This window comes from Klebsiella sp. CN_Kp113 (genome assembly GCF_040064585.1).
Classification (GTDB): domain Bacteria; phylum Pseudomonadota; class Gammaproteobacteria; order Enterobacterales; family Enterobacteriaceae; genus Klebsiella; species Klebsiella michiganensis.
The window spans coordinates 1-55,298 of the sequence record NZ_JBEAID010000011.1 but is presented as its reverse complement, the minus strand read 5'-3'; the positions used below and the strand labels follow the sequence as shown (position 1 = coordinate 55,298).

The 55,298-nt window shown below is 57.1% G+C and carries 58 protein-coding genes and 1 tRNA gene (1 of these 59 running past the window's edge); 29 read left to right on the top strand and 30 right to left on the bottom strand.

What is annotated here, in order from left to right:
- From argO to epd, 5 genes are all read right to left on the bottom strand, one after another.
- Positions 1-395 carry the 5' portion of an arginine exporter ArgO gene (gene argO, locus ABLV30_RS05335; RefSeq protein ID WP_014226816.1) on the bottom strand. Its footprint begins 241 nt before the window's first position, so 395 of the gene's 636 nt are visible here — the first part of the coding sequence; it begins with the start codon at positions 393-395; the stop codon falls past the left edge of the window.
- Positions 396-544: 149 nt separating this feature from the next.
- The gene (locus tag ABLV30_RS05330; RefSeq protein ID WP_014839522.1) at positions 545-1,402 is read right to left on the bottom strand and encodes a small-conductance mechanosensitive channel MscS; all 858 of its coding nucleotides are present in this window, start codon (positions 1,400-1,402) and stop codon (positions 545-547) included.
- A 188-nt stretch (positions 1,403-1,590) separates the two neighbouring features.
- Complete coding sequence (gene fbaA / locus ABLV30_RS05325; protein WP_009654956.1) at positions 1,591-2,670, bottom strand: class II fructose-bisphosphate aldolase; 1,080 nt, start codon at positions 2,668-2,670, stop codon at positions 1,591-1,593.
- Between the two features lie 97 nt (positions 2,671-2,767).
- On the bottom strand, positions 2,768-3,931 hold the full coding sequence (gene pgk, locus ABLV30_RS05320) for a phosphoglycerate kinase (RefSeq protein WP_265802027.1): 1,164 nt from the start codon (positions 3,929-3,931) through the stop codon (positions 2,768-2,770).
- A 51-nt stretch (positions 3,932-3,982) separates the two neighbouring features.
- A complete protein-coding gene (gene epd / locus ABLV30_RS05315) occupies positions 3,983-5,002 on the bottom strand; it encodes an erythrose-4-phosphate dehydrogenase (protein ID WP_014226819.1) in 1,020 nt (339 codons plus the stop codon).
- Between the two features lie 376 nt (positions 5,003-5,378).
- Between epd and ABLV30_RS05310 the strand changes: the two genes are divergently transcribed.
- From ABLV30_RS05310 to ABLV30_RS05290, 5 genes are read left to right on the top strand one after another with little or no spacing between them, the layout of a single operon-like run.
- Positions 5,379-5,804 carry a PPC domain-containing DNA-binding protein gene (locus ABLV30_RS05310; protein ID WP_049101981.1) on the top strand — a complete coding sequence of 142 codons (426 nt, stop codon included), beginning with the start codon at positions 5,379-5,381 and terminating at the stop codon, positions 5,802-5,804.
- A gap of 23 nt (positions 5,805-5,827) precedes the next feature.
- Positions 5,828-6,406: an ECF transporter S component gene (locus tag ABLV30_RS05305; RefSeq protein ID WP_348865566.1), complete on the top strand. Its 579-nt coding sequence runs from the start codon at positions 5,828-5,830 to the stop codon at positions 6,404-6,406.
- The gene (locus tag ABLV30_RS05300; RefSeq protein WP_038423621.1) at positions 6,406-7,113 is read left to right on the top strand and encodes an energy-coupling factor transporter transmembrane component T; all 708 of its coding nucleotides are present in this window, start codon (positions 6,406-6,408) and stop codon (positions 7,111-7,113) included. Before ABLV30_RS05305 ends, ABLV30_RS05300 begins: the two co-directional genes overlap by 1 nt.
- The gene (locus ABLV30_RS05295) at positions 7,101-7,778 is read left to right on the top strand and encodes an energy-coupling factor ABC transporter ATP-binding protein (protein ID WP_025105947.1); all 678 of its coding nucleotides are present in this window, start codon (positions 7,101-7,103) and stop codon (positions 7,776-7,778) included. The genes ABLV30_RS05300 and ABLV30_RS05295 overlap by 13 nt, the downstream gene beginning before the upstream one ends.
- Entirely contained in the window at positions 7,772-8,428 is a 657-nt protein-coding gene (locus ABLV30_RS05290; RefSeq protein WP_046878338.1) for an ATP-binding cassette domain-containing protein, read from the top strand. Before ABLV30_RS05295 ends, ABLV30_RS05290 begins: the two co-directional genes overlap by 7 nt.
- A 129-nt stretch (positions 8,429-8,557) precedes the next feature.
- Here ABLV30_RS05290 and tkt read toward each other — a convergent pair whose 3' ends face one another.
- On the bottom strand, positions 8,558-10,549 hold the full coding sequence (gene tkt / locus ABLV30_RS05285) for a transketolase (protein WP_057174316.1): 1,992 nt from the start codon (positions 10,547-10,549) through the stop codon (positions 8,558-8,560).
- Positions 10,550-10,828: 279 nt separating this feature from the next.
- On the opposite strand from tkt, the gene ABLV30_RS05280 reads away from it, so the two are divergent.
- Positions 10,829-11,587: a M48 family metallopeptidase gene (locus ABLV30_RS05280; protein WP_265802031.1), complete on the top strand. Its 759-nt coding sequence runs from the start codon at positions 10,829-10,831 to the stop codon at positions 11,585-11,587.
- A 132-nt stretch (positions 11,588-11,719) separates the two neighbouring features.
- Here the strand turns inward: ABLV30_RS05280 and ABLV30_RS05275 are convergent, their stop codons facing one another.
- From ABLV30_RS05275 to ABLV30_RS05210, 14 genes are all read right to left on the bottom strand, one after another.
- A complete protein-coding gene (locus ABLV30_RS05275; RefSeq protein WP_181251426.1) occupies positions 11,720-13,360 on the bottom strand; it encodes a thiamine pyrophosphate-binding protein in 1,641 nt (546 codons plus the stop codon).
- 14 nt (positions 13,361-13,374) lie between these two features.
- A complete protein-coding gene (locus ABLV30_RS05270) occupies positions 13,375-14,844 on the bottom strand; it encodes an aldehyde dehydrogenase (protein WP_265802034.1) in 1,470 nt (489 codons plus the stop codon).
- Positions 14,845-14,859: 15 nt separating this feature from the next.
- Complete coding sequence (locus tag ABLV30_RS05265; protein WP_143440094.1) at positions 14,860-15,624, bottom strand: aspartate dehydrogenase; 765 nt, start codon at positions 15,622-15,624, stop codon at positions 14,860-14,862.
- Between the two features lie 9 nt (positions 15,625-15,633).
- Positions 15,634-16,428, bottom strand: coding sequence for an SDR family oxidoreductase (locus ABLV30_RS05260; RefSeq protein WP_143440092.1), 795 nt, complete (start codon positions 16,426-16,428; stop codon positions 15,634-15,636).
- A complete protein-coding gene (locus ABLV30_RS05255; protein WP_032751226.1) occupies positions 16,412-17,182 on the bottom strand; it encodes an alpha/beta hydrolase in 771 nt (256 codons plus the stop codon). Before ABLV30_RS05255 ends, ABLV30_RS05260 begins: the two co-directional genes overlap by 17 nt.
- 9 nt (positions 17,183-17,191) lie before the next feature.
- On the bottom strand, positions 17,192-17,722 hold the full coding sequence (locus ABLV30_RS05250; protein WP_004125089.1) for a cupin domain-containing protein: 531 nt from the start codon (positions 17,720-17,722) through the stop codon (positions 17,192-17,194).
- Between the two features lie 10 nt (positions 17,723-17,732).
- Positions 17,733-18,989, bottom strand: a complete 1,257-nt coding sequence (locus ABLV30_RS05245; protein ID WP_032751228.1) for an MFS transporter — start codon at positions 18,987-18,989, stop codon at positions 17,733-17,735.
- 26 nt (positions 18,990-19,015) lie between these two features.
- Complete coding sequence (locus ABLV30_RS05240) at positions 19,016-20,203, bottom strand: FAD-dependent oxidoreductase (RefSeq protein ID WP_265802036.1); 1,188 nt, start codon at positions 20,201-20,203, stop codon at positions 19,016-19,018.
- Entirely contained in the window at positions 20,200-21,126 is a 927-nt protein-coding gene (locus tag ABLV30_RS05235; protein ID WP_032751231.1) for a VOC family protein, read from the bottom strand. The genes ABLV30_RS05240 and ABLV30_RS05235 overlap by 4 nt, the downstream gene beginning before the upstream one ends.
- Before the next feature lie 88 nt (positions 21,127-21,214).
- Complete coding sequence (locus ABLV30_RS05230; RefSeq protein WP_143440088.1) at positions 21,215-22,003, bottom strand: IclR family transcriptional regulator; 789 nt, start codon at positions 22,001-22,003, stop codon at positions 21,215-21,217.
- 13 nt (positions 22,004-22,016) lie between these two features.
- The gene (locus tag ABLV30_RS05225) at positions 22,017-22,766 is read right to left on the bottom strand and encodes an SDR family oxidoreductase (protein WP_265802039.1); all 750 of its coding nucleotides are present in this window, start codon (positions 22,764-22,766) and stop codon (positions 22,017-22,019) included.
- Positions 22,766-23,788 carry an aromatic ring-hydroxylating dioxygenase subunit alpha gene (locus tag ABLV30_RS05220; protein ID WP_004854140.1) on the bottom strand — a complete coding sequence of 341 codons (1,023 nt, stop codon included), beginning with the start codon at positions 23,786-23,788 and terminating at the stop codon, positions 22,766-22,768. The genes ABLV30_RS05225 and ABLV30_RS05220 overlap by 1 nt, the downstream gene beginning before the upstream one ends.
- Before the next feature lie 10 nt (positions 23,789-23,798).
- A complete protein-coding gene (locus ABLV30_RS05215) occupies positions 23,799-24,107 on the bottom strand; it encodes a recombinase-like helix-turn-helix domain-containing protein (RefSeq protein WP_004854141.1) in 309 nt (102 codons plus the stop codon).
- On the bottom strand, positions 24,104-24,427 hold the full coding sequence (locus tag ABLV30_RS05210) for a non-heme iron oxygenase ferredoxin subunit (RefSeq protein ID WP_004854142.1): 324 nt from the start codon (positions 24,425-24,427) through the stop codon (positions 24,104-24,106). The genes ABLV30_RS05215 and ABLV30_RS05210 overlap by 4 nt, the downstream gene beginning before the upstream one ends.
- Before the next feature lie 426 nt (positions 24,428-24,853).
- Between ABLV30_RS05210 and ABLV30_RS05205 the strand changes: the two genes are divergently transcribed.
- The gene (locus tag ABLV30_RS05205) at positions 24,854-26,065 is read left to right on the top strand and encodes an MFS transporter (RefSeq protein WP_265802041.1); all 1,212 of its coding nucleotides are present in this window, start codon (positions 24,854-24,856) and stop codon (positions 26,063-26,065) included.
- A 3-nt stretch (positions 26,066-26,068) separates the two neighbouring features.
- Here ABLV30_RS05205 and speB read toward each other — a convergent pair whose 3' ends face one another.
- The 4 genes from speB to ABLV30_RS05185 all read right to left on the bottom strand — a co-directional run bounded on the left by speB (position 26,069) and on the right by ABLV30_RS05185 (position 29,551).
- On the bottom strand, positions 26,069-26,989 hold the full coding sequence (speB, locus tag ABLV30_RS05200; RefSeq protein WP_265802043.1) for an agmatinase: 921 nt from the start codon (positions 26,987-26,989) through the stop codon (positions 26,069-26,071).
- 211 nt (positions 26,990-27,200) lie between these two features.
- Positions 27,201-29,177, bottom strand: coding sequence for a biosynthetic arginine decarboxylase (gene speA, locus ABLV30_RS05195; protein ID WP_265802045.1), 1,977 nt, complete (start codon positions 29,175-29,177; stop codon positions 27,201-27,203).
- Positions 29,170-29,316: an acid stress response protein YqgB gene (yqgB, locus tag ABLV30_RS05190; RefSeq protein WP_014226828.1), complete on the bottom strand. Its 147-nt coding sequence runs from the start codon at positions 29,314-29,316 to the stop codon at positions 29,170-29,172. Before yqgB ends, speA begins: the two co-directional genes overlap by 8 nt.
- A gap of 85 nt (positions 29,317-29,401) precedes the next feature.
- The gene (locus ABLV30_RS05185; protein WP_265802047.1) at positions 29,402-29,551 is read right to left on the bottom strand and encodes a hypothetical protein; all 150 of its coding nucleotides are present in this window, start codon (positions 29,549-29,551) and stop codon (positions 29,402-29,404) included.
- 467 nt (positions 29,552-30,018) lie between these two features.
- On the opposite strand from ABLV30_RS05185, the gene metK reads away from it, so the two are divergent.
- From metK to ruvX, 8 genes are all read left to right on the top strand, one after another.
- Complete coding sequence (gene metK, locus ABLV30_RS05180; RefSeq protein ID WP_014226830.1) at positions 30,019-31,173, top strand: methionine adenosyltransferase; 1,155 nt, start codon at positions 30,019-30,021, stop codon at positions 31,171-31,173.
- Positions 31,174-31,550: 377 nt separating this feature from the next.
- Positions 31,551-32,945, top strand: coding sequence for a sugar porter family MFS transporter (locus tag ABLV30_RS05175; RefSeq protein WP_004854145.1), 1,395 nt, complete (start codon positions 31,551-31,553; stop codon positions 32,943-32,945).
- A gap of 75 nt (positions 32,946-33,020) precedes the next feature.
- Complete coding sequence (locus ABLV30_RS05170; protein ID WP_024274713.1) at positions 33,021-33,521, top strand: SprT family zinc-dependent metalloprotease; 501 nt, start codon at positions 33,021-33,023, stop codon at positions 33,519-33,521.
- A gap of 94 nt (positions 33,522-33,615) precedes the next feature.
- Positions 33,616-34,323: a deoxyribonuclease I gene (endA, locus tag ABLV30_RS05165; RefSeq protein ID WP_014226832.1), complete on the top strand. Its 708-nt coding sequence runs from the start codon at positions 33,616-33,618 to the stop codon at positions 34,321-34,323.
- 91 nt (positions 34,324-34,414) lie between these two features.
- On the top strand, positions 34,415-35,146 hold the full coding sequence (gene rsmE / locus ABLV30_RS05160) for a 16S rRNA (uracil(1498)-N(3))-methyltransferase (protein ID WP_025105941.1): 732 nt from the start codon (positions 34,415-34,417) through the stop codon (positions 35,144-35,146).
- A gap of 20 nt (positions 35,147-35,166) precedes the next feature.
- Entirely contained in the window at positions 35,167-36,114 is a 948-nt protein-coding gene (gene gshB, locus ABLV30_RS05155; protein WP_014226834.1) for a glutathione synthase, read from the top strand.
- Positions 36,115-36,290: 176 nt separating this feature from the next.
- On the top strand, positions 36,291-36,854 hold the full coding sequence (locus ABLV30_RS05150; RefSeq protein ID WP_014226835.1) for a YqgE/AlgH family protein: 564 nt from the start codon (positions 36,291-36,293) through the stop codon (positions 36,852-36,854).
- Entirely contained in the window at positions 36,854-37,270 is a 417-nt protein-coding gene (gene ruvX / locus ABLV30_RS05145; protein ID WP_014226836.1) for a Holliday junction resolvase RuvX, read from the top strand. Before ABLV30_RS05150 ends, ruvX begins: the two co-directional genes overlap by 1 nt.
- Before the next feature lie 55 nt (positions 37,271-37,325).
- On the opposite strand, the gene ABLV30_RS05140 is transcribed toward ruvX, so the two are convergent.
- Both ABLV30_RS05140 and ABLV30_RS05135 read right to left on the bottom strand, forming a co-directional pair.
- Positions 37,326-37,979 (bottom strand): LuxR C-terminal-related transcriptional regulator, encoded by a 654-nt coding sequence (locus ABLV30_RS05140; RefSeq protein ID WP_014226837.1) that lies wholly within the window; start codon positions 37,977-37,979, stop codon positions 37,326-37,328.
- A gap of 348 nt (positions 37,980-38,327) precedes the next feature.
- A complete protein-coding gene (locus ABLV30_RS05135; RefSeq protein WP_014839535.1) occupies positions 38,328-39,308 on the bottom strand; it encodes a type IV pilus twitching motility protein PilT in 981 nt (326 codons plus the stop codon).
- 16 nt (positions 39,309-39,324) lie between these two features.
- Between ABLV30_RS05135 and ABLV30_RS05130 the strand changes: the two genes are divergently transcribed.
- From ABLV30_RS05130 to ABLV30_RS05095, 8 genes are all read left to right on the top strand, one after another.
- Positions 39,325-40,029: a YggS family pyridoxal phosphate-dependent enzyme gene (locus tag ABLV30_RS05130; RefSeq protein ID WP_046877685.1), complete on the top strand. Its 705-nt coding sequence runs from the start codon at positions 39,325-39,327 to the stop codon at positions 40,027-40,029.
- A gap of 17 nt (positions 40,030-40,046) precedes the next feature.
- The gene (locus ABLV30_RS05125) at positions 40,047-40,613 is read left to right on the top strand and encodes a YggT family protein (protein WP_004105714.1); all 567 of its coding nucleotides are present in this window, start codon (positions 40,047-40,049) and stop codon (positions 40,611-40,613) included.
- Positions 40,610-40,900 carry a DUF167 family protein YggU gene (gene yggU / locus ABLV30_RS05120; RefSeq protein WP_004854155.1) on the top strand — a complete coding sequence of 97 codons (291 nt, stop codon included), beginning with the start codon at positions 40,610-40,612 and terminating at the stop codon, positions 40,898-40,900. Before ABLV30_RS05125 ends, yggU begins: the two co-directional genes overlap by 4 nt.
- A gap of 12 nt (positions 40,901-40,912) precedes the next feature.
- Positions 40,913-41,506, top strand: coding sequence for an XTP/dITP diphosphatase (locus ABLV30_RS05115; RefSeq protein ID WP_004854157.1), 594 nt, complete (start codon positions 40,913-40,915; stop codon positions 41,504-41,506).
- On the top strand, positions 41,499-42,635 hold the full coding sequence (hemW, locus tag ABLV30_RS05110) for a radical SAM family heme chaperone HemW (RefSeq protein WP_032751248.1): 1,137 nt from the start codon (positions 41,499-41,501) through the stop codon (positions 42,633-42,635). The genes ABLV30_RS05115 and hemW overlap by 8 nt, the downstream gene beginning before the upstream one ends.
- A gap of 304 nt (positions 42,636-42,939) precedes the next feature.
- The gene (locus ABLV30_RS05105; protein ID WP_014839537.1) at positions 42,940-43,926 is read left to right on the top strand and encodes a TRAP transporter substrate-binding protein; all 987 of its coding nucleotides are present in this window, start codon (positions 42,940-42,942) and stop codon (positions 43,924-43,926) included.
- Positions 43,927-43,972: 46 nt separating this feature from the next.
- A complete protein-coding gene (locus tag ABLV30_RS05100; RefSeq protein ID WP_014226842.1) occupies positions 43,973-44,476 on the top strand; it encodes a TRAP transporter small permease in 504 nt (167 codons plus the stop codon).
- Entirely contained in the window at positions 44,476-45,777 is a 1,302-nt protein-coding gene (locus tag ABLV30_RS05095; protein WP_004105725.1) for a TRAP transporter large permease subunit, read from the top strand. Before ABLV30_RS05100 ends, ABLV30_RS05095 begins: the two co-directional genes overlap by 1 nt.
- A gap of 48 nt (positions 45,778-45,825) precedes the next feature.
- Here the strand turns inward: ABLV30_RS05095 and ABLV30_RS05090 are convergent, their stop codons facing one another.
- The 3 genes from ABLV30_RS05090 to trmB are packed head-to-tail and all read right to left on the bottom strand — an operon-like array spanning position 45,826 to position 47,641.
- Entirely contained in the window at positions 45,826-46,545 is a 720-nt protein-coding gene (locus ABLV30_RS05090) for a DUF2884 domain-containing protein (protein ID WP_009651812.1), read from the bottom strand.
- Between the two features lie 50 nt (positions 46,546-46,595).
- On the bottom strand, positions 46,596-46,922 hold the full coding sequence (locus tag ABLV30_RS05085; protein WP_004854168.1) for a YggL family protein: 327 nt from the start codon (positions 46,920-46,922) through the stop codon (positions 46,596-46,598).
- The gene (gene trmB / locus ABLV30_RS05080) at positions 46,922-47,641 is read right to left on the bottom strand and encodes a tRNA (guanosine(46)-N7)-methyltransferase TrmB (RefSeq protein WP_004854170.1); all 720 of its coding nucleotides are present in this window, start codon (positions 47,639-47,641) and stop codon (positions 46,922-46,924) included. The genes ABLV30_RS05085 and trmB overlap by 1 nt, the downstream gene beginning before the upstream one ends.
- 136 nt (positions 47,642-47,777) lie before the next feature.
- Here trmB and mutY point away from each other — a divergent pair, with 136 nt between their 5' ends.
- The 4 genes from mutY (at position 47,778) to ABLV30_RS05060 (ending at position 51,722) form a co-directional block, all read left to right on the top strand.
- Positions 47,778-48,836: an A/G-specific adenine glycosylase gene (gene mutY / locus ABLV30_RS05075; protein WP_009651815.1), complete on the top strand. Its 1,059-nt coding sequence runs from the start codon at positions 47,778-47,780 to the stop codon at positions 48,834-48,836.
- 27 nt (positions 48,837-48,863) lie between these two features.
- Complete coding sequence (locus ABLV30_RS05070; protein WP_004854175.1) at positions 48,864-49,139, top strand: oxidative damage protection protein; 276 nt, start codon at positions 48,864-48,866, stop codon at positions 49,137-49,139.
- 50 nt (positions 49,140-49,189) lie between these two features.
- Positions 49,190-50,272, top strand: a complete 1,083-nt coding sequence (gene mltC / locus ABLV30_RS05065) for a membrane-bound lytic murein transglycosylase MltC (protein ID WP_014226844.1) — start codon at positions 49,190-49,192, stop codon at positions 50,270-50,272.
- A 193-nt stretch (positions 50,273-50,465) separates the two neighbouring features.
- Entirely contained in the window at positions 50,466-51,722 is a 1,257-nt protein-coding gene (locus tag ABLV30_RS05060; RefSeq protein ID WP_049101233.1) for a nucleoside permease, read from the top strand.
- 67 nt (positions 51,723-51,789) lie between these two features.
- Here the strand turns inward: ABLV30_RS05060 and ABLV30_RS05055 are convergent, their stop codons facing one another.
- Positions 51,790-53,928, bottom strand: a complete 2,139-nt coding sequence (locus ABLV30_RS05055) for an ornithine decarboxylase (protein ID WP_142469408.1) — start codon at positions 53,926-53,928, stop codon at positions 51,790-51,792.
- Between the two features lie 437 nt (positions 53,929-54,365).
- Here ABLV30_RS05055 and ABLV30_RS05050 point away from each other — a divergent pair, with 437 nt between their 5' ends.
- Positions 54,366-55,082, top strand: a complete 717-nt coding sequence (locus ABLV30_RS05050; RefSeq protein ID WP_004135818.1) for a DUF554 domain-containing protein — start codon at positions 54,366-54,368, stop codon at positions 55,080-55,082.
- Between the two features lie 105 nt (positions 55,083-55,187).
- Positions 55,188-55,263, top strand: a tRNA-Phe gene (locus tag ABLV30_RS05045).
- Positions 55,264-55,298 lie beyond the last annotated feature (35 nt).

Sequence of the window (55,298 nt, the reverse complement as noted above, 5' to 3'; positions counted from 1 at the left end):
ACCACAAACGTATCCAGATACACGTGCGGATTCAGCCAGGTGACAGCCAGCATGGTGACGATAATTTTCCAGCGTCCCTGCTTCATCACTTCCGCGCTGGCCAGCGCCAGATTGCTGCTCAAGGCCGTTTTCAGCGCGCCAAAGCCGTACCACAATAAAAAAGCGACGCCGCCCCAGGTCACCAGCGCCAGTAGCCACGGTGACTGCATCAGCAGCGCGCTGCCGCCAAAAATCCCGGCGCAGATCAGCAGCAGATCGCTGATGGCGCACAGCAGAGCAATCATCAGGTGGTACTGACGACGAATGCCCTGATTCATCACAAAGGCGTTTTGCGGACCGAGCGGCAAAATCATGGCCGCTCCCAGGGCAAGGCCCTGAAAGTAATACGATAACATCGCAAGTGATTTCCACTGAAAGAGTCAATGCCGGGGAATATAGCGCGCGGAAATCATTAGAGGAAATTGAAAATTTTAATTGTTAATAAGAACCACTAATAAGGCGCAGAAAAAAGGCCGGACGAACCGGCCTGTATAAAAGAGGAGAATTACTCTGCTTTTTCCTGCGGACGAATGACGTGAACGTCCATCTGCGGATACGGAAAGCCGATGCCGTTGGCGTCAAAGTCGCGCTTAATACGCTCCAGAACGTCCCAGTATACGCTTTGCAGATCGCTGCTCTTACTCCATACGCGCACCACGTAGTTCACCGAAGAAGCGCCCAGTTCATTGAGACGCACGGTCATTTCACGATCTTTGAGGATACGTTCATCCGATTCGATGATATTGGTGAGCAGCTGCTTCACTTTATCGATATCAGCGTCGTAGGCCACGCCGATGATAAACTCGTTGCGGCGCACCGGCTCGCGGGAGAAGTTGATGATATTCCCGGCAATGATTTTACCGTTCGGCACCACCACGATTTTGCCATCCGCGCTGCGCAGGGTCGTGGAGAAAATCTGCACGTTCAGCACGGTTCCCGCGATACCGCCAAGGTCAACGTATTCACCGGCTCGGAACGGGCGAAAGACCACCAGAAGGACGCCAGCGGCAAGGTTAGACAGCGAGCCCTGCAGCGCCAGACCGACGGCTAAGCCCGCGGCGCCGAGCACCGCGATCACCGAGGCGGTTTGCACGCCCACGCGGCCGAGAGCGGCGATCAGGGTAAAAGCAATAACGGCGTAGCGTACCAGCGCAGAGAGAAAATCGGCAACGGTGGCATCAATATGCCGCGCCCGCATCAGGCGATTGACGGTGTTGGAAACAATCCGCGCCACGATCAAACCGACAATAATAATCGCGATAGCCGCGACAATGTTGACGGCATAGCTCAGCAGTAACGCCTGATTGCGCACCAGCCATGAACCGGCGTTATTTATGCTATCGACAACGTTCAAATCTTCCATTCAACTTTCCTTATGGATACCCGGACGGGGAAAAAATAACCAAACCTGATAATTACAAACAGGTTAAGGGTAAACAATAAGAGTGCGTTTTGCCAAATTGATCACATTTATTTAGCAACATTTCATGTTGTTCAGATAATAAAAAAGCCCGCATTTCTGCGGGCTTCCGGGTAAGCAACAAACCTTTCTTACAGAACGTCGATCGCGTTCAGCTCTTTAAATGCCTGCTCCAGACGGGTCACCATGGACGTCTGTGCAGCGCGCAGCCATACGCGCGGATCGTAGTATTTCTTGTTCGGCTGGTCTTCGCCTTTCGGGTTGCCCAGCTGGCCCTGCAGGTAAGCTTCGTTAGTTTTGTAGTACTGCAGGATACCGTCCCAGGTTGCCCATTGGGTATCGGTATCGATGTTCATTTTGATCACGCCGTAGCTTACGGAGTCTTTGATTTCCTGAGCGGAAGAACCGGAACCACCGTGGAATACGAAGTTCAGGCTGTTGTGCGGCAGGTTGTGTTTCTTAGAAACGTATTCCTGAGAGTCGCGCAGGATAGTCGGGGTCAGTACCACGTTGCCCGGCTTGTAAACGCCGTGTACGTTACCGAAGGAAGCGGCGATGGTGAAACGCGGGCTGATTTTGCTCAGCTCGGTGTACGCGTAATCAACGTCTTCCGGCTGGGTGTACAGAGCAGAAGCGTCCATGTGGCTGTTGTCCACGCCGTCTTCTTCGCCGCCGGTGCAGCCCAGTTCGATTTCCAGAGTCATGTCCATTTTGGCCATACGCGCCAGGTACTTAGAACAGATCTCGATGTTTTCGTGCAGGGACTCTTCAGACAGGTCGATCATGTGAGAAGAGAACAGCGGTTTGCCAGTTGCGGCGAAGTGTTTTTCACCCGCGTCGAGCAGACCGTCGATCCACGGCAGCAGTTTCTTAGCGCAGTGGTCAGTGTGCAGGATAACCGGAACACCGTAGTGCTCAGCCATCTGATGCACGTGATGCGCGCCAGAGATAGCGCCCAGGATGGCTGCGCCCTGAGGAACGTCAGTTTTCACGCCTTTGCCCGCGATGAACGCAGCGCCGCCGTTAGAGAACTGAACGATAACCGGAGAACGAACTTTTGCAGCTGCTTCCAGAACAGCGTTGATGGAATCAGTACCCACGCAGTTTACCGCTGGCAGAGCAAAGTTGTTTTCTTTAGCTACCTGGAACACTTTCTGAACGTCGTCGCCAGTGATGACGCCCGGTTTTACGAAATCAAAAATTTTAGACATGTTACGTAGTCCTGTATCTGTATCTTCGACCGTTGAAGAAGGTTCGCGAGCTTTTACGCGCGCTGAAAAACAGGCGGGTCTCCCCGCCTGAACTGAATTACTGCTTAGCGCGCTCTTCGAGCATGGCTACTGCCGGCAGAACTTTACCTTCCACGAATTCGAGGAATGCGCCGCCGCCGGTGGAGATGTAGGAGATTTTGTCAGCAATACCGAACAGGTCGATTGCTGCCAGGGTGTCGCCGCCGCCTGCGATGGAGAACGCTTCGCTGTCTGCGATGGAGTTAGCCACGATTTCAGTACCTTTGCGGAAGTTCGGGAATTCGAACACGCCGACCGGGCCGTTCCACAGGATGGTTTTCGCGTTTTTCAGGATTTCAGCCAGTTTCTCTGCGGAAGCATCGCCCAGGTCCAGAATCTGCTCTTCATCTTTGATGTCGTTAACAGATTTCAGGGTAGCGGTTGCGGTTTCAGAGAACTCGGTTGCCACGCGAACGTCAGTCGGAACCGGGATATCGCAGGTTGTCAGCAGGCGTTTCGCTTCGTCAACCAGATCGGCTTCGTACAGGGACTTACCGACGTTGTGGCCCTGAGCGGCAACGAAGGTGTTGGCGATGCCGCCGCCGACGATCAGCTGGTCAGCGATTTTAGACAGGGAGTCCAGAACGGTCAGTTTGGTAGAAACTTTAGAACCACCCACGATAGCGACCATCGGACGAGCCGGTTCTTTCAGCGCTTTACCCAGGGCGTCCAGCTCAGCGGCCAGCAGCGGGCCTGCGCAAGCGACGTCAGCGAATTTGCCGATACCGTGAGTAGAAGCCTGCGCGCGGTGAGCGGTACCGAACGCGTCCATGACGAATACATCGCACAGCGCAGCGTATTTTTTCGACAGCGCTTCGTCGTCTTTCTTCTCGCCTTTGTTAAAGCGAACGTTTTCCAGAACCACCAGCTCACCGGCAGCGACTTCAACGCCGTCCAGGTAATCTTTAACCAGACGTACCGGGTTAGACAGTTTGTCTTTCAGATAGTTAACAACCGGCAGCAGAGAGAATTCTTCGTTGTACTCGCCTTCGGTAGGACGACCCAGGTGGGAAGTGACCATCACTTTCGCACCCTGTTTCAGGGCCAGTTCGATGGTCGGCAGAGAAGCACGGATACGCGCGTCGCTGGTTACTTTCCCTTCTTTAACTGGTACGTTCAGATCCGCACGGATAAAAACGCGTTTACCAGCCAGATCCAGATCGGTCATCTTAATTACAGACATGGTGAATCCTCTCGTTGATTCTTGATAAAGTTTTGCAGGCGCCTGAGCGCCTTACCTGAAACCTTGTGCGGCCATCGCTAACGTGGTGTCGAGCATCCGGTTAGCAAAGCCCCATTCGTTATCGCACCAGACCAGCGTTTTGATCAAATGCGCGCCACTTACCCGCGTTTGTGTGCCATCGACAATGGCGCTATGGGGATCGTGGTTGAAATCTATCGAGACTAACGGCAATTCCGTATAGTCAACTATACCATGAAATGCACCCAGTGCTGCTTTTTGCAGCAACTGGTTGACTTCACTTGCTTTTACCGGTTTTTTCACCGTTACGCTAAGGTCGATCGCCGTCACATTAATCGTCGGTACACGAACCGCAATCGCTTCAAAGCGATCGTTAAACTGAGGGAAAAAACGCGTGATCCCCGCAGCAAGCTTAGTATCAACCGGGATGATTGATTGGCTGGCCGCTCGCGTCCTGCGTAAATCCGGATGCCAGGAATCAATGACCTGCTGATCGTTCATTGATGAGTGGATCGTGGTTACCGTTCCTGACTCTATGCCGTAGGCATCATCTAACAGCTTAATGACCGGAATAATGCAGTTGGTGGTGCAGGAGGCGTTGGAGACGATACGGTGCTCGGTTCTGAGCTCAGCATGGTTTACGCCAAAAACGATCGTCGCGTCGAGGTCGTTGCCGCCAGGGTGTGAAAAAAGCACTTTTCTGGCGCCGGCCTGAAGATGGGCTTCGCCATGCTCGCGGCTGCCGTAAACGCCGGTACAGTCAAGAACCACATCAACCGCCAGTTCCCGCCAGGGCAACGCCTCAAGGGAAGATTCATGCAGAAGACGAATGGCATCGTCGCCAACAAACAGCTGCTCTCTCTCCTGACGTACATCCCAGGCAAAGCGCCCATGGCTGGTGTCATATTTCAATAAATGCGCGATGCCGGCAGCATCCGCCAGTTCATTGATTGCCACCACGGTAATTTCCGCACGACGCCCGGATTCATACAAAGCACGAACCACGTTACGCCCGATGCGACCGAAGCCATTAATCGCAATGCGTATGGTCATAGGTCTCCTGCAAGGCTATCCATGATATGAGGTGGCTGACAGAGTAATGCAGTAACGCTCTAAGGGAAACCTTACCTGTCGCAAACTGCGACTGATTGATTAATTGTCGAACATTTAGACGACTGAAACGCTTCAGCTAGAATAAGCCAAACAAGGAATAAAAGGAATGATTGTCCAGCCGGAGAAACCATTTATCTGACTTACATCACACTTTTACCCTCTCTGCCGCGGAATTTATTCCCTATTCCACAATGACGAATAAGCGTAGCAAAATCTTTTCGTTGCCGGGCGGCAAACACTGATTTATATCAGAAACTATACCGTATAGCGGCGATATGATGACCGTTACGTCCGAGTCTCGGAGTCCCTCGAAAAAATGACAATCCCCCACTTGCAGCCCTCTGCGGCTCGTTACTATGCGCTTCGCTTACTTCCGGGCGATGAGGTTTTTTCACGCCTGCGCGCCTTCATACAAGAGCAACAGATTCAGGCTGCCTGGATAGCCGGCTGTACCGGCAGCTTAAGCCATGCGGCATTACGTTTTGCCGGCCAGGATGAGACCACTTTTTTGACCGGAACCTATGAGGTTATCTCCCTGAACGGCACGCTGGAATGGCAAGGTGAACATCTCCATTTAGCGATATCCGATCCGCAAGGCGCCATGCTCGGTGGCCATATGATGCCCGGCTGTGCCGTCCGCACCACCCTTGAGCTGGTGATAGGCGAACTGACCTCCCTGGCGTTTAGCCGTCAGCCGTGCGCGGTTTCCGGCTATGACGAACTGGTCATTTCATCCCGATAACTTTTCCCCTTAAAGAGGTTTCTATGGTTCGTCGCCAATTTACCAGCCAGTCCCTGGTGCTGATTGCGATCGCCGTCGCCATCAATATGATCGGCGGACAGCTCATCAGTCTGTTAAAGCTTCCCATCTTTCTCGATTCGATCGGCACCTTAATCAGCGCGGTTTTACTCGGCCCGGTCATTGGCATGTTGACCGGGTTACTGACCAACCTCCTGTGGGGGCTGCTGACCGATCCGATTGCCGCCGCCTTTGCGCCGTTGGCGATGGTGATTGGTCTGGTCGCCGGATGGCTGGCGCGCGCGGGATGGTTCCGCACCTTACCGAAGGTGGTCATTAGCGGCGTTGTCATTACCCTCGCCGTGACCGCGGTCGCCGTACCGCTGCGTACGGCGCTGTTCGGCGGCGTGACGGGCAGCGGCGCGGATCTGTTTGTCGCCTGGATCCATTCGGCAGGTCAGAATCTGCTGGAATCGGTGGCGATTACCGTCTTAGGCGCTAATCTGGTGGATAAAATCCTTACCGCGATTATCGTCTGGATCCTGCTGCGCCAGCTGCCGCTGCGCACGCTGCGTCAGTTTCCTGCGATGTCTGCCGTACGCTAATGCACCCTTTTACGTCATTAACCCTCTGGGCGCTGGCGGCGGCGACTACGCTGCTGCTGCCCGCAGAGACGGCGCTGCCGATTTATAGCGCAGCGGCGTTTCTCAGCTTGCTGCTGTTCAGGGCGACGCGGCGACGGGCAAAATACGTCGCCTGGCTCCTCTTCTCGCTGGGCATTGGCCTGTGGCTGGTCCACGGCGGCTGGTTTACCCAGTGGCTGAGCGGCCACCCTCGCGACCCGCAGCGCTGGGCCAGCGCCATCACGCTGTGGCTGAGAATTCTGGCGATTGTTTCAACGTCACAGCTGTGGATGGAGTACGTACCGGTACAACGCTTTATTCGCGCCCTGTTTGCTTCACGCCTGCCGCCGGGCGTCGCTTATCTGTTCGCTGGCCCGCTGCTGGTTGTCGAACAGCTAAAGCGCCAGCTGACGATTATCCACGAGGCCCAACGCGCCCGCGGCGTACCGCTGGACGAGAACGGCTATCAGCGGCTGCGCGCTATGCCTGCGCTCATTATCCCTCTGACCCACAACGCGCTTAACGATCTGGCGATACGCGGAGCGGCGCTGGATATGCGGGCATTTCGTTTACATCGTCGGCGCACCACGCTTTGGGCGCCGAAAGACAGCGCCTTACAACGTCTGGCGCGTTACGGCATGCTGCTGGCGATGGTCGCTGAAGCTGGAGCCTGGCTATGGTTACGTTAGAACAATTCCGCTATCACCCGACCCAGGCGGCGCGATCTGCGGCATGCTTTGATTTTCATTATTCGCAGCCCGGCATTGTGGCGATTTTTGGCGATAGCGGCAGCGGGAAAAGCACTCTGGCGCAGATTATGGCGGGCTGGTATCCGGATTTTCTGCCCGGCGATATCGAAGGTAAAGGCACCCTGCTTGGTATCCCCATCGGGCAGCAATCGCTGGTCGAACGGGCGCAGACCATCCAGCTGGTCCAGCAATCACCCTATCTCCAGCTTTCCGGCTGTACCTTCAGCGTCGAAGAAGAGGTCGCTTTTGGCCCTGAAAATCTCTGCCTCAGCGAAGAGGAGATTATGCGCCGTATTGACGAAGCGCTGACGCTGACGGCGTGCCAGGCGTTACGACATCGCCACCCCTCCACCCTATCCGGGGGAGAAACCCAGCGCGTGGCGATCGCCTGCGCGCTGGCTATGCGGCCAACGCTACTGATCCTTGACGAAGCCTTTAGCCGCCTGACGGCGCAGGCAAGCGCTATGCTTCTGGAGCGCCTGGGGCACTGGGCGCTGGCGCAGCGTTCGTTGATTATCCTTTTTGAACGCCCCCCTTCGCCTTTTCTTGCCTGGTGTCAGCAGGGATGGCGACTGCACGATGGAGCGCTTTCCCCGCTATGCTAACGTTGAATCAGGTGACCTGGCGCTGGCCCGGCGCGACGGCTGACTGTTTGCAAAATATCTCGCTGGCGCTCGGCCAGGGGGAATGGCTGGCGCTCACCGGCGATAACGGCGCGGGGAAATCCACCCTGCTGCGGGTGATGGCCGGACTGCTACCCGCCACGTCCGGTAGCGTCAATTTGCTGGATAAGCCGATTGCGCAATACAAAAACCGTCAACGCGCCAATATCATCGGCGTGCTGTTTCAGGAGGCCGAAAACCAGCTCTTCCACAGCAAAGTCGCGGAAGAGGTCGCCTTTGGGCTGCGGCTACAAAAATTGCCTCCTGCGGAGGTTGCGCAACGCACCGCGGCGGCGCTGAAATTATGCCGGCTGGAGAGCGTAGCCGACGCGCATCCGCTGGATTTACATACCGCCCAACGCAGGATGGTCGCCGTCGCCTCTCTGGAAGCCATGGCGCCAGAAATACTGCTGCTTGACGAACCCAGCCGCGATTTTGACCAGCACTGGCTGGCAATATTTGAAGCGTGGCTGGCGGTTTGCCGCAAAAGAGGGACCAGCGTAGTGGCCATCAGCCACGATGAGGCGTTTACACGGCGGCACTTTTCCCGCCGGGTGCTTCTGGAAAAAGGCAGGGTGCTGAGGATGGTCTGAAAAAGAAACGGGCCGCCAGAGCGACCCGTTTTTTACGGCGGCAGCCAGAGTTTTTACCCGGAGGCGGTGCTGCGCACCTTCCCGGGCTACCCGACCGCGCTGGCCCGTAGCCCGGAGGCGGTAAAAGAACTACAGCAGCGCTTTCGCTTTCGCGACCACGTTGTCCACGGTGAAGCCAAACTCTTCAAACAGCTGCTCCGCCGGCGCAGACTCACCGAAGGTGGTCATGCCAACGATCGCGCCGTTCAGGCCCACGTATTTGAACCAGTAGTCGGCGATACCCGCTTCGATGGCCACGCGCGCAGAGACGGCTTTCGGCAGCACGGCTTCACGGTAAGCGGCATCCTGCTTGTCGAACGCGTCGGTGGACGGCATGGAAACCACGCGCGCCTTCACGCCTTCGGCAGTCAGTTTTTCGTAAGCGCCAACCGCCAGCTCCACTTCAGAACCGGTGGCGATGAAGATCAGCTCCGGCTGTCCCGCGCAGTCTTTCAGCACGTAGCCGCCGCGGGCGACGTTCGCCAGCTGCTCTTCGGTACGCTCCTGCTGCGCCAGGTTCTGACGGGAAAGGATCAGCGCGGTCGGGCCGTCCTGACGCTCTACGCCGTATTTCCACGCAATGGCGGATTCCACCTGGTCGCAAGGACGCCATGTTGACATATTCGGGGTGACGCGCAGGGAAGCCACCTGCTCAACCGGCTGGTGCGTCGGGCCGTCTTCGCCCAGACCGATGGAGTCGTGGGTGTAGACCATCACCTGACGCTGCTTCATCAGCGCCGCCATACGTACCGCGTTACGCGCGTACTCGACGAACATCAGGAAGGTGGAGGTGTACGGCAGGAAACCACCGTGCAGGGCGATGCCGTTGGCAATCGCGGTCATACCGAATTCACGTACGCCGTAGTGGATATAGTTACCGGCAGTGTCTTCGTTGATGGCCTTAGAGCCGGACCACAGGGTCAGGTTACTTGGCGCCAGGTCAGCGGAGCCGCCGAGGAACTCAGGCAGCAGCGGGCCGAAGGCTTCAATGGCGTTCTGGGACGCTTTACGGCTGGCGATTTTCGCCGGGTTAGCCTGCAGCTTCGCGATGAATTCGTTCGCTTTCGCGTCGAAATCAGCCGGCATGTCGCCTTTCATACGGCGGGTAAACTCGGCAGCTTCCTGCGGGAAGGCTTTGGCGTAGGCGGCGAATTTCTCGTTCCACGCGGACTCTTTCGCCTGGCCGGCTTCTTTGGCATCCCACTGGGCATAGATTTCAGACGGGATTTCAAACGCCGGGTGTTTCCAGCCGAGCGCTTCGCGGGTCAGCGCGATTTCCGCGTCGCCCAGCGGCGCGCCGTGGGAGTCGTGGGTACCGGCTTTGTTCGGCGAACCGAAACCGATGATGGTTTTGCACATCAGCAGGGACGGTTTGTCGGTGACCGCACGCGCTTCTTCTACCGCGCGTTTAATCGAGTCAGCATCGTGACCGTCAACGCCGCGCACCACGTGCCAGCCGTAGGCTTCAAAACGCTTCGCGGTGTCATCGGTGAACCAGCCTTCCACGTGACCGTCGATAGAGATGCCGTTGTCGTCATAGAACGCCACCAGCTTGCCCAGTTTCAGGGTACCGGCCAGGGAGCATACCTCGTGAGAGATACCTTCCATCATGCAGCCGTCGCCCATAAACGCGTAGGTGAAGTGGTCAACAATGTCGTGGCCCGGGCGGTTGAACTGCGCCGCCAGAGTTTTCTCCGCGATGGCCATACCAACCGCATTCGCAATACCCTGCCCCAGCGGACCGGTGGTGGTTTCCACGCCCGCGGTGTAGCCGACTTCCGGGTGACCCGGGGTTTTAGAGTGCAACTGACGGAAGTTCTTCAGCTCTTCAATCGGCAGATCATAACCGGTGAGGTGCAGCAGGCTGTAAATCAGCATGGAACCGTGGCCGTTGGACAGGACAAAACGGTCGCGGTCGGCCCAGGACGGGTTCTGCGGGTTATGATTCAGGAAATCACGCCACAGGACTTCGGCAATGTCAGCCATACCCATCGGGGCACCCGGGTGACCGGATTTGGCTTTCTGTACTGCGTCCATGCTCAGCGCACGAATAGCGTTAGCAAGCTCTTTACGTGAGGACATTTTGACTCCAGATCGGATAATGAAGGCCATGCCCGCAACGACTTGACGACAGCGCGTTTTGGGCTACGCCGGAAAAAAGTGTGAACAATGTAACCTAAGCGGCAAAGCATGTACATGGAGCATCCTTTTGCCGTTTAAGAAATCTCTGGAACACGTTGTGCTACGGCGTAATCCTCTCGCCCGCATTCTCATATAGTATTTATAATTTGCACAGGATACGGCAGGCAGCCATCGCCGTTTTTTCGGATAAATAACCATAAGATTGTGGAAGATAAAAAAATGAAAATTCGCTCAGCTCTTCTTGCCCTTGGGATCGCAGCCACGCTTACCGGATGCCAGAACATGGATTCCAACGGCCTGCTTAGCTCCGGCGCAGAGGCTTTCCAGGCTTATTCGCTTAGCGACGAGCAGGTGAAAACCTTAAGCGACAAAGCCTGTCAGGAGATGGATGCGAAAGCGACTATCGCGCCTGCCAGCAGTGAATACAGCAAACGCCTGAGTAAAATCGCCGCCGCGCTGGGGGACAACATCAACGGCCAGCCGGTGAACTACAAGGTGTATCAAACTAAAGACGTTAACGCCTTCGCCATGGCTAACGGCTGCATCCGCGTTTACAGCGGACTGATGGATTTGATGAATGATAATGAAGTCGAAGCGGTTATCGGCCACGAAATGGGTCACGTCGCGCTGGGCCACGTGAAGAAAGGGATGCAGGTAGCGCTGGGCACCAACGCGGTACGCGCGGCGGCGGCCTCCGCGGGCGGCATCGTCGGCAGCCTGTCGCAGTCGCAGCTGGGCTATCTGGGCGAGAAGCTGGTGAACTCGCAGTTCTCCCAGCGTCAGGAATCGGAAGCGGACGACTACTCGTACGATCTGCTGCGCAAGCGCGGCATTAATCCGGCAGGACTTGCCACCAGCTTCGAGAAACTGGCGCAGCTGGAAGCCGGACGCCAAAGCTCCATGTTTGATGACCACCCGGCATCGGAAGCACGCGCTCAGCATATCCGCGATCGCATGAAGGCCGACGGGATTAAGTAAGCCCCGGCGGACTCTCACTGTTTATAGTGAAGAGGAACGCCTTGCGGAGTCCCCCCTCTCCCGGTAAGGAGAGGGTATGGGCCCTCTAGCCGGGCGTTTTCCCCGGAGGCGGCATGCGGGCTCGCCGGCAGATTAGTACAGCGTCTTCTGCGGCGGGCCGGCAAAGCGCAGCGCGCCAATTTCACCCATTTTCACCTCCACTACCGACGGCCCCGGCATCGCCAGCGCTTCGGTCATCACCGCCTGGAAATCCTCCGCCCGATCGACGCTCCACGCCTGCAGACCGATGGCCTGTGCCAGCAGCGTAAAGTCTGGCGTATGCAGTTCGTTATAATACTGGCGGCCGCCAAAATACTTATCCTGGATACCGCGCATCACGCCGTAGCCGCCATCGTTCATAATCAGCAGCGTCACGTTAGCCTTTTCCTGAGCCAGCGTCGCCAGTTCACCGAGATTCAGGCTCAGGCCGCCGTCGCCGACCAGCCCCACCACCTTACGCTGCGGATTGGCAATAGCGGTACCGATCGCCATCGGCAGCCCCATACCGATAGCCCCGGCCAGCGAGTGAATATTCATCAGCGGACCGTGGGCGCGAAACAGGCGGCTGCCCCACAGGCTACCGGATACGGTAATATCGCGGACCAGGATGCCGCTCTCCGGCAGCGCCTGCGCGATAGCGTCGCTTAATCTGGCGTAATCGCCGCACTGCTCGCGCAGCCCCTGCTCCGCGATCGCCACCGCTTCTTTTATCTGGCTATCCCAGCGCGCGTCGCCCCATATGCGCCCCTGCGCTCGTTCCGCCAGCGCGCCTAATAACGCGCGGCAGTCCGCCACCAGCGTATTGTCCATCAAGTAGTTACGGCTGGCCGCCGCCGGGTCGATATCAATCTGCACCCGCGGCGCGGGCAGCTCCAGCGTCCACGAACGCGTCTCGTTGCTGCGCAACCGAGAACCGGCGACAAGTGTGAAATCACAGTGTGAAATCAACGCTTCAACCGACGGCGAATTGTGAAATGCGCGCAGGCTGGCACGGTGGCCATCCGGCAGAATGCCGCGGCCGTGGGTGCTGGAAATCACCGTCATCCCGGCATCCGCCAGCGTCTTCACCGCCTCGCTGCTCTCTAATGCGCCGCCGCCGAGCCACAGCAGCGGCCGCTTCGCCTGCTTAAGCTGCGCCCACAGCGTATCAACCATCGACGATTCCGGCGCCACAGCCGAAGCGCGTCTCAACGGCGCGGTCAGCAGCGAAAGCGGTATTTTGGCGCTCTGAATATCAATCGGAATTTCAACCGAGACCGGGCCACAAGGCGGCGTCTGCGCCTCCTGAATCGCTTTATGCAGGAGAGCGACCGCCTGATTGGCGCTACTGATGCGATAAGCGCGCTTTGAGCTGGCCTTCAGGAAGGTCAGCTGATCGCGAGTTTCGTGAATAAACCCGGTATCGGCATCCAGCCAGGCTTTTTCAACCTGGCCGGTGAGGTGCAGCAGCGGCGTGCCGGCGTTCATCGCTTCAACCAGCGCGCCGACGGCGTTGCCCGCCCCGGCCCCGGTGCTGGTCAACGCCACGCCGAGCCCGGAAAAACGCCCATGGGCGTCAGCCATGGTCACCGATCCCGCCTCCCCGCGCGCCGGGACGAAGCGGATTTTTTCCCGCTGGCCGACGGCATCGGCGATCGGCAGATTGTGAATAGAGATGACGCCATATATGGCTTCAACATGATACTGCTCCAGCGTTCTGGCGATGGCGTCGCCGACGGTTATCATTTCGCTCATTGCTCACCCTTCTCTCAGTCGCACCAGTGGTTGACGCTATTACCCGTCGCCAGATAAATACTCTTCTGCTGCATCCAGGCTTTCAGACCCTGGATGCCTTTTTCGCGGCCCAGGCCGCTCTCTTTAAAGCCCCCAAACGGGGTGGAAATAGAGAAAACCTTATAGGTGTTGATCCACACCGTACCGGCCTCCAGCTGTTCGCTCAGGCGCAGAGCGCGGCCGGTATCGCGCGTCCAGATCCCCGCCGCCAGCCCGAAGACGGAGTCATTGGCCTCGCGGATCAGCGCCGCTTCATCGCTAAAGCGCAGCGCCACCAGCACCGGCCCGAAGATCTCTTCCTGACAGACGCGAGCCTGGTTGTTCAGTCCCTCGACGATCGTCGGCAGGAAGTAGCTGCCCGCCGCCAGCGCCGGATCCGCCGGGATCTCGCCGCCGCACAGCACGCTACCGCCTTCGCGCTTCGCCAGTTCGACATACGCCAGCACGCTCTGGCGATGCTTATCGTTAATCAGCGGTCCGACGTGGGTGTCGGCGCTAAACGGATGGCCCACCCGCAGTCCGCGGGTTAATTCCAGCAGCCGGGCCATTAATTGCGGATAGACTTTCTCATGAATGAACAGACGCGATCCGGCGATGCAGGCCTGGCCGCCGGAGCTGAATATGCCGTAGCAGATACCCCGCGCCGCCTGTTCAATATCGGCATCTTCCAGCACGATGGTCGGCGATTTGCCGCCCAGCTCCAGCGACGCCGGGATCAGTTTTTCCGCCGCCACGTGCGCCAGATGCCGCCCGGTAGCGGTGCCGCCGGTAAAGGAAATTTTGCGCACCTTAGGATGACGAGCCAGCGCATCGCCAATCACCGAACCTTTGCCCGGCAGCACGCTCAGCAGCCCGGCGGGCAGCCCGGCCTGCTCAAAGATGCGCGCCAGCTCCAGCGCCATCAGCGGCGTCGCTTCCGCCGGCTTGAGGATCACCGCGTTCCCCGCGGCGATGGCCGGCGCAACTTTTTGCATTTCGCTGGCGATGGGCGAGTTCCACGGCGTAATCGCCGCCACCACGCCCAGCGGTTCATAGCGGCTCAGGGTCAGCAGATCCGTCTGACGCGGCGTCGGCAGCTCGCCCTCCAGCAGTTCGCAGGCGGCGGCAAAATAGCGCGCGGTGCCCGCCGCGCTCATCACCAGACCCCGCGCTTCCGCCAGCGGTTTCCCGTTGTCGCGGCTCTGCTTGCGGGTTAACGCGTCGCTCTGCGCTTCAATCAGATCGGCGACCTTATGCAGGATCTTTGCCCGCTGATGCGGCAGCGTGGCCCGCCACGTCGGCTCCCGCCATGCGCGATCGGCGCAGTCGATCGCCTCCTGCAGATCGTCCAGGCTGGCCGCATATAGCGAAGCGTTAAGCGATCCATCCGCCGGAAAGCGGCTTTGCATCAGGTTGCCGCCGCCGCGCCGCCACTGGCCGCCGATAAAAATGTCTAACTCGTCCATCTCAGCCTCTCTGCGTTATGTCAGTTCGCAGCAGGCGCGTACCGCGCTCAGTGCCGCCAGGGTCGACGTTTTAGGATTGCTGGCAAGCGGCAGACCGCTCAGTTCAAGGTGAAACTCGCCGAATAGCCCTTCGGCGTGCAGCGTATGGGTATTGCGTTGCGTCGTCGGATCCACCATCAGCTGCACCCGGGTGGCATCAAGACCAATGCCGCCCAGCGCCACGGTTGCCGCCACGTTGGCGTTCGCCGGAAACAGCCGCGCCGCTTCGCGGGCGCTGCCCTCAAAGAAAATCCGCGTTTCATGTACCGCGCTAAGATCGATCAGCTGCTCGGCATAGCTGCCGCGCCAGCTGGCCGGGCTTTTACGCGACTGATAGGTCACGCGCTCAAGGCCGCCCTCTTTCGCCGCCGCCAGGCCATCAATACCGGCTATCGCGCCCGCCAGCAGCGTTAGCCTGCCGCCCGCCTGGCGTAGGCGCTGTTCCAGTTGGCTATCCGCCAGCGCGCCGGTGGAGATCACCGCCAGATGCCAGCCGCGGGCCAGCACCGCCTCACCGTACTGCGCCACCGCCTGCTGACTGGCGCATTCAAGCACCAGATCCGGCGTCTGGTCGCACTGCAGCGGATCGCTCAACGGCGCAACCGCCCCGGCAAACTGCTGGCGGATCGCCGCATGGTGCGGCTCGCGAGCTACGATCCAGCCTAACGCCACCTGCGACGGCAGCCGTTCAATGACCGCCTGCGCCATCGCGCCGTAGCCGATTAACATCACCTTTTTCATCATCTTTCCTTACAGGTGACGGCAAAAGCCGCCGGACACATCCAGCGCCGCGCCGGTGGTAAACGAAGCCAGCGGAGAAGCGAGAAACAGCAGCGCCTGCGCCGGCTCCTGCGGTTTTCCGAGCCGCGCCATCGGGATCCCGCGCTTGCGGGCGATGTCGGCGGTCCACTCTGGCCAGCTCTGGCTCTTATCGCTGCGGTTTGCAAAACGGCGCTGCCACTGCCCGGATTCGACCATGCCCAGCAGAATGGAATTGACGCGAATCCCTTTGCCGATCAGATCCTTCGACAGGGTTAGCGTCATATTTAGCAGCGCGGCGCGGGCGGCGGAGGTGGCGATCATGTGCTCTTCCGGCTGCAGCGCCAGCAGCGAGTTCACGCAGGTAATTGAGGCGATATCCGACCGCTCAAGCTGCGGCTGGAACGCCCTGACCGGATTAATCACCCCGAACAGTTTCAGTTCGGCTTCGTGCAGCCAGGCCTCGCGCGGCGTATCGGCGAAATGGGCGACATAGCCCTGGCCGGCGTTGTTTATCAACATGTCGGCGCCGCCAAAATGGGCTTCTACTGCAATTGCAAAGGCCTGGACCTCTTGTTCATTCAGGACGTCGCAGCGCCAGGAAAACACGTCCCCGGCGGGATATTCGTTTAGCAGCGCCGCGTGGGCGCTGGCCAGCCGGTCCGGGTTGCGGCCGCAAAAGGCGACTTTCGCCCCTTCGCCCAGCAGCAGGCGCAGCGTTTCGAAACCAATTCCTGACGAGCCGCCGGTGACCACCGCGACGCGTCCTTCAATTTGTGCATTCATCGCGCACCTCTTCCCCTATGCGTAAAAGCTGTTGATTAAAAAACGTCGCGTTATCGAGATAGCTGGCGTGCCCGGCCTGCGGGATAGCGGTGTACGGCATGCCGTAGCGTAGCGCCACCCCCTGCACCAGCTCGGGCTGGGTGATAGCATCCTGCTCGCCGCACCACACGGCGAAGCGGCCGCGATAATCGGCAAGCCAGCGGTGGATGTCGTCGTGCGCCAGCATCCAGGCGGCGGCGAGATAGCCTTCACTGCGCAATCTGCGCATGCCTGCCGCAACCGTCGCCACATCGGCTTCGCGCGCGCCGGCGCGCAGCAGCTTCGCCGCCCGTCCCAGGGCCATCGCCTCACCGCCCAGCGCCATCTGCTGCTGACGCCCTTGCCAGACTTTTTCCCGCTGCGCGGCTGCCGCCTGGCCGTAGCCCTGAGCGACGTCGGCCAGCACCAGATACCGCACGCGCTGCGGATACCTGGCGGCAAAAGCGGCGGCGACCAGCGCGCCCAGCGAATGGCCGACCAGTACGGTTTTCTGCACCCCGGCCCGGTCGAGCATCCGCGCCAGCGCATCAGCGTAGTCGCCGGCATCCGCCCGCGCCGTCGTAAGCATCGGGCTTTCGCCATAACCGGGCATATCCCAGGCCAGCACGCGGTAGCCGGGAAGCGCCATCTGTTTATGCCAGGAGGCCGCGCCGGAACTGATGCCGTGCAGCAGCGTCAGCGGCGTACCGCTTCCTTGTTCACGAAAACCCGTCATCATCGCTCCTTAGCTACGCTTCACTTTCGACAGCGGATGATCTTCCGGGTAAGTCGGAATATGCGGTTTTGGCGTACCGAGCATCACGCACATCAGCGCCTCTTCCTCGCCGTGGTTGAACAGCCCGCGATAGATTCCGGCCGGAACGGAAATCAGATCGCGTTCGCGCAGGACGGTCTCGGTATAGCTGTCGCCATCCTGGATCATCAGGGTGATCTGCCCTTTGAGCATGAAGAACACCTCTTCCACATCATCGTGCAGGTGCAGCGGGCCTTCGCATTTGGACGGCAGTACCATGGTGGAGAAGGTGAAGTGTTCCGCCTGAACGGTATTGCTATCGCTGGCGACGCCGGTCGCGCCGGTGCCGATATAGCGCATCTGCGCGCGGCGATACTTCGGGTCGAAATCCGCCTGGAACTTCAGCGCATTCCAGTCGTATTTACGGCCTTCAAAGCGCGCGATACGCGACTCGACCCACTCTTCCATCGTCAGATGTTCAGGTTTCAGACTCGGTTTTGCGGTTACGGTTGAATCAGTCATCGTTTTATCCTCAGTAACGTCTTAGCAGCGGCAGTAACAGGACGCAGCCCACCGCCGCCATCACCGCCAGAAAAATCAGCCCGGAATCCATGCTGTGGGTGAAGGCGATAAGCGCGCCCATCACCGCCGGCGATAGCGCCCCGGCAAAGTTTCCCAGCCCGTTGAAAATTCCGCCCGCGGTGGCGCTGACTCGCGGATGGGTCGCCTTGGCCAGCAGCGCGAAGATATTCGGCGCGCCGGTCCCCCACATAAAGGTGCTAAAGCTCATCGCCGCGATCACCGGCAGCGGCGTGGTGAAATGCATCACCGCCGCCAGGCCAATACCTGCACCTGCCAGGGAAATAAAGCAGGCGGCGGCGCGCTTATCGACGCGGTCTGACAGCCAGGCGCCGATAATTTCGCCGAGCAGCATGGCGATAAACGGCATCGACGACAGCCAGCCGGCGTGTTCAAGATGGATACCTTTGCCCTTAATCAGGTAGCCGGGCAGCCAGCCGTTGATGCCCCACAAATAGGCGAGAAAGGCGATATTGAAGATGCAAATCATCCAGAAGTGCGGGCTGACAAACAGTTCGCGGCGGGCGCTGCGGCGCGCCTCCTGTGACGTTTGCCCGCCGCTGGCTTTCGCCTCCAGCCTGACGCCGCGCAGCCCGATGCGCACAAAAATCAGTACCGGCACCGTCAGCATCGCCATCACAAAGAAGGTGCTCTGCCAGCCGAAGGTGTTGAGCAGCCAAATCGATAGCGGAAAGCCAATCGCCGCGCCCACCGGCGTCCCAAGCAGCCAGAGCATGGTGGCCCGCGCCTGCAGGTGTTGCGGAAAGGTATGGCGGACGATAGCGAACGCCAGCGGGAACAGCGGCCCCTCGGCGATACCCAGCAAAATTCGCAGCGTCACCATCAGCGTGTAGTTGTGGGTGAAGCCCATCACCAGCATTAAAATGCACCACACCGCCATCATCCCGGTAAGCAGACGCAGCGGCGCGATACGGTCGCCCAGACCGCTTAACAGCACCGAGGAAAATCCGTAGCTCAGCAGGAAAGCGCTCATCAGGATGCCCAGACGAGTGGTGTCGAAATCGATGCCCATCGCCTGCTGGAAGTGGCTATCGGAAAACAGCGCGGCGATGCTGATCTTGTCGAAGAATGCCAGCAGTACGCAGGCCAGCAGCGACAGCGGAATGGCCCAGCGAACCGCTTTTTCAGGCGTGCGGATGCCCTCGCCGCTCGCCTCAGCAGGCGCGGCGTTAGTCTCTAATGTGGTCATTTCTCCCCCTTAAGGGTGCGGGTTAGCTATCGCAACGACATCAGTGAAAAAGCCGGGTCGGCGAGCGGTACAGCGGATAAATCTCGCCCCGCCGCCATCCAGCGCTTCGCCAGCTTGACGGTACGCGCATCGTTGAACGCCACCAGCTGCGTCAGCCGCCCGTTTTCGTCCAGCGAGAAGTACAGCGAATCTTCACGCGCTATCGTTCTGCTGCCCGGCTGCGGAATACCGAGGATCTGGATATTGTGCTGATATTGATCCGACCACAGCCACGGCGCGTCGTCGTAGCCTGGCGCATCGGGATTGAGCATCGCTTTTGCCGTCGCCACCGCCTGATTCTGGGCGAAGGCCCAGGACTGGATGCACAGGCCGTAGTGATGATGCTGCGCCACATCCCCGGCAGCAAAGATGAACGGATCCGACGTTCGCCCCTGGGTATCCACAACGATCCCGCGCTCGGTTTTCAGCCCCGCGTCGCGCGCCAGTTCGAGATTAAGATCGACCCCGATCCCCACCACCACCGCATCATAAATTTCGCGCTTACCGTCACAGTGAATGACCGGCAGGCCGTTATTATCTTCCAGCTCCAGCGCGCCGCAGCCGGTGCGGATATCCACGCCCTGCGCGCGATGAATTGCCGCTAGGCGTTGTGACACCTCGCCGCTCACCGAACGCATGCACAGCGCAGGCTGCTGCTCGAACAGCGTAACCGCCACGCCGTTTTTCCGCGCCGAGGCGGCAATCTCAAGGCCAATCCAGCCGCCACCGACAATGGCCAGTTTTTGACTTTCCGCCAGACGACTTTTCAGACGCTGCGCATCCTGCCAGTGACGCAGGGTATAAACCTGAGGGTGCGCCGCCCAAGCCTCGCCCGGCAGACGCGCTCGCCCCCCGGTGGCGATTAAAAGAATGTTGTAACTAAGCCGTTCGCCGTTGCTTAAAATCACCGTTTTAGCGACCCGGTCAATCTGCTCCGCACGCAGCGGACGATACCAGCTCAGGTTCAGCGCCTGCTGCGCCTCGTGCGAAAACAAGCGCGGTAGCTGCGCATCGGTATCCAGCAATGCGGCTTTGGAAAGCGGCGGCCGCTCGTAGAAATCCCATTCCTCTTCCGCCACCACGCAAATCTCACCGTCGAATCCCTCGTCGCGCAGCGTTTTCGCCGCCCAGCCGCCCGCCTGGCCGCCGCCGACAATCACAATCCGCGCCGTCATACCGCCTCCGCTTTTTTCTGCTGGCGGCGAGTATCGTGGTCGATACCGCCCTCCACCGCCCATTCGGTAAAGGAGACCAACGAGTGCTCCAGCTCGCGCGGCTGCCAGTTCTCCGTCAGATAATCATCGTTGGTGTAGTACTCGAAGGCGCCGCCGGTGGGGCTGTTGACGTACCAGAAGTAGGCCGAAGAGACCGGGTGGCGGCCGGGGCCGATAAAGGTACTCCAGGCGTTTTTGTTCATCGCAATGCCGCCGCCGATCACCTCGTGAATATCGCGGACGGTGAAAGCAACATGATTCAGCCCGCGCTTACGGTTCGGCAGCTGCAGCAGGAAGAGGTTGTGATGGCCGCCGCGCGCGCCGCAGCGCAGGAATACCGCGCGGTTGATGTAGCGGTCTGACACCTGGAAGCCGAGCACCTCGCGATAGAAGCTTTCGACCGCCGCCAGTTCTTCAACAAAGAACACCACGTGGCCGACGTTGATCGGCTGCGCGCGGTCGTAAACCGGGCTCGGCGTGTCGATGCGGCGAACATCGCCCCACTGGTTGATCGGCTCGACGTTAAGCTCTACCGCCGTTTGCTGGCTGACCTGCACCCGCAGCGTCATGCCGTTCGGGTCGAGGCACTCCAGCGCGCCGTCAACCCTACGGAAGCCGGGCTGACGTTCCAGCTTTGGACGTAGCGCCTCCAGCGCCGCCTGGTCCGCTACGCCCCAGGTCATACGCCGCAGCGTATTGCCGGCTTCAAACGCTGGGGGCAGGTCGGGGCTGTCGATCGGGTTAAGCTCGACGCGCGCGCCGCTGAGGGTGGTAAACACGCGGCCGCTGGCGTCGCCAGCCAGGCCAAAATCGTGCATAAATTTGGCGCTATGGTTCAGGTCATCTACGCCAAATTCCAGCTTTTCAATTCCGGTAATACTCATTTTTCGTCGCCTCTTTACCGTTCAGTCGCCCGAATTTGGGCGTAAAACATGCCCGACGCACTCAAGCGCCTGCCGTTAAGTGTTTGATTTAGCTAGCCTGAGACAAATACCCCAGGAAACCGGAAATTTTGTCCGCCGCCAGGCTGACGTCGTTCTGCAGCCGCTCGCGATCGCTTTGCGGGATCTCATCGGAGGGCACCAGGATGCTGACCACCCCCGCCACCCGGCCGCTGCGGTCATACACCGGGTAGACAATCGACGAGATGCCGTGGCGGAAGAACGACTCGCCAATCACATAGCCGCGGGCTTTATCCTGCTGCACCATCTGCCACAGCGCTTCGCGATCGTGCAGCTGGCCCGGCGTGTTGCCCGGCAGCCGCTCGTTCGGGAACAGCTGGTCAAACTCGCTGCGTGAAACATCGGTCAGCAGCATGCGGCCCAGCGAGGTGCAGTGCACCGGCAGCCGGGTGCCGACGCTGACCTGGTTGATCCGCGAACCGGCCGCGCTGACGCGAGCGATGTAGATGATGTCCCGGCCATCGCGGATCGCCAGATGACTGCTGCACTGGCTGACATCGCGCAGCTGCTCGATAACCGGCTGACCCACCTGGGCGATATCCAGCGAGGCGATATATTCAAAGCCCAGCCGCAGCACGTTCATCCCCAGCGAAAAGGTGTTGGTGCGCGCGTTGCGCTCTAGAAAGCCCATATACTCCAGCGTTTGCACCACGCGATAGGCGGTCGCTTTCGGCATATCCACCAGCCGGTGCAGCTCGGCGAAGGTCAGATCGCGATGCTGTTCGCCAAAAGCCAGCAGCAGCTGCAGGCCGCGCTCAAGCCCCGGCACCAGGTACTTCACTTCCTGATCGTTCGCCATACCGCCTCACTTATTAGTTAAAAACAAAACCGCCGTTGACCGGGATCAGCTGGCCGGTGATAAACCGCGATAGATCGCTGAGCAACCAGACCACGCTGCCGGTGACGTCTTCCGGCTGCTGCGCGCCGCTGAGCGCGCGACCGTTTTCATACAGCTGATGGCGCTCCGCAGGCACGTATTCCGTCACCTCAACGCGGGTCAGCCCCGGCGCAATGGCGTTTATACGGATGCGCTTTTCCCCCAGCTCGCGGGCCATTGAGCGGGTCATCGCGATCACCGCGCCTTTACTGGCAACGTAGGCCATCAGCCGCGGCGCCCCCCACAGGGCAGTATCCGAGGCGACGTTGACGATCCCCGCCCCTTCGCGCAGCAGCGGCACCGCCGCGCGGGTCACCAGCCAGGTACCTTTAACGTTAACCGTCATCACCCGATCCCACAGATCCGGATCGTAATCGAGCATGTTTTTACCGCCGACGCCGGTGGCCATCGCTGCATTATTCACTAACCCGTCGATCGCTCCCCGCTCGCCGATAGCGCTGAATACCCGGTCGACTGACTCGCTATCGGCGAGATCGATCGCGTGGGATTCGATGCGGTAGCCCTTTTCCTGCAGACGATGGGCGCTTTCCGCCAGCTCGCCCCGCAGAATGTCGCACATCACCACCGCCGCGCCCTGCCCGGCGCAGGCTTCGGCGAAGTGGTAGCCCAGGCCGCGCGCCGCGCCGGTGACGACGATACGTTTCCCGTTCAGCAGGCCGTTCATCAGGCGGCTCCCTGCTGCTCTTCCAGGGCCGCCAGCTGCTCTTTCGCCGCTTTCTGCATCATGCGGCGCAGGCGGGAAAGGCCGACGTCGTGCTGATAAAGATATTCACGATCGCGGGCATTCGGCGCCAGGCTTTCCAGCACCACGCGATCCTGTTCGAGCACTTCCCAGTGCAGTTTTTCCAGGCGATTGCGGTACATAAAACGCCACAGATCGCGCTGCCAGCCCTGTACGCCGCGGATGCGCCAGAAGAAGACGCGGCAGTTGTCGTTATCTTCCGGCACCACCATGCCGACAATCCAGAAATGACCGCCAGGTCCAAAGCGCTTTTTGTACGGAATAGAGAGGCGCATCCAGTAGGCCCCGCTGTTGCCCAGTTCAACCCAGTCGAAGTTAACGCCAACCTGCCCTTTCTTCTCAAAAATAAACCCGGTTTTCGTCGGCTGCAGCACCATGTCGGCTTTGCGATCGCCTTCCGCCATCGAGTGCGAGGAGGAGTGGAGATAGGTGCCGTGCATCGGGTCCATCACGTTTTCCAGGGCGTACTGGTAGTTGCATTTCCACGCCGCGGTACACAGGAAGTTGCTATATTTGTCGCTATCGGCCAGCTCTTGCGGAAAGTTCAGCTCATCAGGCTGCTGGTCGGCGGTGACGCCAAACCACAGAAAAATAGCGCCGTGCGCTTCCTGAACGCTGTAGCTGCGAACGCACTGCTGACCCACCAGCGGGCAGCGGTCAACCGCCGGGACGTCTTTCACTTCGCCGTTGCCGGCCACTTCCACGCCGTGATACCAGCAGGCGATGCGATCGCCCAGGTTCCAGCCCATCGACAGGCGCGCGCCGCGGTGCGGGCAGCGGTCTTCCAGCGCCTGCACCTGGCCGTCTTTATTGCGCCAGACCACGATCTGTTCGCCGAGGCGGGTAATGCCCACCGGAGCCGACTGCACTTCCCAGCTCGCCAGCACCGGATACCACAGGCCGCGTAACCCTTTATCAAGATAGTTTTGTACCGTTGTCGTCATCGCTGTGTCCTCAGTATCCGTTTACCTGCAGAAATGCCTGGAAGCTGCTTTCGCTCCACGGTTCGCCCTGCTGGTCGTACATTCTGACGCCGTTCAGGCCGCTCACCAGCTCGCCGAGGGTTTCCGCGCCCTGCTCAAAGAGCGTTTCCAGGGTGGCGATAAGCTGTAGTTCCCAGCTTTCCGGCACCCGGCTGCGGGTTTGCCAGATCAGATTGGGGTAGTCGCCGGGCTTGTGAATGTTGCCGTTTCCGCCTTCCGCCGGCGGCGTGAACTGACGGCTTTCCGGCAATGCCGGGTTAAAGTCCAGGGATTCGCTCATGCCACGTTCTCCTCGATAAAAGAAATCTGGATCTGCTTGTCGTATACCCGCACCGGGTAACGATGCAGGCTGCGGCCGCCGGGGCCGTGCAGACACTGGCCGGTTTTGACGTCGAATACCGCTTCATGCAGCGGGCACTCCACCTTGCCATCTTCAACAAAGCCCTGGCTCAGCAGCGCATAAGCGTGGGGACAAACGTCTTCCAGCGCGTAATATTCGCCATCAATCAGATAGATACCGATTTCTTTACCGTCGATACTGCCGCTGTAGGGGAAATCTTCCTGTACTTGCTCCGCGTCACACACGCCAATCCAGCTCATCGCATTCCTCCGGGCTCTGTTTCATATATGAAACTCTGTTTCTTATTTAATACGGTCAATATAAAAGCGATGAATCTTTCGTCAAGCGCCAATGTGATTAAATTGTTAATGAATGGCCTTTTAATTAGCTAACTGTGGAATTGATCACGAAAAAAAGCAGCCAGATGAAATGATGATATTTAAAGTGCCCTTTCATTATAAATAACGCTATCTCTTCAAAAATGAAATGCACCTGTTGACTTCTTTTCACAATGATCGTTAGAAATGAGCACAAAGGTAAAATATGCTGTTTCACATATGAAACGACTCGCTATTTAAACTTTAAAAAACAAAGAGTTTCACAGGTAAACCATTTTAGTCAGGTGATTATTTCCGGCGTAAAAAAATAATAACCAAAATGTATTAAATTTAAAAAAGAGGTAAAACATGGCGGCAAGATGGCAAGGTACTATCGCATTACTTTTGTTAATAATTATTTCTTACGTCGATCGGGTAAATATCTCGGTAATGATCCTGAACCCCGAATTCGCCGCTCACTTTCATTTAAATGAAAACAGAATGTTACAAGGCATGCTGATGACATGCTTTCTCCTGGGTTATGGTTTATCGGCATTAATATTAACTCCGCTTATAGAAAGCAGGCTCAACTATCGCCAGGGACTGTTAAGCAGCGTAGCAATATGGGCGCTGGTTTGCGCGGTTTCGCCGCTGCTGGGCTCGCTGCTGGGAATGTTAATCGCGCGCATCGTTCTCGGCGTTGCCGAGGGGCCGCTATTCTCGCTGAAAACCCGCTTTATCAGCGATAGCTTCGCCGCCGATGAGGTTGGTAAACCTAACGCCGTGACGGCCCTCGGCGTCTCGCTCGGGCTGGCGATAGGCTTTCCGCTGGTCACCTGGCTGATGGCGCACGTCGGCTGGATGGGGTCGTTTTACGCCCTGGCGCTGCTGAACCTGCTGCTCGGCGGCGGATTAATCTGGCGCTTTCTGCCCGCCCCTGTCGTCAATGAACGCCGCGCGAAGCCCGGCATCATCCAAACCTTTACTCTCGCCTGGCGCACGCCGCTGCTCGGCTGGATCCTGGTGGTGGAGATCGCCACCCTCAGCTATCTGTGGGGCAGCAGCGCCTGGCTACCGGCCTGGCTACGCGACGAGCATCACTTCTCGTTGCAGGCCACCGGCCTGCTGGCGGCGGTTCCGTTTCTGCTAAGTCTGGGGTCAAAATTTCTCGGCGGGGTATTGCTCGATAAGATGCGCCCGGAGCAGGCGCCCGTGCTGTTTATTATCGGCGGCCTGCTGACCGCTCTGTCGGTGCTGGCGCTGATGCTCAGCCACCAGCAGGCGATGCTGGCGCTGTTTATGCTGGCGGCGAACGTTTTCTGGGGGCTGCAGGGCGCGGCGATCCCTGCGGTCGTGCAGCATCATGCGCCGCGCGAGGCGGTCGGCAGCACCTATGGCATTGTTAATGGCATCGGCAATATCTGCGCAGCGTTTATCCCGCTGCTGATGGGGATGGTCATGAAGTCGGCGGGATCGGTAAGCTCGGGATTCTCGGTGCTGGTGGTATCACAGCTGATGACGCTTTGCGCCGGAGGCGTGCTGCTGCTGCGCATGCGTCGCGCAGCAGCAGTGAGCGCCTGAGGCTTATTCGCCTTTTTTCGCCGCCTGAATGTAGAGCATTTCCAGCGCCAGCGTCGCCGCCGCCAGGGCGGTGATTTCGGACTGGTCGTAGGCCGGAGCGACTTCCACCACGTCCATGCCGACGATGTTCAGATCCTTCAGGCCGCGCACCAGCTTGATCGCACGATCGGAGGTCAGGCCGCCGATCACCGGCGTACCGGTACCCGGGGCAAACGCCGGATCCAGGCAGTCGATATCAAAGGTCAGGTACACCGGCATATCGCCGACGATCTGTTTCACCTGCGCAATCACATCGTCAACGCAGCGATCGTTGACCTGGCCCGCATCCAGCACCGTGAAGCCGTTGTCTTTATCAAACTCGGTACGGATACCGATCTGCACCGAATGATGCGGATCGATCAGGCCTTCGTTCGGCGCGGTGTAGAACATGGTGCCGTGGTCAAATTCGCAGCCATTGGCGTAGGTATCGGTATGGGCGTCGAAATGCACCAGCGCCATTTTGCCAAAGTGCTTCGCATGAGCGCGCAGCAGCGGCAGCGTCACAAAGTGGTCGCCGCCAAAAGAGAGCATGCGTTTTCCTGCCGCCAGCAGTTTTTCCGCGTGGGCCTGCAGCTTTTCACTCATTTCACGCGCGTCGCCAAAGGCGTAAACCAGATCGCCGCAGTCCACGACGTTCAGGCGCTCGCGCATGTCAAAATTCCACGGGAAGCGGTTGTGCTCCCACGCAAGGTTCGTCGACACCTGGCGGATCGCCGCCGGGCCATGACGGCCGCCCGCGCGTCCGGAGGTCGCCATATCAAACGGTACGCCGGTGATGACCCAGTCCGCATCGCTGTCGTACGGCATGAAATTCATCGGTAGACGCAGAAAACCAAATGCGTTGGATACCAGGGAGTTATCGTATTGATGACCTAAGGTGCTCATGGGTATGACCTCTTTTACAGTCGTTGTATTGAAATACAAATATAAAAAAACCCTTCCGCGTCGTTAGGCCCGACGAGGAAGGGTTTGAATGAGTTTACTGCTTAGTTGGCCGAATTATCGCCGTAAATGTCTACGCGTTCAAGTGAGTCTGGCAAGTGGCGAACCAGGCCTCTCTCTCCCTCTTTCCTCTCCGCTACGGAGAGGGCATAGATCACTCGTCTTCCAGATAAGTGTAGCCGTATAAACCGGCTTCGAACTCTTCAAGGAACTGCTGCTGCAGGTCAGCGTCGAGATCGGTCTTTTTCACCTGATCGCGGAACTGGGTCAACAGCGTGTTCGGATCGAGCTGCACGTACTGCAGCATATCCGCGACGGTATCCCCTTCATCAGACAGCTCCACTTCGACGCTGCCGTCAGGGAAGACAAACACGTCGACGGCTTCCGTATCGCCGAACAGGTTGTGCATATTGCCGAGGATCTCCTGGTAGGCGCCTACCATAAAGAAGCCCAGCATCGGCGGGTTATCCGGATCGTATTCCGGCATCGGCATGGTGGTCGCAATACCGTCGCCATCCACATAGTGGTCAATCGCGCCGTCGGAGTCGCAGGTGATATCCAGCAGCACCGCGCGGCGTTCCGGTATCTTGTTCAGCCCTTCCAGCGGCATCACCGGGAATAGCTGATCGATACCCCAGGCGTCCGGCATCGACTGGAACAGGGAGAAGTTGACGTAGATCTTATCCGCCATACGCTCCTGCAGTTCGTCGATAATCGGGCGATGCGCGCGGTTACTGGGATCGAGCTGTTTCTGCACTTCATGGCACATATTGAGATACAGCTGCTCGGCCCAGGCGCGCTCCTGAAGATTAAAGGTGCCGGAGGAGTAGCCGATATGAATATCGTGCAGATCCATCTGGCTGTCGTGCAGCCATTCGCGCAGCGAGCGGCGATTGCCGGTTTCCTGCATCTCCTGCCAGGTTTCCCACATGCTTTGCAGAGGACGCGCGGCGTCTTCCGCGGGCGGGGTCGCCTCGGTATATTCGTTACGCTCAACGCCGATAATATTCGATACCAGCACGGTGTGGTGCGCCGTGACCGCGCGGCCGGATTCGGTGATCACCGTCGGGTGCGGCAGGCCGTTCTCTTCACAGGCATCGCCAATCGCCCAGATGATGTTGTTGGCGTATTCGTTCAGGCCATAGTTCACCGAGCAGTCGGACTGCGAACGGGTCCCTTCATAGTCGACGCCGAGACCGCCGCCAACGTCGAAGCACTGAATATTCACGCCCAGCTTATGCAGCTCGACGTAGAAACGCGCCGATTCACGTACGCCGGTGGCGATATCACGAATATTGGCCATCTGCGAGCCAAGGTGGAAGTGCAGCAGTTGCAGGCTGTCCAGATGCCCGGCTGAGCGCAGAATTTCAACCAACTGCAGAACCTGGGTCGCCGCGAGGCCAAATTTGGATTTTTCGCCGCCGGAGGACTGCCACTTACCGGAGCCCTGCGAAGCCAGACGCGCGCGCACGCCGAGACGCGGCACCACGTTCAGCCGCTCGGCCTCTTCCAGCACGATGGCGATTTCGGACATTTTCTCGATGACCAGATAGACCTTGTGGCCCATCTTTTCGCCCACCAGCGCCAGGCGGATATATTCACGGTCTTTATAACCGTTACAGACAATCACGCTGCGGGTCATACCGGCGTGCGCCAGTACCGCCATCAGCTCGGCCTTGGAGCCGGCTTCCAGACCCAGCGGCTCGCCGGAGTGGATCAGCGATTCAATCACGCGGCGATGCTGGTTAACCTTGATCGGATAAACCAGGAAGTAGTCACCGTTATAGCCATAAGATTCGCGCGCGCGTTTAAAGGCGGCGTTAATCGAACGCAGGCGGTGCTGCAAAATCTGCGGGAAGCAGAACAGTGCAGGCAGGCGCTGCCCCTGAGCTTCACGCGCTTTCACCAGCTCGGCAAGGTCAACGCGCGCTTCCGGGACGTCAGGATCCGGGCAGACGCTAATATGGCCCAGTTCGTTAACGTCGTAGTAGTTATTACCCCACCAGGCAATATTGTAAGTACGTAGCATCTTGCTGGCTTCCTGGGAGCTCATCGCAACCTCCTGCATGGAACGTAGTACACCGTGATCGCCTGCTGACGAAGGCGAAGATAAAGACATGTCGTCAGACATAGCGAACCTCAAATTTAGTAACAAGTGTAAAACAGTTGACTACTATCGCAATCCGAAGAAGCGATAACAACCCATAAACAGTCCGAAATCCCAGTAGATAGTGCTGGTCTTGCGGCTGAGCGACCGGTTTCTTATTCATATCATCGTAAAACACGTACCCGAACGGAGTATGACAGTCCGGAGAAACCACGAGAAAACCCTTGCTATCGCAAGAGCGCCCTTGTTCAGTTTTCCAGCAGCCTGCCGGCCCGGGAATCCTGAGAAGCGCCGAGATGGGTAGAACATCGGCTGGTTTGCATGAGAGAGATGCGGATTGAGGAGTAGTGACGCACGACGGAACGACGCGACGAATCAGGCGAAAAACGTGGGTTCATTATCTGGTATCACCTCCACACTGCCCCGAGTCGGGCCAGCGACAAGCCAAAGCTATAGGTTCCGGACAGCCAGCGAAAACGCCGCTGCGGGACTCTGTCAATAGAGACTGCTTAACCCGGCTGGAAGTGGCGTCACGAGGTGAGTGCTCGTGCGCTGTTTTAATGAGCCGCGCGCGGCGTTTTATACCGAGAAGCGGGGTAAAAAGCAAAATAAAAATATGCGCGTTGCCGGGTATTGTCAGGAAAAATTGCCACCGCCCTTTTTCTATAAATGCGACGAATATCAAAAAAGGCTGGAAATGGGGTCAAGAACTGCCCTAAAATAGCCGTCCAGAAGTTAATCCATCTATACTGATTAACACTCAGACTGCTCGTGTCACTACCTGCAAGCTTTGGTAGAGTCATCCGTCAAAGCCATTCTACACAACAGTATGAGCTACCCGAATCGTCCACAGGTGAAATAAAACATGGCAAAACACCTCTTTACGTCAGAGTCCGTATCAGAAGGGCATCCCGACAAAATTGCTGACCAAATCTCCGACGCCGTGCTGGATGCGATCCTCGAACAGGATCCGAAAGCGCGCGTAGCATGTGAAACCTACGTCAAAACCGGTATGGTTCTGGTCGGTGGTGAAATCACCACCAGCGCATGGGTTGATATCGAAGAGATCACCCGCAACACGGTCCGTGAAATTGGCTACGTGCATTCCGATATGGGCTTTGACGCCAACTCCTGCGCGGTGCTGAGCGCCATCGGTAAACAGTCTCCGGACATCAACCAGGGCGTTGACCGTGCCGATCCGCTGGAACAGGGCGCGGGCGACCAGGGCCTGATGTTTGGCTACGCCACTAACGAAACCGACGTGCTGATGCCGGCGCCGATCACCTATGCGCACCGTCTGGTGCAGCGTCAGGCTGAAGTGCGTAAAAACGGCACCCTGCCGTGGCTGCGCCCGGATGCGAAAAGCCAGGTCACCTTCCAGTACGACGACGGCAAAGTTGTCGGTATTGATGCGGTCGTTCTCTCCACACAGCACGCCGAAAGCATCGATCAGAAATCGCTGCAGGAAGCGGTGATGGAAGAGATCATCAAACCGGTTCTGCCGACCGAGTGGCTGAACAGCGCAACCAAATTCTTTATCAACCCAACCGGCCGTTTTGTTATCGGCGGCCCCATGGGCGACTGCGGCCTGACCGGGCGTAAAATCATCGTTGATACCTACGGCGGCATGGCTCGTCACGGCGGCGGCGCGTTTTCCGGTAAAGATCCGTCTAAAGTGGACCGTTCTGCGGCCTACGCGGCGCGCTATGTGGCGAAAAACATCGTTGCCGCCGGCCTGGCCGATCGTTGCGAAATCCAGGTTTCCTACGCCATCGGCGTGGCGGAGCCAACTTCAATCATGGTTGAAACCTTCGGTACCGAAAAAGTGCCTTCTGAGCAGTTGACCCTGCTGGTGCGCGAGTTCTTTGACCTGCGTCCGTATGGCCTGATTCAGATGCTGGATCTGCTGCACCCGATCTACAAAGAGACGGCGGCATACGGCCACTTTGGCCGCGAGCATTTCCCGTGGGAAAAAACCGACAAAGCGGCCCAGCTGCGCGAAGCGTCCGGTCTGAAATAAGACGCCGCTCTCCTCGCTTTCAAGGCCAGCCTCGCGCTGGCCTTTTTATTTTACGCCCTTCAGCCGCCCGGCATACCGCCTGCAACTCCCTTTTATGGAAGCGATTACATCATATGCAGAGCAAACCTTTTCCGTTATTGCATGCAAAATGTAATAAGACTTCACTTTGTTACACAATATTTCAGTAAAGTCCGATTAGCGCTTTTAATTTCTTGAGCTAAACTTAATTAATATACTGATTTAAATGCGTTTATAGTCATTACGTTTCTTTACTCTAGTGTAACCGATTACACAGCCGTGATTACTATCACATTTTTTTACGACGTATTTACCTACCCTACGCATCGACAAGATCAATAACTCAACCGGAGGGCGTTATGCCTGACAACAAAAAACAAGGGCGTTCCAACAAGACGATGACGTTCTTTGTCTGTTTCCTCGCCGCACTGGCTGGCCTGCTGTTCGGCCTTGATATCGGTGTTATTGCGGGTGCCTTACCCTTTATTGCCAACGAGTTCCAGATAAGCGCTCACACTCAGGAGTGGGTGGTCAGCTCCATGATGTTCGGCGCCGCCGTCGGCGCGGTGGGCAGCGGCTGGCTCTCCTTCAAACTCGGGCGTAAAAAAAGCCTGATGATTGGCGCCATCCTGTTCGTTGCCGGCTCGCTGTTCTCCGCCGCCGCACCGAACGTGGAAGTGCTGCTGCTCTCCCGCGTGCTGCTCGGCCTGGCCGTGGGCGTCGCCTCCTACACCGCCCCGCTGTATCTGTCTGAAATCGCCCCGGAAAAAATCCGCGGCAGCATGATTTCGATGTATCAACTGATGATTACCATTGGTATTCTCGGCGCCTATCTTTCCGATACGGCATTCAGCTACAGCGGCGCCTGGCGCTGGATGCTCGGGGTGATTATTATCCCGGCGGTGCTGTTGCTGATTGGCGTGGTTTTCCTGCCTGACAGCCCGCGCTGGTTTGCCGCTAAGCGCCGCTTTGTCGACGCCGAACGCGTCCTGCTGCGCCTGCGCGACACCAGCGCTGAAGCGAAACGCGAGCTGGATGAGATCCGCGAAAGCCTGAAGGTAAAACAGTCCGGCTGGTCGCTGTTTAAAGAAAACAGCAACTTCCGCCGTGCGGTATTCCTCGGCGTCCTGCTGCAGGTGATGCAACAGTTCACCGGTATGAACGTCATCATGTACTACGCGCCGAAGATTTTTGAACTGGCGGGCTATACCAACACCACCGAACAGATGTGGGGAACCGTCATCGTGGGTCTGACCAACGTTCTGGCGACCTTTATCGCCATCGGACTGGTTGATCGCTGGGGCCGTAAGCCGACGCTGATCCTCGGCTTTATCGTTATGGCGCTCGGCATGGGCGTACTGGGCAGCATGATGCATATCGGCATCCACTCCGCCACGGCGCAGTACTTTGCCGTCCTGATGCTGCTGATGTTTATCGTTGGCTTTGCGATGAGCGCCGGCCCGCTGATTTGGGTGCTGTGCTCCGAAATCCAGCCGCTGAAAGGGCGTGATTTCGGTATCACCTGCTCAACGGCCACCAACTGGATTGCCAACATGATCGTCGGCGCGACCTTCCTGACCATGCTGAACTCGCTGGGCAGCGCCAACACCTTCTGGGTCTATGGCGGCCTGAACATCCTGTTCATCTTCCTGACCCTGTGGCTGATCCCGGAAACCAAAAACGTTTCGCTGGAACATATCGAACGTAACCTGATGAAAGGCCGTAAGCTGCGCGAAATCGGCGCGCGCGACTAGACTAACCCGCTTCCTCCCTCCCGGGAGGAAGCTTCTTCTTGCTCTCCTCATCCCGCCGCACTATCCTCTGGCGCTATGAAAACACCCCGAATTCCCATTGCCCTTCAACAGGCCGTTATGCGCAGCCTGCGGGAAAATCTTGCCAAAGCGAACCTCAAGCTGGGACGACATTATCCTGAACCGGTGCTGGTTTATCAGCAGCGGGGAACCTCCGCCGGTACCGCCTGGCTGGAGAAAAATGAAATCCGCCTTAACCCGGTGCTGCTGCTGGAAAACCAGCAGGCGTTTATTGATGAAGTCGTGCCGCACGAGCTGGCCCACCTGCTGGTGTGGAAGCACTTTGGCCGCGTGGCGCCGCACGGCAAAGAGTGGAAATGGATGATGGAAAGCGTGCTGGGCGTTCCGGCTCTGCGCACCCATCGTTTCGAACTCGATTCAGTGCGTAAAAATACCTTCCCCTACCGCTGCCAGTGCCAGCAGCACCAGCTTACCGTCCGCCGCCACAATCGCGTGATGCGCGGGGAGGCCACCTATCGCTGCGTGCGCTGCGGAGATGTTCTGGTAGCGGAAAAGTAATCTCCGGAAATAACTGGAAATTTTCTGATCTGACTGATTGCGTCTGGCAATCACATTCGATACGTTGCGGGCTCGTTTTGACACGGAGTTAACGATGTCCCGTATTCATATTTTTGCTGCCGCGTTTCTCAGCGCGGCGGTATGCGCACCGCTTGCAGCGGAAGGAATCAACAGTTTTTCTCAGGCCAAGACCGCTGGGGTCAAGGTCAATGCCGACGCCCCCGGCGATTTCTACTGCGGCTGTAAAATCAACTGGCAGGGAAAAAAGGGGGTTATCGACCTGGAATCTTGTGGCTATAAAGTGCGTAAAAATGAAAATCGCGCCAGCCGGGTCGAGTGGGAGCATGTGGTTCCCGCGTGGCAGTTTGGCCATCAGCGTCAATGCTGGCAGGACGGCGGGCGTAAAAACTGTGCTAAAGATCCGGAATACCGCAAGATGGAAAGCGACATGCATAACCTGCAGCCGGCGGTCGGTGAGGTCAACGGCGACCGCGCCAACTTTATGTACAGCCAGTGGAACGGCGGCGAAGGCCAGTACGGCCAGTGCGCGATGAAGGTTGATTTTAAAGATAAAGTTGCCGAGCCGCCGGCTCGCGCCCGGGGCGCTATCGCCAGAACCTACTTCTATATGCGCGACCGCTACCAGCTCAATCTTTCCCGCCAGCAAACCCAGCTGTTTACCGCCTGGGATAAGCTGTACCCGGTAACAACCTGGGAGTGCGAACGCGACGCGCGTATTGCAAAAGTTCAGGGCAACCATAATCCTTACGTCCTGCAGGCTTGCCAGGCGCAAAAGAGCTAACCTACACTAGCGGCAATTGTTAATTTGCAGCTTCACTCCTTCCCCTGCCACGGGGGAGGAGAATATCTGCGCAAAGAACGGAATATCAAGCATGCGCATTCCTCGCATCCATCACCCGGAACCGATTACCACGGGTAGCCAGATAGCCCTTTCCGACGACGCGGCCAACCACGTCGGTCGCGTTTTACGCATGGGTAAAGGCCAGACAATTGAGCTTTTTGACGGCAGCAATCAGGTCTTCGAGGCGGTCATTGTCGAGGCAGGTAAGAAAAACGTTCTGGTTGACGTTCAGAGCAGCAAAATGGATAACCGTGAATCCCCGCTGCATATCCATTTAGGCCAGGTGATGTCCCGCGGCGAAAAAATGGAATTCACCATCCAGAAATCGATCGAACTTGGCGTAAGCCTCATAACGCCACTGTTTTCCGAGCGCTGTGGCGTTAAACTGGACGCCGAACGTTTGCAGAAGAAGATCCAGCAGTGGCAAAAAATCGCCATTGCCGCCTGCGAGCAAAGCGGCCGCAACGTGGTGCCGGAGATCCGCCCCGCCATGCAGCTTGAAGCCTGGTGCGCGGAGCAGGACGAGGGCCTGAAGCTTAATTTGCACCCTCGCGCCAGCGCCAGCATTAATACGCTGCCGCTGCCGGTCGAACGTATCCGGCTGCTGATTGGCCCGGAAGGCGGGCTTTCGGCAGAAGAGATAGCGATGACCGCTCGCTACCAGTTTACTGATATCCTGTTGGGACCGCGCGTTCTGCGTACAGAGACAACTGCGCTCACTGCCATTACCGCCCTGCAGGTGCGTTTTGGCGACTTAGGTTGAAGCGTTAACGGAGAAGAACAATGATTAAGCTCGGCATCGTGATGGACCCCATCGCAACCATCAACATCAAGAAAGACACCAGCTTCGCCATGTTGCTGGAGGCGCAGCGTCGCGGCTATGAACTCCATTATATGGAGATGAACGATCTGTACTTAATCAACGGCGAAGCCCGCGCCCGTACGCGTAAGCTGAGCGTCGAGCAGAACTACGATAAATGGTACGCGTTCAACGGCGAACAGGATCTGCCTCTGGCGGACCTTGACGTCATTCTGATGCGTAAAGATCCGCCGTTCGATACCGAGTTTATCTACGCGACCTACATCCTCGAACGCGCCGAAGAGCAAGGCACGCTGATCGTCAATAAGCCGCAGAGCCTGCGCGACTGTAACGAAAAGCTGTTTACCGCCTGGTTCTCCGAGCTGACTCCGGAAACGCTGGTCACCCGTAATAAAGCCCAGTTGAAAGCCTTCTGGGAAAAACATGGCGATGTCATTCTCAAACCGCTGGACGGTATGGGCGGCACCTCCATTTTCCGCGTTAAAGAGGGTGACCCCAACCTCGGCGTGATTACCGAAACGCTAACCGAGCTGGGCAGCCGCTACTGCATGGCGCAGAACTATCTGCCGGCCATTAAAGATGGCGATAAGCGCGTGCTGGTGGTTGACGGCGAGCCGGTTCCTTACTGCCTGGCCCGTATCCCACAGGGCGGCGAAACCCGCGGTAACCTTGCGGCCGGTGGTCGTGGCGAAGCGCGCCCGCTGACCGAAAGCGACTGGGCCATCGCCCGCCGCGTGGGCCCGACGCTGAAGGCCAAAGGCTTAATCTTCGTCGGTCTGGATATCATTGGCGATCGCCTGACGGAAATTAACGTCACCAGCCCCACCTGCGTACGTGAAATCGAAGCCGCCTTCCCGATTTCCATTACCGGGATGCTGATGGATGCCATCGAGAAGCGCCTCAATAAATAAAGCGCTTATTCAGGCTGCAGGCCAGCGCCTGTAGCCTGGAGCCAGCTCAGGAGATTCACGCTCAGGTTCATACCGACAACGCGCCTTGAGCCTGCAAGATAAAGTGAATCGACACTCCCTTGCTTTACCCGCATACTGGGTGCTGCTTTTTTGAACCAGGAACAGAACCTCTGACAATGAATTTACAGCATCACTTTCTAATTGCCATGCCTGCTCTCCAGGACCCGATGTTCCGTCGCTCCGTAGTCTATATCTGCGAGTATAACGATGACGGTGCCATGGGCATCATCATCAATAAGCCGATGGAAAATCTGCAGGTTGAAGGGATCCTGGAGAAGTTAAAAATCACGCCTGAACCGCGCAATCCCGAGATTCGCCTGGATAAACCGGTGATGGTTGGCGGCCCGCTGGCCGAGGATCGGGGTTTTATACTGCATTCGCCGCCTTCCGACTTTTCTTCCAGCATTCGTATTTCCGATAACACGGTGATCACCACCTCCCGCGACGTGCTCGAAACGCTGGGTACGGATAAACAGCCGGACAACGTGCTGGTTGCGCTGGGCTATGCCTCCTGGGAGAAAGGCCAGCTGGAGCAAGAGATTCTGGATAACGCCTGGCTCACCGCGCCGGCCGATCGGAATATTTTGTTCAGCACGCCGATAGCTGACCGCTGGCGCGATGCTGCGAAGCTCATTGGCATCGATATCGTGACGATGCCAGCCGAAGCGGGGCATGCGTAATGAGCGGCACTTTTTTAGGCTTTGATTTTGGCACCAAAAGCATTGGCGTCGCCGTAGGGCAGCGCATCACAGGCACTGCCCGCCCCCTTCCCGCGTTGAAAGCGCAGGACGGTAAGCCTGACTGGAATATTATCGAAAAGCTGCTGAAAGAGTGGCAGCCCGAAGCCGTGATTGTCGGCCTGCCGCTGAATATGGACGGTACGGAACAGCCCCTCACCGCGCGCGCACGCAACTTCGCGAATAAAATCCACGGCCGCTTCGGCGTGCAAATAACCCTGCATGATGAACGTCTGAGCACGGTTGAAGCCAGAGCCGGGCTATTCGAACACGGTGGATTCCGGGCGCTCAATAAAGGCAGCGTGGATTCCGCTTCTGCAGTCATTATTCTGGAAAGCTACTTCGAGCAAAGTTTCTGAACATCAATGATGGCGCCCTACCGCAGCGGCAGGCGCCATCATCCTGATTTCATTTTTAGTGGCGCAAATGCTCATTCGCCCAGCTGACCGCCTGAGTCCGGTTCTTCACGCTTAGCTTACGGAACACGTTGTACAGATGGGTACGCACCGTGTTTTCACTGATAAACAGCGCGCGGGCAATATCCAGATTGGTCGCCCCGCAGCGAAGTTCATTCAGGATTTCACATTCACGCTCGGTCAGCGGTGAATTTTCCGCAGGCGCCGATACATGATCCGCAGCATACATCGCCGGGTGCATCACGCTCAATTCAGCCGTCTGTTCGCCGTTCAGCACAGCCTTAACGCCCTCAATTAAGCGCGATTCATCATCGTCATGACGGAAAACGCCGTACAGCGCTGGCCACTGCGCCATTTCGTAGAGCTCATACTTTTGCGCGCTATTGATAATCAATAAACGGGGGTTATCCGCCTGCAGACGAATAATGTCACGCCATACGCTATTCAACTTTTTATTTGAAACTGCAATATCAAATAATATTACAGAATCTTTCAAAAGACGCTGCGCGAGGGGTTTGTTAATATTTTGCAGAACGACTGATGCAGATAACTTCTCAGCCAGCCAGGTTGCGAATGCTTTGCTTTGAATAGAGGGGTGAGTAATAAAAGTAACCTGGTGAGAAAAAGCCGAATTCTCAGATAAATTAATCACTTAAAACTCTCCTTAGTTGATTCCCGCCTTCATAGCGGTTAAATGAATTAACAAGAATACGATCGCTGGTGTATTTATAAATTCAAACCAAACTTACACCTTGAAACATTATTCCATGGGAATTTTCCTATCCCTGTAAACAGCATAAATCGAATGCCTTAAGAGAGTCAAAAGATTATCAAACTTTTTTCCTGGTTATGGGAGGTTTATGTCAATTCGTTTTTCATAGCGTGCATTATTCGGCTTAATTTTAGGTACTTATTTGTAATATAAAATAATGATACCAAACATTAATAAAACATTATCATAACAAGCCATTGGTATGATGTCTGAATATAAAAGATGCAGCTATAAAAGACCCGCAGCCGTACGTTGCTGAAAGCTTTGCGTAAAAGTTTGCATCCCGAATTGCTGCCCGGTTTGCATCACGCCGGGCAGCTGATGCGTTTTCCCCTCGCGGATCAAATTCGCCACCGCCGGGGTATTAACCAAAAGCTCGTATAGCGCAACTCTTCCGCCAGCAGTATCCGGAAACAATTTTTGTGCCAGCACCGCGCATAAACTTCCCGCCAGCTGGCTACGAACCTGCTCTTTCTCCTGGGCAGGAAAAACATCCACCAGCCTTTCAACCGCCTGTGCCGCGCCGCGCGTATGCAGCGTCGCCATAACCAGATGTCCGGTCTCCGCCGCGGTCAATGCCAGGCGGATCGTTTCGCTGTCACGCAGTTCCCCTAGCAGAATGACATCCGGGTCCTGACGCAGCGCAGCGCGCAGGGCCGCGGCAAATGAGGGGCAGTGGCGACCTATTTCCCGCTGCTGGATCAGGCAGCGCTCGCTGCGGTGAATAAACTCAACCGGATCTTCCAGCGTCAGGATATGGCCATTGAGGCGCTGATTAAGATAGCCCACCATCGCCGCCAGGGTGGTGGATTTCCCGCTACCGGTGGCGCCCGTGACCAGGATAAGCCCGCTCTCCTCATTGAGCAGCTCCGTTAAGGCGGCCGGCGCGCCGAGATCCGCCAGCTGCGGACAGGTTTCCGCCAGCAGACGCAGGGCCAGCGACAGACCGCGGTTGTGGACAAATGCGCTGGCGCGCAGGCGCGGTCCGCCGGCCGGAGCCAGCGCGAAATCGACCTGTCCGCAGGCCTGCCACTGGGCGAGCTGCTCGGCGTTGAGCCAATCAGCGAGTATCTTGCCAATATCCGGAGAGGTAAAAGGCGCGGGCTCCAGCTTGCCCTGGCGACGCCAGCGCGGCGTTGAAGCATTGCACAGGTGTAGATCGGAGACGTTATGCTTTACACTAAGGGCCACTATTTCTTCCAGTTCCATAACTCATCCTCGGTATATGAACGATATTGCGCATAACCTGGCACAGGTCCGGGACAAAATCTCAGCCGCTGCCGCACGCTGCGGCCGTGCTCCAGAAGAAGTTACATTGCTTGCAGTCAGTAAAACGAAACCTGCGGGCGCTATCGAAGAAGCGATGGCCGCAGGCCAGGTCGCGTTTGGCGAAAATTATGTTCAGGAAGGGGTGGAGAAAATCCGCTACTTTCAGGAAAAGGGCGCAACCGGGCTACAGTGGCACTTTATAGGGCCGCTGCAGTCCAATAAAAGCCGTCTGGTGGCCGAGCATTTTGACTGGTGCCATACCGTCGATCGCCTGAAGATCGCCATGCGCCTTAGCGAACAGCGACCTGCGCAAATGACGCCGCTTAACGTACTGATTCAAATAAATATTAGCGATGAGCAGAGCAAGTCGGGCATTCCCGTTGACGAGCTGGACGCGCTGGCGGCAGAGATCGCGAAACTGCCGAATCTGCAGCTGCGCGGTTTAATGGCCATTCCCGCGCCAGAGTCAGAATATGTAAGGCAGTTTGCCGTCGCCCAACAAATGGCGGTAGCATTTGCGCGGCTAAAAACGCACTACCCTACCGTCGATACGTTGTCGCTGGGAATGTCGGATGATATGGAAGCCGCCATCGCGGCGGGAAGCACTATGGTGCGCATCGGAACCGCAATTTTCGGCGCGCGCGACTACAGCAAAAAATAAGGAATCTGAGGAACGCCATGAAGACGTTGACTTTCCTGCTCTCAACGGTCATTGAGCTTTACACAATGGTCGTGTTGTTACGCGTCTGGATGCAGTGGGCGCGCTGCGACTTTTATAACCCGTTTTCGCAGTTCGTGGTCAAGGCTACGCAGCCTGTCGTTGGGCCGCTGCGCCGCATTATCCCGGCGATGGGGCCGCTCGACAGCGCCTCCCTGCTGGTCGCCTTTATTCTCTGCGTCGTGAAAGCTATCGTGCTGTTTATGGTCGTCACCTTCCAGCCGATTATCTGGATCTCCGCGCTGCTGATCCTCATTAAAACCGTCGGCTCGCTGATATTCTGGGTTCTCCTGCTCATGGCAATCATGAGCTGGGTAAGCCAGGGACGCAGCCCGGTGGAATATGTCCTGATGCAGTTGGCCGATCCGCTGCTGCGTCCGATCCGCAGACTGCTGCCATCGATGGGCGGCATTGATTTCTCGCCGATGGTGCTGGTTCTGCTGCTGTACGTGATCAACATGGGTATCGCCGAACTGTTGCAGGCTACCGGCAACGTTCTGCTTCCGGGGCTGTGGATGGCGCTATGAGTGCCGTCGAAGCCTGCGCTGATGGGTTGGTCTTACGGCTGTATATTCAGCCTAAGGCCAGCCGCGACAGCATCGTTGGTTTACATGGCGACGAGCTTAAAGTCGCCATTACCGCGCCTCCCGTTGACGGCCAGGCCAACGCCCATCTGGTAAAATTCCTCGCCAAACAGTTTCGCGTAGCGAAAAGCCAGGTGCTTATTGAGAAAGGCGAACTGGGCCGCCACAAACAGATAAAAATCATTCATCCGCAGCAGATCCCCGATGGGGTCGCCGCCCTGAAAGAATAGACAGGATCTCATATGCAAAAAGTTGTTCTCGCCACCGGCAATCCCGGGAAAGTGCGCGAGCTGGCCTCGCTGCTGGCAGATTTTGGCCTCGATATCGTGGCGCAAACCGAACTGGGCGTGGATTCCGCAGAGGAAACCGGCCTGACCTTTATCGAAAACGCCATTCTGAAAGCGCGTCATGCCGCGCAGATTACCGGCCTCCCGGCCATCGCCGATGACTCAGGTCTGGCCGTTGATGCGTTAGGCGGCGCGCCCGGCATCTATTCCGCCCGCTATTCCGGCGAAGACGCGACCGACCAGCGCAATCTCGAAAAGCTGCTCGACGCGCTGCGCGACGTGCCTGACGATCGGCGCCAGGCGCAATTCCACTGCGTGCTGGTCTATCTGCGCCATGCGGAAGATCCCACCCCGCTGGTTTGCCACGGCAGCTGGCCGGGCATCATCGCTCGCGAAGCCGCAGGCAGCGGCGGCTTTGGTTACGACCCGATATTCTTTGTTCCGACGGAAGGTAAAACCGCAGCGGAGCTGAGCCGTGAAGAAAAGAGCGCCATTTCCCACCGCGGACGCGCGCTCAAACTGTTACTGGAAGCCTTACGTAATGGCTAATTTGCCGCCCCTGAGCCTCTATATTCACATCCCGTGGTGCGTGCAAAAATGCCCGTACTGCGATTTCAACTCGCATGCGTTGAAGGGCGAGGTACCGCACGACGACTACGTTCAGCATCTGCTGAACGATCTGCGGGCCGACGCCCACTATGCGCAGGGACGTGAAATCGGCACTATTTTCATCGGCGGCGGTACGCCGAGCCTGCTCTCAGGCCCGGCGATGCAAACCCTGCTCGACGGCGTGCGGGAAGCTCTTCCCCTGGCGGGCAACGCGGAAATCACGATGGAAGCCAACCCCGGCACCGTAGAAGCGGACCGTTTTGTCGAGTATCAGCGCGCAGGTATTAATCGCATCTCCATCGGCGTACAGAGCTTTAGCGAACAGAAGCTCCAGCGTCTCGGGCGCATCCACGGGCCGCAGGAAGCCAAACGCGCGGCAAACCTGGCAAGCGGTCTGGGACTGCGCAGCTTTAACCTCGATTTAATGCACGGTCTGCCGGATCAGTCTCTGGAAGAGGCGCTGGACGACCTGCGTCAGGCGATTGCGCTCAATCCGCCGCATCTCTCCTGGTATCAGCTGACCATTGAGCCAAACACCCTGTTTGGCTCGCGTCCGCCGACCCTGCCGGACGACGACGCGCTGTGGGATATTTATGAGCAGGGGCACAGCCTGCTCAGCGCGGCGGGCTATCAACAATATGAAACCTCCGCCTACGCTAAGCCGGGGTATCAGTGCCAGCATAACCTGAACTACTGGCGCTTTGGCGACTACCTGGGCATTGGCTGCGGCGCGCACGGCAAAGTGACCTTCCCGGACGGGCGCATTCTGCGGACGGCGAAAACCCGCCACCCGCGCGGCTATATGGAAGGCCGTTATCTGGAGCGCCAGCATGATGTGGAAGATGCGGATAAGCCGTTCGAGTTCTTTATGAACCGTTTCCGCCTGCTGGAAGCGGCGCCGCGAGATGAATTCAGCCGCTACACCGGGCTTGATGAGCGTACAATCCGTCCGCAAATCGATGCCGCCATTGCTGAGGGCTATCTGACGGAAGATGAGCGCTGCTGGCAGATTACCGAGCACGGTAAGCTCTTTTTGAACTCCCTTCTCGAATTATTCCTCAGCGAATAAACCTCGCTATGCTTATCCCGTTATAAAAATAACGGGATAATTAATTATTCATTTTTTCCGAAATATCAATATCCCTATTTCCGAATCATCTCAATTCAACATTTCCAATAAAAATAAATTCACATTCATTTATTAAAAATAAATATAACCTACCGCACAAAAATACGTATTTGATCGCCTGATTGCGAAAAAGTGTGAGTCAGACAGCTTAAAGATGTACGACAACAAGGATAATATGTCATACAGAAACAAAGAATACCCCTTAAGATATTGACCAATTACCCTAAGTGCATGGAGCCGACTCATGAAAAAACTCTCTTTTTCTCGTTCTCTGGCGTGTGTATCTCTGCTTGCCCTGCTCGCTTCCGGCGCCAGCGCAGCTGAAAAAGTCACGTTAAAACTGGCACATAACCTCGAACGTAGCCACGTTGTCCATCAGGCCTTTGAGGCGATGTCCAAAGAGGTTAACCAACTTTCCAACGGTGATATGAAGATTCGTATATATCCCAGTAGCCAGATGGGCAGCGCGCGCGAAACGATGGAGCTATTACAAAACGGCGCGCTGGATATGACCAAAGGTTCCGCCAGCGATCTGGAATCATTCGATAACGTCTACGCGATATATAATTTACCGTTCCTGTTTAAAGATCAGAATCACTTCAATAAAGTCGTCTTTGGTGACGTGGGCAAGGAAATTATGGAGTCCACGAAAGATAAAGGATTCTTTGCGCTTTCCGCCTATGTTGCCGGGACCCGCAGTTTTTACGCCAAAAAGCCCATCACTAAACCGGAAGATTTAAAAGGATTGAAGATCCGCGTCCAGGCCAGCCCGACAACCTTAAAAATGGTCGAATTAATGGGCGGTTCGCCAACCCCTATTTCCTTTGGTGAAGTTTATACTGCCATGCAGCAGGGCGTGGTGGATGGCGCGGAGAACAACGTGCCTTCCTGGGTGCAAACGCGCCATATCGAAATCGCGAAAGTGTTCTCAGAAGATGAACATGCCTCCATCCCGGATTTCCTCGTTATTTCCAGTAAAACCTGGGACAAATTGACGCCGGATCAGCAGCAAATCCTGATCAAGGCGGCGAAAGCTTCCGAAGCGTATCAGCAAAAACTGTGGGACAAGATCGATGCCGACACCCGCGCGCAGGCCAAAGCCATGGGCGGCGAAATTATCAAAGTGGATAAAGCGCCGTTCCGCGCCGCCGTGCAGCCGCTGTTTGATGAGTTCAAAAAAGATCCGAAGCAGGCCGCCCTGCTGGCCAAATTTGAAGCTGCCGCCGAATAACACTTAGCGGGCCAGCCGCTGGCCCGCTTTCATCGGGAAAACAATGATGATACTTAACCGCATAAAGCTGGCGGTGGACCGCACGATCGCCGCATTCTCCGTCGCCGTTATGATTGCGCTGGTTGTTTGCGTCGTCTGGCAGGTGTTCAGCCGCTACGTACTCAACCAGCCCAGCACCCTGACCGACGAGCTGGCGCGCTTTTTGATGATCTGGGTCGGGCTACTGGGTGCGGCATATACCGTCGGCGCCCAGCGTCATCTGGCTATCGACTTACTGGCGATGACGCTCCCTCCCCGCAGGCAGGCGCTGCTCAGCGTCATCATTAATCTGCTGATCTTTATTTTTGCCGGATCGGTGATTGTGACCGGCGGCGTGAAGCTGATTGAAAAAACGCTGTCGACCTCCCAGGTCTCAGCGGCAATGCAGATCCCCATGGGCTACGTCTATCTGATCCTGCCGTTAACCGGCCTCATTATGATGTTTTACGCAGTATGTTTTGTCAGCAATGGGCTAAAAAACATGAAGCACGCTGAAGCGGGGGCAAATTGATGGACAGCTATATCGCACTGATGCTATTTGGCTCTTTCTTTATTCTGGTTTTTATTGGCGTACCTATCTCCTTCTCTATCGGCATCGCCACCGTCGGTTCAATGCTGCTGATGTTCCCGTGGGATATCGCGGTGATTACGGTTTCTCAGCGCCTGGCGAACGGCCTCGATAACTTCGCCCTGCTGGCGATTCCCTTCTTTATCTTTGCCGGTACGCTGATGAATAGCGGCGGGATTGCCATACGCTTAATCAATCTGGCTCAGGTGATGGTCGGACGCGTACCGGGCTCTCTGGGCCACGTCAACGTGCTGGCAAACATGATGTTCGGCTCGATTTCAGGCTCGGCGGTCGCCGCCGCCGCCGCGGTAGGGGGCACGCTGAACCCCATTCAGACGCAGAAAGGCTACGATCCGGCTTTCTCCACGGCGGTGAACGTCTCGTCGTGCATCACGGGCCTGCTTATTCCGCCGTCAAACGTGCTGATCGTCTTTTCCCTGACGGCGGGCGGCGTGTCGGTCGCGTCGCTGTTTATGGCCGGCTATCTGCCGGGCATTTTGATGGGCCTGGCTATTATGGTGGTCTGTGCCGTCATTGCTAAACGTCGCGGCTATCCGGTTTCTGAACGCCCCACCTGCGCCCAGGCGGCAAAAGCGTTTTTCGACGCCCTGCCCAGCCTGCTGCTGGTGATTATTGTGATGGGCGGGATCCTCGGCGGCATTTTTACCGCTACCGAAGCGTCGGCTATCGCCGTGGTCTACACCTTTATCCTGTCGGTGCTCATTTATCGGGAAGTGAAATGGCGCGATCTGCCGAAGCTGATCCTTGAATCGGTGGTGATGACCTCTATCGTGCTGCTGCTGATCGGCTTTTCCGTCGGCATGTCGTGGGCGATGACCAACGCCGACATTCCCTACATGATAAGCGATGCGCTAATGGGGGTGTCAGAAAACCCGGTGGTGATACTGCTGCTGATTAATATCGTGCTGTTAATCGTTGGGATCTTTATGGACATGACCCCGGCGGTGCTGATTTTCACGCCGATATTCCTGCCCATCGCGCAGGATTTAGGGATGGACCCGGTGCATTTCGGCATCATGATGGTCGCCAACCTGTGCATCGGTCTGCTGACGCCGCCGGTAGGCAGCGCGCTGTTCGTTGGCTGCTCCATTTCCGGCGTTAAAATTCAGCAGCTCATCAAACCGCTGCTGCCGTTCTACGCCGCCCTGCTGATCGCGCTGATGATGATTGTCTATATCCCGCAGATCTCGCTGTTTATTCCGCAGCTGCTGGGGCTGATGTGATCGACTGACCATAATCGCTACCTGCGGGCGCAGGTAGCGAAATAAAACTTACTTTAACGACCCCACCAGCGCTTTGCGGCTCTCCTCAAGGGAGACCACGCGGCTGCAGACATCCTTACCAAACTGCTGGAAATCGGCTTCCTGGTTTTTCCATTCATCCTGAATGGCCGTTTGCAGGCCGCCAAGGCTGCCGAGGATCCCCTGCAGCGGGTTACCGCCGCCTTTAAGAACCGCCTTCGCCCCCATCTCGTTGATGCTATCCTGCAGAATGCCGCCCATCGCCTGATTTACCAGCTGCTGGCCGTCGGCGCGCACCTGATCGATGGCTTTATAGTGGAAGGTCAGGCCATCGTTACGATGTTCAATTATGCGGCTCATTTGCGCTTTCAGCTGCGCATCAAGCTTGGTCAGGCGGCTATGCATGCTGCTGCTGGCCCCCACCTGTTCGGTAATAATTTTATCCAGCGCGGCGCGGCCTTTTTCTACCCGCGTGCGGGCGCCTTCATCAATCCACGGCAGGCTGCTGCGCAGGCCAGCCTGATAGTCCTGAGCCTGCTCGCGCTGAGCGGCGTTCAGGGAATACGCTTTACCGTTAAAGGTCAGGTTGCCGTCCGGCTTAATCACCAGATCGCCGTTTTCGCCTTTTACCTGCACCTGCTGCGGGCTGAGGATGACATCGTCACGCGGCGTGACGCTACACTGGTAGTCCGCATGCGCGGACAAAGCGGTGACGGAAAGCGCCAATGCCAACAGCGTTTTGCGCATCATTTAACTCCCTTCAGACAAAACGGGCCGGCAGTTGCCGACCCTTGTCAAACTTAGTCCCACCAGATATCAAAAAGTTCGCTGGTGCGTACATCGGCAAGCCCGCGATCTTCCAGCCATTTACGTACGATGGCCTGGTGTTCCTCGGTGCATTTGCCGATTTCCTGCAGGCAGATCAGGCCTTCCCAGGAAAGATAACCGCTGCCGTCAAAGGCCAGCTTATTAGGCTCAATCACTTCATCAATCAGATCGTTAACGGTCTGGTCGATCTGCTCTTCGCTGGTTCCATCCGCGAAACGCCACGCGACGGAAAAACCCACTTCCTGAAACTCGTCGATATGCATTTTTTTACGCAGACGACGGCTACGATTCGTTGCCATTATTTCACCCTCTCGAACATTAAGTCCCATACGCCGTGGCCAAGACGATGGCCACGCTGTTCAAATTTGGTTACCGGGCGCGATTCCGGGCGCGGCACATAGTCGTTGCTTTCAGACCGGTTACGATACCCTTCAAGCGAGGACATCACTTCCAGCATATGCTCGGCATATTGCTCCCAGTCGGTCGCCATATGGAAGACGCCGCCCAGCTTCAGTTTACTTTTCACCAGTTCGGCAAAAGGCGGCTGAACGATACGGCGCTTATTATGACGCGCTTTGTGCCACGGGTCAGGGAAAAACAGCTGCACCATGCTCAGGGAGTTATCCGGAATCATCGTATGCAGCACTTCCACCGCATCGTGGCACATGACGCGCAGGTTCTGCACGCCCTCTTCTTCGGCGGACGCCAGGCAGGCGCCGACGCCCGGCGAGTGCACTTCAATGCCGAGGAAATTCTGCTGCGGCTTCTCTTTCGCCATCGCCACCAGCGAAGCGCCCATACCGAAACCGATCTCCAGCGTGACCGGCGCCTCACGGCCAAACAGCGCGGCGAAATCGAGCGGCGCATCGTTAAATTCAACGCCCATCACCGGCCAAATATTGTCCAGCGCGTGCTGCTGACCTTTGGTCAGGCGGCCCTGACGACGGACGAAGCTGCGAATACGGCGCAGCGGACGGCCGTTTTCATCGAATTCCGGAGATATGACGTCGTTTTTCATAAAAGTTAAGTCTGCTTGTGAGAGTGTTCGGAAAACGGGCATTATCCAAAGTTACCCGGCGGATGCAAGGGTTTACAGCCTCTCGCCCTTGTGCTGCAATCTGCCACCTTATAATCGCTATCCCGGAGCCGTAGCTTTGACTTTTCCCGCCGCGCAATTTTCAGCCCAGGTGCTGGACTGGTACGACAAATACGGGCGTAAAACCCTGCCCTGGCAAATCGGCAAGACGCCCTACAAAGTATGGCTCTCCGAGGTGATGTTGCAACAAACACAAGTGGCGACGGTCATCCCCTATTTTGAACGCTTTATGGCGCGTTTCCCAACGATTACCGACCTGGCGAACGCGCCCCTCGATGAAGTCCTGCATCTGTGGACCGGCCTGGGCTATTACGCCCGCGCGCGCAATTTACATAAAGCGGCGCAGCAGGTGGCCACGCTGCACGACGGCAAATTCCCGCAGACCTTCGATGAAGTCGCCGCGCTGCCGGGCGTGGGCCGCTCTACCGCCGGCGCGATTTTATCCCTTTCTCTCGGTCAGCATTATCCGATTCTCGACGGTAACGTGAAGCGCGTGCTCGCGCGCTGCTATGCTGTCAGCGGTTGGCCGGGGAAAAAAGAGGTTGAGAAACGCCTGTGGGAGATCGCCGAGGACGTCACGCCGGCCAAAGGCGTCGAGCGTTTTAACCAGGCCATGATGGACCTCGGGGCGATGGTGTGTACCCGCTCGAAACCAAAATGCGAGCTCTGTCCGCTGAATAACGGCTGCGTGGCCTACGCAAATCATTCATGGGCTCAATACCCAGGCAAAAAACCGAAACAGACGATCCCCGAGCGTACCGGCTATTTCCTGCTGATGCAGCACGGCGACGAGGTGTTCCTCTCCCAGCGCCCGCCGGTGGGCTTATGGGGCGGTTTGTTCTGCTTCCCGCAGTTTGAGGATGAAGATGCGCTGCGGGCGTGGCTGGCCCAGCGTCAGATTAAGACCGATAATCTGACGCAATTAACCGCGTTCCGCCACACTTTCAGCCATTTCCATCTGGATATTGTGCCGATGTGGCTTACAGTGCACTCATCCGGCGCATGCATGGATGAAGGGGGCGCACTCTGGTATAACTTAGCGCAGCCGCCGTCCGTCGGTCTGGCGGCTCCCGTGGAGCGCTTGTTGCAACAGTTAAAAGCCGGAGCACCGGTTTAGCTTTCTGGCGATTAAAGAGGATTAAGAATGAGCAGAACGATTTTTTGTACTTTCCTGCAGCGTGAAGCCGAGGGCCAGGATTTTCAGCTGTACCCGGGCGAGCTGGGCAAACGCATCTATAACGAAATCTCCAAAGAAGCCTGGGCCCAGTGGCAGCATAAGCAGACGATGCTGATCAACGAGAAAAAACTCAGCATGATGAACCCGGAGCATCGCAAACTGCTGGAGCAGGAGATGGTTCAGTTCCTGTTTGAAGGTAAAGACGTGCACATCGAAGGCTACACGCCGCCAGAAAAACAGTAAGGGCCTGACGGCCCTTTACAACAATAAACACAACACGCACTCCCGGAATGATGAAAAAATACTTAGCGCTAGCGCTGATTGCGCCTTTGCTCGTTTCGTGTTCCAGCTCAACCAAAAAAGGCGCCGAGTACAACGAGGCGTGGGTAAAGGACACCAACGGCTTTGACATTCTGATGGGCCAGTTCGCCCATAACATCGAGAATATTTGGGGTTATAACGAAGTTCTGCTCGCCGGGCCGAAGGACTACGTCAAATACACCGACCAGTATCAGACCCGTAGCCATATCAACTTTGATGCGGGGACGATTACCGTCGAAACCATCGCCGGCACCGACCCGGCCGGGCGCCTGCGCCAGGCGATTATTAAAACCCTGCTGATGGGCGACGACCCGAACTCCATCGACCTCTATTCCGACGTCGATGATATTCAGATTTCAAAAGAGCCGTTCCTGTACGGTCAGGTGGTGGATAACACCGGCGAGTCGATTCGCTGGGAGTGGCGCGCCTCGCGCTTCGCCGACTATCTGCTGCAAACTCGCCTGAAAAGCCGCAGCAACGGCCCGCGCATGATCTACAGCATCACCATCAACCTGGTGCCGAACCACCTCGACAAACGCGCGCATAAATACATTGGCATGGTCCGTCAGGCATCGCGCAAATACGGCGTTGATGAATCGCTGATCCTGGCAATTATGCAAACCGAATCTTCCTTTAACCCCTATGCGGTCAGCCACGCCGACGCGCTGGGGCTGATGCAGGTGGTGCAGCACAGCGCCGGGAAGGACGTATTCCGTTCGCAGGGCAAATCAGGCCTGCCGAGCCGCAGCTATCTGTTCGATCCGGTCAATAACATCGACACCGGCACCGCCTATCTGGCGATGCTGAACAACGTCTATTTGTCCGGCATCACCAACCCGACCTCGCGTCGCTATGCGGTCATCACCGCCTATAACGGCGGCGCGGGCAGCGTACTGCGGGTCTTCTCCAGCGATAAGGTTCAGGCGGCGAATATCATCAACAACATGACGCCGGGAGATGTTTATCAGACCATCACCAGCCGTCACCCCTCCGCCGAGTCGCGTCGTTATCTGTATAAGGTTAACTCGGCGCAGAAAGGCTACCGCCGCAGATAATCTCCCTCCAGCGCCCTTGTTTCCTCAAGGGCGTATTCCTTTTGCTATACACAATAGAGTTGCGCAACTGTTTTGCGATTTTCTGCGGCAGTTAACAAAAGCATCCATCGCATAAATGATAGAATCCAACCAAAATAACGCCATAAATGTTATTTAAAACACAAAACAATTCTATATCCGTGAGGATCAAAACATGAATCTTAAGCTGCAGCTCAAAGTACTGTCGTTCCTGCAGTTCTGCCTCTGGGGAAGCTGGCTGACCACGCTCGGCTCGTATATGTTCGTCACCCTCAAGTTCGACGGTGCGGCCATCGGAGCGGTCTATAGCTCACTCGGTATCGCCGCAGTGTTTATGCCGACGCTGCTCGGTATCGTTGCCGATAAATGGATCAGCGCCAAGTGGGTTTATGCCATTTGCCATCTGGTCGGCGCGCTGACGCTGTGGCTCGCCGCCCAGGTCACCACGCCGGGGGAAATGTTCCTCGTCATCCTGCTCAACTCGCTGGCCTATATGCCAACGCTGGGGCTGATTAACACCATTTCGTACTACCGCCTGCAGTCTGCGGATATGGATATCGTGACCGATTTCCCGCCGATTCGTATCTGGGGCACCATTGGTTTTATCCTCGCCATGTGGGGCGTCAGCTTCTCCGGCTTTGAACTGAGCCATATGCAGCTCTATATCGGCGCGGCGCTCTCCTTGCTGCTGGTGCTCTTCACCCTGACGCTGCCGCATATTCCGGTGGCCAATCAGCAGAAAAACCAGAGCTGGACCGCCATGCTGGGCCTTGATGCCTTCGCGCTGTTTAAAAACAAACGTATGGCGATCTTCTTTATTTTCTCGATGATGCTGGGCGCCGAACTGCAAATCACCAATATGTTCGGCAACACCTTCCTGCACAGCTTTGATAAAGATCCGCTGTTCGCCAGCAGCTTTATCGTGCAGCACGCCTCGGTGATGATGTCGATTTCGCAGATCTCGGAAACCCTGTTCATCCTGACCATCCCGTTCTTCCTCAGCCGCTACGGCATCAAAAACGTGATGCTGATTAGTATCGTGGCGTGGATGCTGCGCTTCGGCCTGTTCGCTTACGGCGACCCGACCCCGTTCGGCACCGTGCTACTGGTGCTGTCGATGATCGTTTATGGCTGCGCCTTCGACTTCTTCAACATCTCGGGTTCGGTGTTTGTGGAAAAAGAGGTTCGCCCGGAAATCCGCGCCAGCGCGCAGGGGATGTTCCTGATGATGACCAACGGCTTCGGCTGCATACTTGGCGGGATGGTAAGCGGCAAAGTGGTGGAGCACTTCACCCTCGAAGGGATTACCGACTGGCAAACCGTGTGGCTGATTTTCGCCGGCTATTCGCTGGTTCTGGCTTTTGCCTTTGTGGCGCTGTTTAAGTACAAGCACGTCCGCGTACCAACCGGGGCGCAGACCGTCGCACATTAAATAAACGGCTTACCCCAGATTTACGAATAAAAAAACGCGCCCCGGTGTTATCAACGGGGCGCGTTTTTTATGCTTTCAGCACATAGCCATATAGCCGCTTAATGCCGTCAGGGTCCGTTTCGCTGTAGACCCCCTGGAGCTCCGGCGAGAAGCCCGGCAGCATATTGACGCCTTCCTCCAGCGCCAGAAAATAGCGCAGCACCGCCCCGCCCCAGATTTCGCCAGGCACGACGCACAGCACGCCCGGTGGATACGGCAGCGCGCCCTCCGCCGCAATGCGCCCTTCGGCTTCGCTTAAGCGCACCAGTTCAACGTTACCGCGAATAAACTCGCGGTTGGCGTCCTGCGGGTTCATCACCGCGCGCGGGAAGCTCCTCTTGCGGAACATCTCTTTTTGCAAATCCTTCACGTCAAAGCTGACGTACAGGTTATGCATTTCCTGGCACAGCTCGCGGATGGTGTAATCCCGATAGCGCACCGGATATTTATTAAAGATGGTCGGCAGAACGTCGGCCAGCGGGGTGTCGGATTCAATATGCTGCTCAAACTGGGCGAGCATCGCCACCAGCTGCGCCAGCTTCTCGGCGCTCTCTGCGGGCGTCAGCAGGAACAGAATGGAGTTCAGATCGCACTTCTCCGGCACGATGCCGTTTTCGCGCAGGTAGTGGGCCAGAATGGTCGCCGGGATACCAAAATCGGTATATTTTCCGCTCTCCGCATCGATCCCCGGCGTCGTCAGCAGCAGTTTACAGGGGTCAACGAAATACTGATCGCTGGCATAGCCTTCGAAGCCGTGCCAGCGCGCGCCCGGCTCAAAGCTAAAGAAGCGCCGTTCGCGGGCGATGGCTTCAGTGGGGTGATCCTGCCACGGACGCCCCGCCACCACCGGTGGAATAAACGGCTGGATCATTTTGCAGTTGGCGATAATCGCCTTGCGCGCTTCGATACCCAGCGCCACGCACTCCGCCCACAGGCGGCGCCCGCTCTCTCCTTCGTGAATTTTGGCATTCACGTCCAGAGCGGCGAACAGCGGATAAAACGGGCTGGTCGAGGCGTGCAGCATAAAGGCGTTGTTGAGCCGCTTATGCGGGCAAAAACGTTCCTGTCCGCGCAGGTGGTTATCTTTTTTATGGATCTGCGACGTTTGCGAAAAACCGGCCTGCTGTTTGTGCACCGACTGAGTGACAAAAATGCCCGGGTCGTCCGGCGTCAGGTCCAGCAGCAGCGGCGAACAGTCGGCCATCATCGGGATAAACTGCTCGTAGCCGACCCAGGCCGAGTCAAACAGGATGTAGTCGCACAGACCGCCGATTTTATCGACCACCTGGCGGGCGTTGTACACCGTCCCATCATAAGTACCGAGCTGAATCACCGCCAGGCGGAACGGGCGCGGCGCATCGGCTTTTTCCGGCGCCGTCTCGCGTATCAGTTCGCGCAGGTATTTCTCATCGAAGCAGCGATCGTCGATACCGCCAATAAAACCAAACGGATTACGCGACGCTTCGAGATAAACCGGCGTTGCGCCGGCCTGAATCAGCGCGCCATGATGATTGGATTTATGGTTGTTACGGTCAAACAGTACCAGATCGCCGCGCGTCAGCAGCGCGTTGGTCACCACTTTGTTCGCCGCAGAGGTGCCGTTAAGGACGAAGTAGGTTTTATCGGCGTTGAAGACCTTCGCCGCGAACTTCTGCGCGTGTTTGGCAGACCCTTCATGAATCAGCAGATCGCCAAGCTTAACGTCGGCGTTGCACATGTCGGCGCGAAAGACGTTTTCACCAAAGAAGTCGAAAAACTGCCGTCCCGCCGGATGCTTCTTAAAGAAGGCGCCGTGCTGATGGCCCGGACACGCGAAGGTGCTGTTATCCATCTCAACGTATTGGGTCAGCGTATCGAAGAACGGCGGCAGCAGGTTCTCTTCATAGTCGCAGGCGGCGGCTTCCAGTTCGAGCCACTCCTGCTCTTTGCCGCTAACGATGGCCGTCACGCCTTCTGGTTTTTCGTGGTCAGCGTCACTGAACAGATAAACCGGCAGGTTGAACCCGGTGCGTTTCAGTAACGCAAGGATGCCGCTGCGGCTGTCCGCTACGGTAATGACGACTGCCGCCACATCGGTAAAATCTGTACTGTCCAGGGCCACCACGCGACGGTGGGTGGACAGGCGGGATACCAGCTCGCGGCTGGCGGCAATGTGCATTGATTTCATGAGCGCGAATACCCGTTTCCGGAGAGTAAAAGGCTTCGGCCAGGGCGTCTGAGCTCTGGCCAACGAAATGTCAGGGTCTGGCTGGATCCCAGCTCCGACCGCCAGACATCAGTAAAAGCAGACCGCGTCCGATCTTACTGTTGTCCTGCAGTGAGCCTGCGTTACGCTCACCGCATGGTGGGCAGAAGTTGCAGTGTAAGGGTAGCAAGACGAGGCTGCCTGCGCATCTGTACGCAGCGGCAACGGCGATGTAGCGGCGATGTCGTCATCACGGCGGCCTCATTCAGGAGAGGAGAAAATTCGCGCAATCATGTCACCTTTAAATCTACCGCGCAAGATGAATTACGTATGCAGCCATACCACGGATGCGCAAGCCTTTTGGCCCGTTTAGCGTCATAATAATGCAGTCATTAGGGATAATTAACAAGAGTCATGCTGTGGTTACAGGGCCATTTATTAACGCCGGCGCGGTCCTTTTGGGCGGCGTACTCGGCGCACTCTTAAGTCAAAGATTGCCGGAACGGATTCGTACATCAATGACCTCTATTTTTGGCCTCGCGTCGCTGGGCATCGGCATTCTGCTGGTGATCAAATGCGCCAACCTGCCGGTGATGGTGCTTTCAACGCTGGTGGGCGCGCTGCTTGGCGAAGTGTGCAACATGGAGAAAGGCATTAATACGCTGGTCAGTAAGCTCCAGCAGCTGCTTTCGCCCAAAAAGGGGCAGAAAAAGGTCTCAGCGCATGAGTCCTATATTCAAAGCTACGTCGCGATAATCGTGCTGTTCTGCGCCAGCGGTACCGGGATTTTCGGCGCGATGCGCGAAGGAATGACCGGCGACGCCAGCATTCTTATTGCCAAAGCGTTTCTCGACTTCTTTACCGCCACCATCTTCGCCTGCACCCTGGGGCTGGCCGTCTCGGCCATTTGCGTACCGATGCTGGCCATCCAGCTGGCGCTGGCGGCCTGCGCGTCGCTGATTATGCCGTTAACCACGCCGATGATGATGGCGGATTTCACCGCCGTCGGCGGCATGCTGCTGGTCGCGACCGGTCTGCGCATCTGCGGAATTAAAATGTTCGCCGTGGTGAATATGCTGCCGGCCCTGGTGCTGGCGATGCCGATTTCAGTGGCCTGGACGGCGTTTTTCGCCTGAAGATGCGTGCTTTTGACGCAATGTGGTGATAGATTGTTCAGTCTGCTGCGAAACAGATAAATTTCGTTGACGAGGTGCGGTGAATCAGGTTTAATGCGCCCCGTTGCCCGGATAGCTCAGTCGGTAGAGCAGGGGATTGAAAATCCCCGTGTCCTTGGTTCGATTCCGAGTCCGGGCACCACTATTTAAAGAACCCGCCCAAAAGGCGGGTTTTTG

Coding starts and splice junctions, on each gene's coding strand:
- ABLV30_RS05330 (WP_014839522.1), bottom strand. CDS start 1,402: ATGGAAGATTTGAACGTTGTCGATAGCATAAATAACGCCGGTTCATGG.
- fbaA (WP_009654956.1), bottom strand. CDS start 2,670: ATGTCTAAAATTTTTGATTTCGTAAAACCGGGCGTCATCACTGGCGAC.
- pgk (WP_265802027.1), bottom strand. CDS start 3,931: ATGTCTGTAATTAAGATGACCGATCTGGATCTGGCTGGTAAACGCGTT.
- epd (WP_014226819.1), bottom strand. CDS start 5,002: ATGACCATACGCATTGCGATTAATGGCTTCGGTCGCATCGGGCGTAAC.
- ABLV30_RS05310 (WP_049101981.1), top strand. CDS start 5,379: ATGACAATCCCCCACTTGCAGCCCTCTGCGGCTCGTTACTATGCGCTT.
- ABLV30_RS05305 (WP_348865566.1), top strand. CDS start 5,828: ATGGTTCGTCGCCAATTTACCAGCCAGTCCCTGGTGCTGATTGCGATC.
- ABLV30_RS05300 (WP_038423621.1), top strand. CDS start 6,406: ATGCACCCTTTTACGTCATTAACCCTCTGGGCGCTGGCGGCGGCGACT.
- ABLV30_RS05295 (WP_025105947.1), top strand. CDS start 7,101: ATGGTTACGTTAGAACAATTCCGCTATCACCCGACCCAGGCGGCGCGA.
- ABLV30_RS05290 (WP_046878338.1), top strand. CDS start 7,772: ATGCTAACGTTGAATCAGGTGACCTGGCGCTGGCCCGGCGCGACGGCT.
- tkt (WP_057174316.1), bottom strand. CDS start 10,549: ATGTCCTCACGTAAAGAGCTTGCTAACGCTATTCGTGCGCTGAGCATG.
- ABLV30_RS05280 (WP_265802031.1), top strand. CDS start 10,829: ATGAAAATTCGCTCAGCTCTTCTTGCCCTTGGGATCGCAGCCACGCTT.
- ABLV30_RS05275 (WP_181251426.1), bottom strand. CDS start 13,360: ATGAGCGAAATGATAACCGTCGGCGACGCCATCGCCAGAACGCTGGAG.
- ABLV30_RS05270 (WP_265802034.1), bottom strand. CDS start 14,844: ATGGACGAGTTAGACATTTTTATCGGCGGCCAGTGGCGGCGCGGCGGC.
- ABLV30_RS05265 (WP_143440094.1), bottom strand. CDS start 15,624: ATGAAAAAGGTGATGTTAATCGGCTACGGCGCGATGGCGCAGGCGGTC.
- ABLV30_RS05260 (WP_143440092.1), bottom strand. CDS start 16,428: ATGAATGCACAAATTGAAGGACGCGTCGCGGTGGTCACCGGCGGCTCG.
- ABLV30_RS05255 (WP_032751226.1), bottom strand. CDS start 17,182: ATGACGGGTTTTCGTGAACAAGGAAGCGGTACGCCGCTGACGCTGCTG.
- ABLV30_RS05250 (WP_004125089.1), bottom strand. CDS start 17,722: ATGACTGATTCAACCGTAACCGCAAAACCGAGTCTGAAACCTGAACAT.
- ABLV30_RS05245 (WP_032751228.1), bottom strand. CDS start 18,989: ATGACCACATTAGAGACTAACGCCGCGCCTGCTGAGGCGAGCGGCGAG.
- ABLV30_RS05240 (WP_265802036.1), bottom strand. CDS start 20,203: ATGACGGCGCGGATTGTGATTGTCGGCGGCGGCCAGGCGGGCGGCTGG.
- ABLV30_RS05235 (WP_032751231.1), bottom strand. CDS start 21,126: ATGAGTATTACCGGAATTGAAAAGCTGGAATTTGGCGTAGATGACCTG.
- ABLV30_RS05230 (WP_143440088.1), bottom strand. CDS start 22,003: ATGGCGAACGATCAGGAAGTGAAGTACCTGGTGCCGGGGCTTGAGCGC.
- ABLV30_RS05225 (WP_265802039.1), bottom strand. CDS start 22,766: ATGAACGGCCTGCTGAACGGGAAACGTATCGTCGTCACCGGCGCGGCG.
- ABLV30_RS05220 (WP_004854140.1), bottom strand. CDS start 23,788: ATGACGACAACGGTACAAAACTATCTTGATAAAGGGTTACGCGGCCTG.
- ABLV30_RS05215 (WP_004854141.1), bottom strand. CDS start 24,107: ATGAGCGAATCCCTGGACTTTAACCCGGCATTGCCGGAAAGCCGTCAG.
- ABLV30_RS05210 (WP_004854142.1), bottom strand. CDS start 24,427: ATGAGCTGGATTGGCGTGTGTGACGCGGAGCAAGTACAGGAAGATTTC.
- ABLV30_RS05205 (WP_265802041.1), top strand. CDS start 24,854: ATGGCGGCAAGATGGCAAGGTACTATCGCATTACTTTTGTTAATAATT.
- speB (WP_265802043.1), bottom strand. CDS start 26,989: ATGAGCACCTTAGGTCATCAATACGATAACTCCCTGGTATCCAACGCA.
- speA (WP_265802045.1), bottom strand. CDS start 29,177: ATGTCTGACGACATGTCTTTATCTTCGCCTTCGTCAGCAGGCGATCAC.
- yqgB (WP_014226828.1), bottom strand. CDS start 29,316: ATGAATAAGAAACCGGTCGCTCAGCCGCAAGACCAGCACTATCTACTG.
- ABLV30_RS05185 (WP_265802047.1), bottom strand. CDS start 29,551: ATGAACCCACGTTTTTCGCCTGATTCGTCGCGTCGTTCCGTCGTGCGT.
- metK (WP_014226830.1), top strand. CDS start 30,019: ATGGCAAAACACCTCTTTACGTCAGAGTCCGTATCAGAAGGGCATCCC.
- ABLV30_RS05175 (WP_004854145.1), top strand. CDS start 31,551: ATGCCTGACAACAAAAAACAAGGGCGTTCCAACAAGACGATGACGTTC.
- ABLV30_RS05170 (WP_024274713.1), top strand. CDS start 33,021: ATGAAAACACCCCGAATTCCCATTGCCCTTCAACAGGCCGTTATGCGC.
- endA (WP_014226832.1), top strand. CDS start 33,616: ATGTCCCGTATTCATATTTTTGCTGCCGCGTTTCTCAGCGCGGCGGTA.
- rsmE (WP_025105941.1), top strand. CDS start 34,415: ATGCGCATTCCTCGCATCCATCACCCGGAACCGATTACCACGGGTAGC.
- gshB (WP_014226834.1), top strand. CDS start 35,167: ATGATTAAGCTCGGCATCGTGATGGACCCCATCGCAACCATCAACATC.
- ABLV30_RS05150 (WP_014226835.1), top strand. CDS start 36,291: ATGAATTTACAGCATCACTTTCTAATTGCCATGCCTGCTCTCCAGGAC.
- ruvX (WP_014226836.1), top strand. CDS start 36,854: ATGAGCGGCACTTTTTTAGGCTTTGATTTTGGCACCAAAAGCATTGGC.
- ABLV30_RS05135 (WP_014839535.1), bottom strand. CDS start 39,308: ATGGAACTGGAAGAAATAGTGGCCCTTAGTGTAAAGCATAACGTCTCC.
- ABLV30_RS05130 (WP_046877685.1), top strand. CDS start 39,325: ATGAACGATATTGCGCATAACCTGGCACAGGTCCGGGACAAAATCTCA.
- ABLV30_RS05125 (WP_004105714.1), top strand. CDS start 40,047: ATGAAGACGTTGACTTTCCTGCTCTCAACGGTCATTGAGCTTTACACA.
- yggU (WP_004854155.1), top strand. CDS start 40,610: ATGAGTGCCGTCGAAGCCTGCGCTGATGGGTTGGTCTTACGGCTGTAT.
- ABLV30_RS05115 (WP_004854157.1), top strand. CDS start 40,913: ATGCAAAAAGTTGTTCTCGCCACCGGCAATCCCGGGAAAGTGCGCGAG.
- hemW (WP_032751248.1), top strand. CDS start 41,499: ATGGCTAATTTGCCGCCCCTGAGCCTCTATATTCACATCCCGTGGTGC.
- ABLV30_RS05105 (WP_014839537.1), top strand. CDS start 42,940: ATGAAAAAACTCTCTTTTTCTCGTTCTCTGGCGTGTGTATCTCTGCTT.
- ABLV30_RS05100 (WP_014226842.1), top strand. CDS start 43,973: ATGATACTTAACCGCATAAAGCTGGCGGTGGACCGCACGATCGCCGCA.
- ABLV30_RS05095 (WP_004105725.1), top strand. CDS start 44,476: ATGGACAGCTATATCGCACTGATGCTATTTGGCTCTTTCTTTATTCTG.
- ABLV30_RS05090 (WP_009651812.1), bottom strand. CDS start 46,545: ATGATGCGCAAAACGCTGTTGGCATTGGCGCTTTCCGTCACCGCTTTG.
- ABLV30_RS05085 (WP_004854168.1), bottom strand. CDS start 46,922: ATGGCAACGAATCGTAGCCGTCGTCTGCGTAAAAAAATGCATATCGAC.
- trmB (WP_004854170.1), bottom strand. CDS start 47,641: ATGAAAAACGACGTCATATCTCCGGAATTCGATGAAAACGGCCGTCCG.
- ABLV30_RS05070 (WP_004854175.1), top strand. CDS start 48,864: ATGAGCAGAACGATTTTTTGTACTTTCCTGCAGCGTGAAGCCGAGGGC.
- mltC (WP_014226844.1), top strand. CDS start 49,190: ATGAAAAAATACTTAGCGCTAGCGCTGATTGCGCCTTTGCTCGTTTCG.
- ABLV30_RS05060 (WP_049101233.1), top strand. CDS start 50,466: ATGAATCTTAAGCTGCAGCTCAAAGTACTGTCGTTCCTGCAGTTCTGC.
- ABLV30_RS05055 (WP_142469408.1), bottom strand. CDS start 53,928: ATGAAATCAATGCACATTGCCGCCAGCCGCGAGCTGGTATCCCGCCTG.